This is a genomic window from uncultured Kriegella sp. (assembly GCF_963975415.1).
GTDB lineage: Bacteria > Bacteroidota > Bacteroidia > Flavobacteriales > Flavobacteriaceae > Kriegella.
This window is the reverse complement of the sequence record NZ_CAXBGN010000002.1, coordinates 576,716-634,386: the sequence shown is the minus strand read 5'-3', so window position 1 is coordinate 634,386 and position 57,671 is coordinate 576,716. Positions and strand designations below refer to the sequence as shown.

Below are 57,671 nucleotides of genomic sequence, written 5' to 3'. Positions count from 1 at the left end.
AAACTTACAGGATTCAGGTTATGCCAAGGGGGTTGGAGAAGATGGAAAGCATTTGAAACTTGCAGTGAAACAAAAGGGTATCGGCCCTATAGGATGTATTGGCTTTAATCTTGGGGAGAAATTGCCTCTTGTCAAACACGATAACCGCTTTAGCGCAGCATTTTCTTTGGACGAAAATGAATGGCAGGGCCATATAAGTCTTCAATTAAAATTGCGGGATGTTCGAAATACGTAATGAAAGTCAGCCTATTAAAGTGTTATATATAATCACATCTTCTTATTAAACCAAATAGATGAAACTGAAAACCTCATGCTTTTTATTTTTCCTCATTTTTTTTATACCGATAGTTATAGTAGCTCAGGCGGTTAATTCAGTGGTTATAAGGGGTGTTGTCGTTGAGGAAGGTGGCGAAAAACCTATCGAGTTTGCCACGGTACTAGTTGGCAATAAAGTTACCAAGAAACCTATTTCGGGAACTACGACTATTGTCGATGGTAGTTTTGAGCTTGAGACCGATGCTTCAGATTTTTACATCGAAGTTAGTTTTATAGGCTTTACGACCAAAACGTTTGAAAATATGCGTCCAACAAATGGCATCATAGACTTGGGGGCGATTGTGCTTTCCGAGAGCTCCCAGCAGTTAGACGAGGTGGTGGTGGCCGGAGAAGTGTCGCAGACCGAATTTAAATTGGACAAACGCGTGTTCAATGTAGGTAAAGATTTGAGCAGCATGGGGGCTAGTGCCCTAGAGGTGTTGAACAACGTGCCATCGGTAAATGTGAATATTGAAGGGCAAGTGAGTCTACGGGGAAGCCAAGGGGTGCAAATGCTTATTAATGGAAAACCATCGGTGCTAGCTAATGAACAAGGCAATGCCTTGGGTACACTTACCGCAGACATGATCGAAAAGATTGAGGTGATAACCAATCCGTCCGCAAAATATGATGCCCAAGGTACATCAGGTATTATAAATATTGTTTTGAAGAAGGAGGAAAAGGAAGGATTAAACGGATCGGTGACACTGAATACCGGTACGCCTAATAACCATAGTCTGGGCCTAAGCTTGAACAAACGCACTGAAAAATTCAATTTATTCAGTCAATTGGGTTTGGGGAGGAGAACTTTTCCAAGCCAAGATGAAACGGAGAATCGTGACTTGCTGAACAATACAGTTATCAAAAGCTCGGGGGAAAGCGATAAAAATGAGACCTTCTTTAATATCATCCTCGGTACCGACTATCATATCAATGATTTAAACGTATTGACCCTTTCAGGCCATTTCGCATATGAATGGGAAACGGAACATTCAAACACCAATTTTGAGAGTTTTGATGCCTCAAATGTGCAAACCGATGTATTTCGACGAAAAGAGCTTACCACAGCGACCAATCCCAAATATCAATATGAACTGCAGTATAAAAAAGATTTTGAAGACAACGAAAATCATACCTTGCTCTTTAGTGCTCTAGGTAATTTTTTCGGGAAGGACCAATCGTCGGCCTTTGATAATATCATTACTTCAGGGACAGATTCAGATAGTCGACAACAGACTCGAACGGATTACAAACGGGCGGATTACACCTTTAAGTTTGATTATACACATCCTTTTTTGGAAAAATATACAATAGAAACCGGGGCTCAATATGAGATCAATGATGTCGCAAATGATTACGCGGTTAGCGATCTAGTAGGAAGTGTCTGGATGGAGAATGAAGACTTGACCAATATTTTCGAGTATTTGCAAAATGTTTTGGGCCTATATGGTACAGCTGCTTATGAAGGTGATGTATGGGGGTTGAAACTGGGACTACGTTTAGAAAACACTGATTTGAGTACGGTCTTGAAGAACACCAATGAACAGCACGATCAAAATTATACTAACTTCTTTCCGAGCGGGCATACCTCCTATAAAGTATCCGATAATTTTTCACTACAAGCAGGCTATTCAAAACGGATATTTAGACCCAGTCTATGGGATCTTAATCCTTTCTTTAATATTCGCAACAGCTTTAATGTACGTACCGGTAATCCGAACCTTCAACCAGAATATACCGATTCGTATGAAATTACCAGTATCCATCAATTGGGCAAGGCTTCCTTGAATTTTGCCGTATTTCATAGGTATACTCAAGATGTGGTCGATCGCGTAATTGTTTTTGAAGATAATGTGAGCACATCGAGACCTGAGAATGTGGGCACGAACCATTCTTTAGGGATTGAATTCAACGCAAAATACATTCCATTGCAATGGTTCACCTTGAACAGTGACTTCAATTACAGCCATTTTAAAAGGGAAGGTACTTTTGAAACCACAACATTTGATTTTGTCGGAGAACGTTGGGCAACTCGCCTAACCGGAAAGTTAAAGCTACCCGCCGATATCGATGTGGAGATTTCGGGCGATTATCGTTCACGATATCAAACTTTTCAGCAAGAGGTTGCCGACAATCTTTTTGCGGATTTTGGTATGCGAAAAAAGGTGTTCAAGGGAAAGGCCATTCTTAATTTGAGTGTTCGCGATGTCTTTGCTTCACGAAGGCTAGAAAGTATCACACAACAACCTGAATTCTATTTGCGCAGCAGTCGTCAACAAGGCCGTTTTGTCACGTTTGGTATTAGCTTCGGTTTCGGTAAGGGAGAGGCCATGGAATTTTCTGGGCAAAAACAATTTTGATTTGGAAAGAACAGTAAAAGAAACGGTCTAAAAAGGTAATCCTATCCATATTGCGAGGAAGAAAGTTACAGAAATGAACGGATTTTTCGTGTACACTTTTTAGACCGTATATACTATTTGTCAGAAAGTTGTAGTGCCTTCATTAGGTTGGTATACATAGTTGAAGGTGTAATATGGGGTTTCGTCTACAAAAGCATTCGGGGCTTCGGGGGCGTCTTTGTAATAACTTAAGATTTCTATTTTAGCGTATTTATCATCATTTGTTCTAAAGACTAGAATTTTTCCTGGAGTAGGAGTAATCAAATGTGTGGGTTCGCCGGCATAAATATACCAACCGTTTCCACTTCCAGTGGTTATTGCCAAAGCCTCTGCGGTATCTTGTTTAAATGATGCCGTACTTACCTCCGTGACGCTCGCCATAGTGCCAGAGGCGATATAGGCTGCCGCATTTCCTGTTCTATCAGGTTCATCCGCGGTACCCGAAGACACACCGCCATTTACAATAATCGTAGAGCCTCTGAAGGCAATATCCCAATCGGTATCACTGCTGGTCGTTTGTCCAGTTGCAAAGTTGAACTTGGTAAATGCTCCCGAAACCGGTTGTCCTTGACCTCCTTCCTGTGGCGCATAGAGGTTTTCTACGGAGTTTGATGTTACTGCTATCATTTCGGGGGTATCATCGTCTTCACTACAGGAGATGAAAAAGGCAAAAAGCGTAATCGCGGTAAAAAATGTAATTGTTTTCATGATATAGATTATATGTGAATTGTTATTTTTCCATAAATAATACGGCCAGGAATGGTGCTGATATTTTGCGTGTCGGTAAAGCCTAAAATATTGTCGATGCCAAATCCGACTTTGTGTTTCTTTAGGAAAACTTTGTTTATGGCCATGTCTAAGATGGAGTATCCTTTTATAAAGGTATCATAGGCGTCGAGGTAGTTATTGCCATTTGTGTCCGTTAGCGCATATTTGCTTCGATAGGTAGCTCTGATGTTGGCATCCATTGTCCATTTGGGTATGTCGTAGAACAATTTTAGGTTGGCCATGTGCCTAGAGCGATTAAACAGTCCGAAGTAATCATTTTTCTTGAGGGTAAATGCGGGAGAAGTAGGTGTTTCTCTGGCAAAAACAAGATCCTTCGAAAAATCGTTTCGTGCATTTTTATCCATTGCATATAACAACTGATATCCCCCGTTCAAAGTGAGCAAATCCGTCAGTTTCCATTTAGAATTAAATTCGATACCCTGCGTATATACTTGATTTATGTTGTAATAGCTGAAAATGTTCTGACCATTGGTCTTAGAGGCAATAACCCGGGTATCAATGAGGTCGTTTATGTTATTTCGAAAAAAATTGAAGTTTAATGATAGCTGAGAAAAAGGTTTGTAATCTACTCCAAGGTTAATACTCAGCGAGTTTTCGGCCTTCAGTCCATCTTGAAATTCCGATGTGGGCACTATAATTGTATTGATTTGATTCTGGGCCTGTAAACGGGGTATCTCGGTTTGTACGGCATTATATCCCAAAACAGTGTAGCCAACAGTTGCATTTGAGAAGTTAAAATAAAGTTGTCTGAAATCAGGGGCTTTGAACCCATATCCAGCAGAAGCTTTTAGGGCTACTTTGTCAGTGAGTTGATATCGAATTGCCCCTTTTGGACTTAATTGGGATTTATAAATGTTGTGATTATCGAAGCGAGCTCCTGTCAAAACGTTCAGCCTGTCGGTAAGATTGGTGTCATATTGTAGATAAACATACGGGGAGGTAAAGGTGGGTACGGTGATGAAATCGGTTCGGGATATTGATTCTACCGATATTCCTACCCCCCCTACAAAGGTCGTTTTCTTGTTGGGGGTATACGAACTTCGCAGTTCTGGCCGCCACAGTAATTGGTTGAAATCACTTTCGCTATAAGTAGAAGATCCTTCATTGAGAAATTCATGTGTTTTATAACGGGACGCATAAAATTCAAAATGACTTTTCCATTTAGAATTCAATCTATAGTCAAATTTGGCATGGGTATTCCACTCTTTTATTTCACTTTCGCCCTGTAATTCTTCAGAGGCGTTATAATCTTGTAATTGGGTGAAATATCGAGCAGAAATTAAAAGCTCGCTTTTTTTTGAAAAGACGTAGCTGAACTTTGTGTTTATAGTATTGTTTCGATAAGGTTCTACGGTTTGATAGTTGTCTGCATCGTTTAAATCGTATCCTTCACTATGAAGCCTGTTGAAGAAAGTGCCTAATGCAAACTTTTTCGTTTTATAACTGAGGTGAAGGCCGGTGTCATTGGAACTAAAGCTGCCATAGCGATTCTGAAACGTTCCTTTGAACCCGTCTTTTGGGTTTTCTGTAATGATATTGATTACACCACCTAGAGCATCGTTTCCGTAAAGGCTTGATGAGGCTCCTTTTACAATTTCTATCTGTGCTACATTGCCGACGGCGATTCTTGAGAGGTCTAAGGTTCCTGCTGATCGACCAATCAATGGTGCCCCGTCAATAAGGATAAGAGTATATTGAGCATCCATACCTTGCAATTGAATGCCTTCACCACCGCCAAAATCAGGTACGGTAGTCAATCCTGTCTGCTCGCTTAGAATATCGCTCAATCGTTGGGAGTTCGTGGTTTGAATTTCCTTTTTAGATACCAAATCAGCTGGTAAAGGCAATGATGAAAGTTGTCTTCGGGTGCGTGTTGCACTAACAATGACCTCTTCCAAAATTTCCAAAGCCATAGTGTCTTTCCCACGAAGCTTGGCTTGACCATACAATTGTAATGTGATGGTAGAGAAAAACAGAACGACCAAGGCCTTATTTAGAAGCATTATGAATTAATGTTTGCGCAAATATATATGTTATTTTTATTCAATCTAAATAAAATTTATATTTTTGCTACTAAATCGTTCAAACATATAGCCATTAAAAAATCATCGAATATGAAAAGACCACATTTTGTTCTAGTACTTTTTCTTATATACAGCATTCAAGGGTTTGCACAAGACCAAAAAAAGGAGCAAGACATCAAGGCCATTAAGGCTATGTGCGGTTGCTACGATATAGAGTTCAAGTATGCCGAGACCTTTTCAGGAAAAAGAGATTATGAGTTAGCTTCAGGTTATAGGGCATTGGCCCGTGAATGGGTTGAATTGATTCAAGATGATAAGGATAAGCTCTCATTGCAACATCTCTTGGTCGTTAACGATACCATGGTAATTAAACATTGGCGACAAGATTGGGAATATCAAAATCAAAAAGTCTTTAGTTACGATAAAGACAATAATTGGATTTTCAAGACCTTGGATTCAGATGAGGTTAAGGGACAATGGACACAAAAGGTATATCAGGTCGATGATAGTCCTAGGTATTCGGGTTCCGCGACTTGGATTCATTCTGACGGTAGACACTATTGGGAAAAAAGAACTCCTGCCCCTTTACCAAGAAGGGAGTATACCAAAAGAGATGATTACAATGTAATGTTCAGAACGAATCATCAGGAAATCACTGATTATGGATGGGTACATGAACAAGATAATGACAAAGTTTTGCGGGTCAATGGAGAAAACGACGAACTAATCGCCCAGGAAAAAGGACTCAACATTTACACTAAAGTTCCCGATGAAGAATGTTTGGCCGCCCAGAATTGGTGGAATGAAAACAGCAAATTTTGGTCTCGAGTACGAAACTCTTGGAACAAATTCTATAATCGAGAGGGCGATTTTACTTTGGCAAAGGCCGTTGACAGAAAGCCCTTGTTTATGCATTTCGGAGAGTTGGAAAAGAACAATGCTAACAAAAGGGAAATTTCAAAACTCATAGAAAAGTTTATTACCGATGCCACCGTTGGTGATAAAAGCGGAAAATAAACAAGAAACCGATATGCTTAATAGGGTTCACAAATGAACCACAATAAATTTTATACCATAATATGGATGATATCAACCCCATTTACCATAATCAATTCGGTGTAGCCTTTCAATGGAAGAGGAATACCTCAAAAGATAAGAATAAGGTTCAAATCGTGTTTCGAGATACTGGTTTATTACTTTCAATCGAAGAGCTGGTTCGGTTTTCTCATAACATAAGGTGTACCTTTAAAGAAGGCCATCGAAACTTGTGCAAAGACTGTAGGCATAACGATGCGTGCCGCTCACTGCTGCTAGACACGCCTGCCCCTCAGGTCACCTTGGCATTAAGCCAAAATGAACTTTATGCCGTTCAAGATTTAGTAGAGGGGACTTTATTTCAGCTAAATTTGGATAATTTTTTAGACGGAATTTTATAAAGTTCCAGCGCTTCCTCCCTTTAAAAGATACTTGTGAAACTAAGCCTAGTGGTAGTGGTCTTCTTATTATTGATTTTGGGATGTTCCACAAAAAGAAATGTACCTGGCCTAAGACCTTTATTGTTAAGTCAACTGAAGTATACACACACGGAAAAAGATTGGTTTGTACCTGTAAAATTGGCTGTTGCAGGCGTAACAGCTGAACAAGCTAAATGGAAAGATGGCCCCAACAATCATTCCATAGAGGAATTGGTGTCGCATTTAATATTTTGGAACGAAAGGGTGATGATTGCCTTTAAGGGAAAGAATCTACCTGATTTTAAAAGTGATAATGATTCGACTTTTGACATATTGGATACAGCAAATTGGATGGATGCAACGAAAAAGTTGGACAGTATTCAAAAGGAATGGGAACATTCGGTCGAAAGGGCCACTGAAAAAGAATTGTTGGAATGGAGCGACACTATTGCGAGTATTTGTGCCCATAATGCCTATCACACCGGACAAATCATTTATATAAGAAAACAAAATGGATGGTGGGAGTAATCTTTTTCAAACAGTTGAAAAGACAATTACCCCTAATGATACATTGCTAATTGCTTTCATAGTGCTTCAATTGCAATTTTTCGCCATCAAAAACGGCGTAGGTATAATATGAAATCCAGTCGCCTAGATTGACATAGGTAGACTTTTCATTGAGGTCTATTTCCAAGGGCAAGTGGCGATGACCAAATACGAAGTAGTCGTAATGTTGTTGTTCGAGTTTGCGTTTGGCGTACTGTACCAACCATTCTTTATCTTCTCCCAAAAATTTCACATCCTCATCTCCCGATATCATTTTGTTTTTTACCGAGAAGTACTGCGCCAAGCGAACGCCCCAATCGGGATGTACCCATCGGTAAAACCATTTTGCAATGGGATTGGTAAACACCTTTTTCATACGTTTATAGCCTTTGTCGCCAGGGCCAAGGCCATCACCATGGCCAATAAAAAAAGAAGTTGTGTTAAAGGTGAACTGTTGGGGCTTATGAAAAACCGGAATATTAAGCTCCTCTTCGAAGTAACCGTTCATCCAAAGGTCGTGATTGCCTACAAAATAGTAGATGGGAATACCGGCATCCGAAAGTTCGGCCAGTTTCCCAAAAGTTCGGGTAAATCCTTTCGGAATAACTGATTTGTATTCCATCCAAAAGTCAAAAAGATCGCCTAATAAAAAAATGGCGGCCGCATCATGCTTAACCGTATCCAACCAAGCTACAAATTTCTTTTCACGTGGCCGACTTTGTTCCATGGTCGGGGCTCCCAAGTGATTGTCACTTGAGAAGTATACTTTCTTTCCTTCTGGAAGTGTAATGGTTTTCATGTAGCGGCAAAGATAGGCAAAGCCTTTTTGCCTCCAAAGAAGGATGTAACGCCAAGTGCTTTCTTTTACTAATTGTATTTAAGTTGAACCCGTTATTAGCTTTTGGAGTAGGTAAAAGTGACATTGGTCTGTATGGTATTGCCCGTTACATCAAGTATGTTAATAATACTGGTCGATGAAAATTCAGAAAATTCCGAATCAAATTGCAGTGTTAAATTTTGAACGGTACACGAACCAGTGAGACTCAATGTTTGCCCTGAAAGTTTCCAAGTTCCCGATAGCGTAGCCTTATTGGTACAGCCCGTTGCATTTTGCCCTTGTACAAAATTATAGATTCGGCCAGATTCGAAAGTGTAGGCGGCGTCTTTTTCACAGGCCTCATATTGCGCGTAGATGTCTTCGGAGGCATTATCTTCGTTGTCATCGGTAATGTCTACCGCTTGTTCGGCAGTAATAGCGGTCAATGTCCAAGTTCCAACAAATGCTTCTTCACTGGAGGCTAGCGCACCTGTAAAATCTTCGACACAATTGGTGTCACCGTTATCGGAATTACAACCCACAAAAGTTACGGCCGTTATTAAAGAAAATAGAATCGTCTGGAATTTTTTCATTATTAAATTTATTTATAGAATGCATCAAAGTCCTAAAGGTTGCGTGAAAAAGTAAAGAAATTCTAAACTGCCGATAGAAACGCACTACCATAAAGCTAATTATCTTCTGCAAACCATTCGGCATAGGCGGTTTCGGTCTCTCGAAGTTGAAGCGAGTGCAGTTGTAGACCTTCTGGAATTCTAGCTTTTATTTTTGCGGCAAAATCGATGACCATATTTTCACTGGTGGGTTGGTAATCGGCCAAAATGACTTTATGTCCACGGGCGATCAATTCTTGAGCCAACTCTTTATGTGGCGTGTTTTTATTAAAAACGGTGGCGTGATCGAACGGATTTATGACTTCTTCCTTGACGATGGTTTTTAAATCTCCAAAATCGATGACCATACCAAGCTTAACCGCAGCAGGTTCCGTTATGGGCTTTCCGATTACGGTTACCGACAATTTATAGCTGTGACCATGAACGTTCTTGCATTTGCCGTCATAACCGTATAAAGCATGACCCGTTTCAAAGGTGAATTGTTTCGTAATTCTTATTTTCGACATAGCGCAAAGATAGCGTTTTAAGCTAAAAAGTATGATTTCTAAAATTGATTTAGACCGAAGCTAAAGGTAAACAAAATGCTTATCTACCCCTTTTTATAATATATTGCAAAAAAAAATGACTTGGCGAGAAAACAGCTCAAATCGATTAAAGATAAAAACAAGGTAGGGCTGAAAGACTCCTTTAAGGCTTGGCGCTCCATTCCCCGATTTTTTGGGGAAATATATCGTTCCGGTCGAACCTTGTTCATTGTAAACCTGCTTGCCCGTATTATAAAGGCTTTTGCCCCGGTAGTGTTATTGTGGATCGGAAAATTGATAATCGATGAGATTGTGTTGCAAGTCGGGCAGTCTGAAAAAACTTTCGATTTGTTGTGGCAATATGTAGCCATTGAGTTGGCCGTTGCTATTACTTCCGATGTATTGGGCCGTTTGGTAAACTTGACCGATGGGTTGTTGGGAGATTTATATTCAAACGCATCTTCCGAAAAAATCATAAGAAAGACCAACGAGTTGACGTTGGAGCAATTGGAGAACCCTGAGTTCTACGATAAACTAGAACGCGCACGTACCCAGACAAGCAGCAGGGTAAACTTGATGAGCAATGCGCTGAGCCAAGCAGAAAGTGTTATTTCAATTGCTTCACTGATTGCCGGGCTAATTTATTTTGAGCCCTATCTTATTATTTTATTGGTATTGAGTGTAATACCGGCATTTGTCAATGAGATAAAGTTTAGTTCAGACCGTTATTCATTGGCACGAAGTTGGACGAGCGAACGTCGAGAGCTCGATTATCTTCGTTATATAGGTGCGAATAATCAAACGGCCAAAGAGATAAAGCTATTCGGGCTTACCGATTTTATTGCAAAACGATTTAGGAGACTTTCCGATAGTTATTACAGGCTCAATAGAAAGCTTGCCGTTCGTCAAAGTGTTTTTGGGGGCTTGTTCAATCTGCTGGGCATTGTTTCCTATTATGGGGCTTATGTGCTTATCATTTATAGAACGATGAACGGGTTGATCACTTTGGGTGAGCTCACCTTTCTTTCAGGCTCATTCAACCGATTACAGAGCAATCTGCAGACTTTCTTTTCGCGTTTTACCCGAATTTCGGAAAGCGCCCTTTACCTTCAAGACTATTTTGATTTTATCGACCTTGAAATCGAAGATGTTACCGATAAATGCGTACCCATTTCGAACAAGATGACAAAAGACATTGAATTTCGGAACGTGTTTTTTTCGTATCCTGATAGTGAAGCGGCAATATTGAAGGGGGTTTCCTTTACACTGGGTGCCGGAGAAAAAATGGCCTTTGTGGGTCAAAATGGTGCGGGAAAGACGACTTTAATAAAATTGATCTTAAGATTTTATGAACCTACCCAAGGTACGATTTTGATGGGCGGAATCAATATTTCAAAATTTGATAAAGCCGAATATCGAAAACTCTTCGGTGTAATTTTTCAAGACTTTTTTAGGTATGAGTTTAGCTTGAGAGAGAACATTGCCGTTGGAAATATCGATGCCTTGCAAAACCATGAAAAAATTCAGGATGCGGCCTACAAGAGTTTGGCAAATCAAGTTGTTGACGAAATGAAAAATGGTTTTGATCAACAACTGGGTAGGCGCTTTAAGAATGGACAAGAACTTAGTGGCGGGCAGTGGCAGAAAGTCGCATTGGCGCGGGCATATATGAAAGATTCGGCTATTATGATATTGGATGAACCTACATCTGCTTTGGATGCACGTGCCGAATTTGAAGTTTTCGAACGTTTTATTGGCTTGACCAAAGGCAAGACAAGTATTATCATCTCGCACCGTTTTAGTACGGTGCGTATGGCCGATAGGGTATTGGTGCTCGATGATGGAAAAGTATTGGAAATCGGTACGCACGATGAGCTTATGGCAAACCCTAAGCTCTATGCCGAACTCTTTAAATTGCAGGCAGCAGGATACCAATGAGACAAGCAGTTAATTTGTAGGGAGCACAGGCTGCGTCCATGCGGTTTCATACAGTATATTTTCAATAGGGTTGTCTTGCAATTTCGAAGAGGTAATTTTGCACCGCATAAATAAAATATCATCTGTCATTTCAACACTGGCCTCGTTGCCAACGATTGATTTGAATACGCTGGATTCGGACTCTCCTTTTTTACATCCTATAAAAACAATAGAATAAGTAACGCCCTGTTCTGCATCAACCACTACTGACAAGGTATTGTCCTGATAATTTACCTCTTTCAGGGTGACTCCTGTACTGCTGTAAAATTGCCCTGCCTCCATAGATGTTATAAGCGCTTTCGCGGAAAGGGTATCAGATTGTACCATCACCCAACCCCTGCCGGCATTACTCCATTTCTTGCCTTTTTTATGATAGCTATGCGAGTCGTCGGTTGCCAGACCATACATCAATGGTTTATTGCTTTCTAAGTAAGAAATGTTGATAAGGTCCCACATGTCTTCCGTAGAAATATGAGTGGAATCACCCATGTTGTGCACCATCGGATGGCCATTGTAAACCTCAAAAAAACGTTCGCCCTTCAATGAAATCATATCATCAAGGCTTATACTATAGAAAAAGTTGGGATGGTTGATATGTGGCATTATGGGTACACCGGTTCGCTCACGTTGGTCGAGAACCTGATTTATGTTGTTTTGCATCACTTCTGCAACACTCGAGCCCCCTTGAGGTTCAATTTTTTCTTGAATGTTGGTGGCGTTCATATGAATGTGTTTGCCCTCAAAACCATCGGTAATTTCTTCAGAGGGGATGACCAAAAATTTCCCCGGCTCTTCGACCAGGTCTCGATATTCTGCAAAGGTTTTAAGTTTAACTAGGGTCTTGCCCGAATCGATTTTATGGGCAACCCAATCGTCACCGTAGGTATTCAAATATTTTCGAAAGGCTGTTTGATAGATGGAATCTTCTGAAATGGTTTTCCATTTTTCTTCCCTCGCCACGGTATTGTGATCAGATAAGGCCATAAACTCATACCCGCGTGTTTTATACCAGTCTAGGATAACTTCCGGAAATTCATCGCCATCACTCCAATAGGAGTGCGTATGTAGGTTGCCTTTGTACCATTTGGTATTCTTTTGGCGGCTATCTTTTTTCTTCGGATGGCAATTGATAAAAATAGAAACAATAAGTAAAACGGGAATAATTTTCAAAAATCTCATGGAGGTATGGCTGTAATTCTCCACGAAAGTTAAGAAAAAAGTTTATAGCCGGTGTTGCGTTTTGATTAAATGGAGATTAAGTCTTTTTTCTCGATTGGAAATTTAGAATATTATATGCTGAGCGTAAGCTGAAGTTTCAGATTATCTGCTAATGTAAAGCAAATAGCTGCCTCCGATAATCAAGAGGGGCGCGGCTATCATGGAAAGTATTACGCTCCATCGAAAAAGTCCCCAAAAGGAAACAGTCTTTACGGCGTCTTTTTCCTTGGGGTTATAGATTATTTTCACGGTATCGCCAATGGTATATGGCGCAGGACTGGAACTTATCTGGCTTTCGAATGTTCTTACGACTAGAGTTCTGTCGGTATATTCAAAAACTGGTCTATAGGTGGTTCCGTCATCGCTTTGAGAAACCCGTAAATCGATTACCTTGGCTGTAGTTCTTATTCCACAGTCTAAAAGACGCTGTGTTTTCTGATATTGTACAAATGCACTATAAGCGATAAAGGCGCCCAGAAGAAATAATAATCCATAGAATATTGCCCAACCCATATTTCTGTTGCTAGACACGATTCATCATCGTTTGAACTTTCTTCGTGTACGAATGCGGTTCACAAAATAAATAACGACCACAAAAAGTGCTAGAAGCGGCAATATAAGATCACCGTTTAAAAAATTCAGAAATTTCATTGTATAGATTTTTGGGAATAGAACGTTCCTATGATATTTTTATTATTTCTTAAATTTTGAAAGCGCGTTTCTTGTAAACTGTGAAAGCACTAGTTTTCCGGTTATGGCGGCACGTTCTGGCAGTAGAATATCCCAATGGTCGGTGCCTTCCCAGAGTACTTTTTTCCATTCTTCAATTGCCTCGGGGTTGTATGAAGCCAGTTTTTCTACAAAAAACTCGATTTCCTTATCCATTTCCTTCCTTTGGTCAAAAACTTTGGCATAAAGGCCTTTTTCTTGTGCCCAATAGGCATTTTTCCACTCGGTCGGGGCTAATGAAAGTTCTGAAAGTCCACTTTTTCCCAGCTTTCGCTCTACAGCCGGCGCAATGACCAAGGGAGCGATTCCAATACTTAATTCGGAGAGGCGGATGGCTGCATCAACGGTAGCAAAAACATAGTCACAAGCCGAGATGAGTCCGACCCCGCCACCAACAGCTTTACCCTGTACACGGCCAACAATCGGTTTTTTACACCGGCGCATGGCGTTGATGACATTGGCAAAGCCACTGAAGAAAACTTTTCCTTCGGCTAAAGTCGCTACGGCGGTCAATTCGTCAAAGGAGGCACCTGCACAAAAAGTACGATTGCCTTCCGATTTCAATACAACAACGGAAACATCTGGGTTCTCAGAAAGTTTATCAAACGTATCGGTCAACCTATTGAGAAGTTCGAGAACAAAAGAATTACTGGCCGGGTGGCCAAATTCAACTGTTGCGATTCGATTTTCTATGGAAGTATAAAGACTTCCGTTTTCTCTTGAGGTTCCCATAGGTTTTCTTTTGAACCAAAATTAAACCTTTTGCAATAACGGGCGAAACTTTCGACGGAACTTCCAAACCAATGCCCCGCCCCGTACCAGCATCCAAACGGTAAAGGCGATCCATATACCGTATAACCCCCAATGCATAAATTTTCCTAAATATAAAACCGGAACAAAGCCTAAGAAAGTGGCAAAAAGAAGTACGTTACGTAGGTATTTCATTTCTCCCAAACCTTTGAACAAACCGTCAAAAACAAAAGCCAATGTATTGATGGGAAGCCCTAATATGATAATGAAAAAGATGGAGTAAAAGCCTTGAAGCACAAGAGATTCATTGGAGAAAAGCTTACCGATAGGCGTATAGAAAGCGAAGCATAAGAGCATTAAAGCGAGACTTACCAGCATACCGTACAGCATGATTTTTTTGGCTAATTTCCAGAGTCCGTTGTAATTTTTTTCTCCAAGTAGTTTTCCGCCCATTATATTTCCCGCAGCACCATATCCATCTATAAAAAAAGCCGAGAACAACCAAATATTTATGGCGATGGTATGGGCACCTATAAAGCTGTCACCCAAGATTGTTGCTTCGCGTACGGCTAAGATCAAAGCCGTATTCAAGGCGAGGGCACGAACGAAAAGATTTAAACTCATGGCAATCAATCGAGGTAGTTCTTTGTTTAAGGGAAAACGGAGTTTTAGGCTGATATCTGTTTTTATGAGCAAAAGTGCAAAAGCTATCAGTGCCATAACACCTTGTGCTAAGAGACTGGCCCACGCCGCACCCTCTAAATGCATGGCAGGGAGTACCCCCTCCCATCCATACACGAAGATAAAATCGAGTACAATATTCAATAGCGCGCCGATTAGCGCAATAAGCATGGGCCAATAGGTGTTCTGAAGACCGCGGAAAATTCCGAATATGGCAAAAGTAAAAAGCGTCAGGGGAAAGCCCCAAACACGTATGGCATAATAAGAGACACAATAATCTAAGATTTTGCCCGAAGCTTCGAACAATTTAAAAATGTCTTCTATCACAAATACGGTGGACAGCAATACCACAATACTGAGTGCGATATTAAAGAATATGGCCTGCGCGGGTAGATCTTTCACTTCCTGCAGTTTTCCGGCACCCAAGTATTGCGAAATAATGGCAGAAATAGCGCTTCGCGTCTGGCCTAAGACCCAAATCAACATAGATAAAAACGACCCCACAATACCTGCAGCGGCCAATGATTCAAGACCGTCGACCGGAATGTTGCCCACTATGGCCGTGTCGGTTATCGATAGAATGGGTTCGGCTATGCCTGCAACAGTAGCCGGGATGGCCAAATTGTTAATGCTCTTAAATGTGATTTTTGTTTTCAATGGGCGCGCAAGTTAGCGCATTCGAAGGCCATTACAAAAGAAACACGCAGGCCTAGACTTTCATCGTTTTTTCGGAAATGCGGTTTTTATTCATTTTATACAGTACGTTTCGGCAATGTTAAGAATCTCGGTAATTTCCAATATCTTTGCATGTTGAATAACTTAGACGGTCTATTCGTAAAGTAAATTTATACTGTAAAACAAGCGGCATGAAAAATATATTGGTACCTATAGGCACTTCGCCTGATGCACACGAAACCTTACAATACGCAATTGATTTTGCAACAGCGTTTTCCTCCAAAATATATGTGATGGAGGTTTTTAATGTATCTATTGGAGCTGGAAGAAGTTTAAAGAATGTAGAGGAAAAGGTTACCGAAAGTAGTATAGAACACGTAAAGGAGATTATCAGTAAGACCGACTCGAAGGGAATTGAAATCAAGGTTGCCACCTACAATGGTGATTTGATCGATGGGTTAAAAGGAATTGACAAGGAATTGGGCATTGATTTGATCATCATAGCGCCTAGAAGCAATGATGTTACCGAAGAACTTTATTTAGGGCATACCTCAGGAAGAATTATCAAACGAACCGATATCCCTACTTTGATTGTTCCACGAGGAAGTGAATTCAAACCGATGCAGGGCATATTGACCGCTTTTAAGTCGGGGGTGTTAAAACGAAAGCGGATTCTTGACCCATTGGTGCAAATCAAAGCGAAATTCAATGCCAAAGTGAATTTATTATTGGTGAAAACCCCGGGGTACAGTGATGACGACCTTAAGGTAAATACGGCACTTATGGACATCAGCTCGCAGCTGACATTGGCCGAAGCTCCCACCACCTATTTGGGCGTTTTAGAGCATTTTCAATCGCAGCACCCCGATTTGTTATGTGTATTTCGAAGAAAAAGGGGCTTTTTTAAGAATTTATGGGAAAAAAACACCATTCCTAAATCTGAATTCTCGTCTCGCATACCCGTTTTAGTACTAAGTGTCAAGAAAGATTGATTTGTATTTTGATACTTTGTCAAAAAGTATTTCCTTTGAGGGCTGAAATTTGGGGGATTAGCTCAGCTGGCTAGAGCGCTTGCCTGGCAGGCAAGAGGTCACCGGTTCGACTCCGGTATTCTCCACAAAACCATCGACTGAAAAGTTGGTGGTTTTTTGTTTCCTATACCTTTTAAGTATATCAATCTATCCCAAATTAATCTGTAATTATCTCGGTTAGAACTCATACTTTTCCATAAATCCCGACGACTTGTGAATGGCTAAATGTACCCTTTGATTTCTAAACTTCTGTTAAACAAACTACTGTTCAGTTCAAATTTTCGTAATTTTGCAAACAGTGAAAGAAGTCTTGCGTAAAATATCGTCTATTGCGATGGCATGTATAGTGCTGTTCTCCACCTCATCTTTTTCCGTGGATATGCACTATTGTGGCGACCATTTGGTAGATTTCAGTTTTTTTGAAACCTTGGATACTTGTATGATGCAGGCAGAAATGTCTAAATCTTCCAACGAATGTGCCGAGGTTGAAATGGATATGGAGTGCTGTTCAGATGTTGTTGTTTCCATGCAAGGTCAAGATGATTTGAAAATCTCATTTGACAAGCTCGGTTTTGACCAGCAGCTATTCATTACTTCTTTCGTTTACACTTATATTAATCTATTTGAAGGGCTTGATGAGAACGTTGTCCCCTTTAAAGATTATTCTCCTCCTCCACTGATACGGGATGTTCAAATCCTAGATCAGACTTTCATCATTTGATTTTTAAACTTTTAAAATGTAGCCCAACAGCCATCGCTGTTCTTGGGCCAAACTTGCTTGTACGATTTTGTCCAACATGATTTTTAACTGTTTAATAATCATTTCATATGCTGAACAAAGGCATTAAATTTCTAATCGAAAATAAATTGGTCGCGTTATTATTGCTCCTCCTATTTGTAGGATGGGGTACGGTCAATGCACCTTTCAATTGGGATACCGGTTTTCTTCCAAGTGATCCCGTAGCTGTCGATGCAATACCCGACATTGGCGAGAACCAACAAATTGTTTTTACCAAATGGCCCGGCCGGTCCCCGCAAGATATAGAAGACCAGATTTCCTATCCCTTGACCACTTCATTATTGGGGATACCGGGAGTACGGACAATACGAAGCTCTTCCATGTTCGGTTTTTCAAGTATCTACATCATTTTTGAGGAAGATGTCGAATTTTATTGGAGTCGCAGTCGTATTATTGAAAAATTGAATTCACTCCCAAGTAATCTTCTTCCTGAGGGAGTAAATCCGGCTTTGGGGCCTGATGCAACAGGTTTGGGCCAAATTTTTTGGTATACCCTCGAAGGACGCGATAAAGATGGAAATGTTACCGGCGGCTGGGATTTACAGGAATTACGAAGTATTCAAGATTACTACGTGAAATATGCGCTATCTGCTGCAAGTGGCGTTTCTGAAATTGCCTCTATTGGGGGGTATGTTCAGGAATATCAAATAGACGTGGATCCCGAACTGATGAAGCAGTACAAAATTGGCTTGCAACAGGTGGTCAATGCAGTCAAACAAAGTAATCGTGATATTGGTGCCCAAACTCTGGAAATCAATAAGGCGGAATATCTAGTGCGGGGCTTAGGTTATATTAAGTCTTTGGAGGATATTAAAAATGCCGTAGTAACTGTAGAAAAATATACCTCTATACGTGTGAAGGATATTGCCAACGTTTCCCTTGGGCCAGCGGTTAGACGTGGTATTCTCGATAAGGAGGGGGCAGAAGTTGTTGGGGGTGTTGTGGTAGCAAGATATGGGGCGAATCCACTAGAGGTCATCAATAATGTCAAGGACAAAATCAAGGAGCTGAGTTCAGGGCTTCCCTCCAAGAAATTGGATGATGGTCGTACCTCGCAACTGACTATTGTACCATTTTATGACCGTACCGAATTGATCCAGGAAACCTTGGGAACACTCAATGAAGCGCTGACCTTGGAAATATTGATCACCATTTTGGTAATTGTTGTCATGGTGTTTAACCTTCGGGCGTCCGTTCTTATTTCAGGATTGTTACCCGTTGCCGTGCTCATGGTTTTCATAGCCATGAAGTTTTTTGGGGTAGATGCCAACATCGTGGCGCTTTCAGGTATAGCTATTGCCATTGGAACCATGGTTGATGTGGGAGTCATCCTCTCCGAAAACATCATTCGTCATCTCGATGAAGATGGTGATAAACTTCCTGTCAATACAGTTGTGTATAATGCTTCCGCAGAGGTTTCGGGAGCTATTGTAACGGCAGTAATGACGACGATCATCAGTTTTATTCCGGTGTTTACGATGATAGGTGCCGAGGGGAAATTGTTTCGTCCTTTGGCGTTTACCAAAACCTTTGCTTTGACCGCATCGATTATTGTGGCACTATTTTTAATACCCCCTTTTGCGGCCTTTTTGTTTAGGAAGAAGAGGGGCAGGAGTATTGTGGGATATGTGTTTAGCGGCGTGCTTATTGTTTTGGGGCTTGTAGCACTTGTTTATGGTTATTGGCTGGGTTTGGTTCTGGTTGCCTTCGGAACAATAAAGCCGTTGAAAGATTCCGAATTGACAATGCGCTTGTTTAATGGGTTTTCCCTTTCCGAGAAGCAGTCGAGCCTCTTAAATGTCATTATTTCGGCCACTGCCATCGTATTTCTTTTGGCGACCTATTGGCGACCATTAGGCTTCGATCGCAGCATATTCATGAATCTAATTTTTGTAGGACTGATATGTTTTGGACTATTAGCCGTATTTACGCTTTTTAGAAAGTATTATACACAGATATTGCGGTGGGCATTGCGCAATAAACTGTTGTTTCTTTCCATACCCACTGTTATTGTCGTTTTCGGAGCATTGATTATGCAGCATACGGGCAAAGAATTTATGCCCTCTTTGAACGAAGGTTCCTTTCTACTGATGCCAACTTCACTACCCCATTCAGGGGTTGAGGAAAACAAGCGGGTTTTGCAACAGTTAGATATGGCCGTGGCCAGTATTCCCGAAATAGAAACGGTTGTCGGTAAGGCGGGGAGAACCGAATCTGCACTTGACCCGGCACCTTTGTCAATGTACGAAAATATCATTCAGTACAAAACGGAGTATATGCGGAACGATGTTGGTGAACGCCAGCGGTATCGCATAAATGAGAATGGGTGGTTTATCTTGAAGGATGGAAACCTGTTTTTGAACCCGAATTCTAGTGTAGACGAAGGTGAAGTCGAGAATAACCCAGACAACATTTCAACGAAACTTCAGGTGACACGGGATAATCTGATTCCGGATCAAAGCGGTGAATACTTCCGAAATTGGCGACCTGAAATTCAATCGCCCGATGATATCTGGAACGAGATTGTTAAGGTAACCCGGTTGCCTGGCGTAACATCGGCTCCCAAATTACAACCCATCGAAACGCGGTTGGTCATGTTGCAAACGGGCATGCGAGCTCCAATGGGCATTAAGGTAAAAGGACAAGATTTAGGAGAAATCGAGGCTTTTGGTATACAGCTGGAAAACATTTTAAAAGAGGCCGACGGTGTCAAGGAGGAGGCCGTATTTGCCGACCGAATTGTGGGCAAGCCTTATTTGTTGATCGACATCGACAGGGAAGCCTTGGCGCGGTACGGTATACTGATAGAAGATGTACAACGCGTACTGGAAGTAGCAGTAGGCGGCATGACCTTGACCCAGACCGTTGAAGGTCGGGAACGTTATGGAGTGCGGGTCAGGTATCCTAGGGAACTTCGTGAAAATCCGACCGACCTAAAAAACATTCATGTGCCCGTGGCAAGTGGCAGTCCCGTGCCATTGAGCGAATTGGTGCGCATACGCTATGAGAAAGGACCTCAGGTCATCAAAAGTGAAGACACCTTTTTAGTGGGGTATGTGCTTTTTGATAAGCTTGATGGGTATGCGGAAGTGAACGTTGTGGAAAATGCCCAAGCCCTGATTCAACAAAGAATCGACAATGGGCAGCTCGTCGTACCGAAGGGGATCAGTTATCAATTCACGGGAACCTATGAGAATCAGTTAAGGGCCGAAAAAACGCTCTCGGTGGTCGTGCCCTTGGCCTTGGGCATCATTTTTCTGATTCTGTATTTTCAGTTTCGTTCGGTAAGCACGTCATTAATGGTATTTACCGGAATTGCAGTAGCTTTTGCAGGAGGATTTTTGATGATATGGGGCTATGGCCAAAGTTGGTTTTTAAATTTCAATTTCTTCGGGGAAAACCTGCGTGATTTATTCCAGATGCATCCCATTAACTTGAGTGTGGCTGTATGGGTCGGTTTTATTGCCCTTTTCGGAATTGCCACCGATGATGGTGTGGTCATGGCCACCTATCTGACGCAGACCTTTGAACGTAATAAACCGAAAAGTCGGGAAACTATTCGGGCGTCGGTCGTAGAAGCTGGCGAAAAACGAATACGACCTTGTTTAATGACGACGGCTACCACCCTACTGGCATTATTACCTGTGCTGACCTCCACTGGTCGGGGAAGTGACATTATGATTCCGATGGCCATCCCATCGTTCGGCGGAATGTTGATTGCCTTGATAACATTGTTGGTCGTTCCCGTATTGTACAGTTGGAAAAGTGAGTGGCAACTTAAAAGAGATAATCGATGAAAAAAGCATTAATCATAATAATAGGGTTGTCAGCCGTCGGTTTGGTACAGGCACAGACCTTGCAATCATATATTGAAGAAGCAGAGGCAAACAATCCTGAGGTACAAGCTTTTGAAATTAGGTATAACATTTCTAAAGAAAAAGTAGCTGAAGTCAACAGCTTGCCCAATTCAGAAGTAAGCGCCGGAATTTTTGTCAGTGAACCGGAAACACGAACAGGGGCACAAAAAGCAAAATTTTCGGTCAAACAAATGCTACCGTGGTTTGGCACCATAACCGCTAGGGAAAATTATGCCAGTTCTTTGGCGGAGGTCGATTACCTGGATATTGCCATTACAAAAAGAAAACTAAGGCTGGCGGTGTCGCAAGCGTATTATAATTTTTATGCCATTATGAGAAAGACAGAGGTTCTAGAGGAAAATGGCAAATTGCTAAAGACGTATGAACAATTGGCGTTGACCGCTGTTGAGGTGGGCAATGCTTCCGCCGTAGACGTACTTCGTCTGCAAATTCGTCAAAATGAATTGCAGGAACAAAAGGAAATATTGCTACAAGAGTTGCATTCCGAAAGAAATGTTTTTAATAATCTTTTGAACCGCGATGAGGCCATGGAAATTGAGGTAGTCGATAGTCTTATGATTGATGTTGATTATGTTCAGACTAAGACGGAAATTGGATTACATCCTGAATTGGAAAAATACGATAGATTGTACAATTCTGTTGAGCAGTCTGAAGCTCTTAATCAAAAAGAAGCCAATCCTAATTTAGGTTTTGGGCTAGACTATATCGCGGTTTCAGAAAGGCCGGACATGACTTTAAATGATAACGGAAAGGATATTTTGATGCCGATGGTATCGCTATCCATTCCCATTTTCAACAACAAGTACAAATCACGTTCGCTACAGCATGAACTAAGGCAAGAAGAAATCAATGCTCAAAAGGCAAATCGACGCAATCTATTGGAGTCCATTTTGAGTGCGACCATAAACAATCGAGAGGCCGCTCGGATCAAATATAATACCCAACTTAAAAATTTGAATCAGGCAAAAGATGCCGAAGAAATACTGATTAAAAACTATGAGACTGGTACTATCGATTTTAACGAGCTACTCGACATTCAAGAACTTCAATTAAAGTTTCAAACAAATCAAATTGAGGCGGTTAAGAACTATTATTCGCAAATGGCGGCTATCAATTATTTGGTGGAGGGCCGGCTGGAATGATTCAATAAATGAAAAACAATTAACAATTTAAATTTTATCACTATGAAACTATTACAAACAAACGGTATCAAGAAGAACAAATACTTGGCTTTAACGGTGGCCGCAACTATATCTCTAGCCTCCTGCGGAGACAAGAAAGAAAAACCGGACGTAACGGGCGATACCGGAACTCAAATTGAACAAACAACCGGGAATTCGGAAGCTATCGCCGAAGCTTCTTTTTCAGATCCAATGGCAGAAAAGGTTTTCGCCGATTATCAAAAGATACGAGCTGCTTTGGTCGCTTCCAATGCTAGCGAAGCGCAAACCGCTGCCGGGAAACTAGCGGAAAATTTTACGGAGGAACAGGAAATCTTAAAGTCAACGGCCCTGACCATGGCAGCTTCCGATAATCTTGAAAAGCAACGGGAACTGTTTTCCGAATTGACCGCAGAGGTTGAGCCGCTACTCAAGGGGTCCGTTTCGGAGGGAACGATTTACAAACAATTCTGCCCTATGGCCTTTTCCGGAAAGGGTGGGTATTGGATTTCAAACGTAAAGGAAATCCAGAATCCATATTACGGAAAAAAAATGCTGAAATGTGGCAAGGTCGTAGAAGAAATTTGACGGTATAAGTCCTGTTTTGGGAAAGGGAGAATAATTAATGGTTAGTGTTTAGCCCTTTCCCTTCACAGGCATTGTCAATACCCTCAATATTTTAAAAAATGAATCAGGAATCCTAAAACCAAAAACAATGGAAAATAAGAATGAAAGGAATCATAAGAACATGGAAGGTAGTAACTATACAAAATTTTTCTTGATGTTGGGAGCATCTTTCTTAGCGATGTATGTTACCATGTATTTGAACACTTACCAGATCGACCATGTATATTTTAGTCTTACCCGATTTTATATGACATGCTTGGGTATTTCGACTATGGCCGTTATTATGCTACTTTTTATGTTGAAAATGTATAAAGACAAGAAAAAGAACATCGCCATTCTGGTTGGTAGTTTTGTGCTTTTTATTGGGGCATTGGCCTTGGTACGTGCACAGAAGCCCATAATCGGTGATGTGTTGTGGATGAAAGCTATGATTCCACATCACTCCATTGCAATTTTGACCAGTGAGCGTGCGGATATTGAAGACACAGAAGTAAAAAAATTGGCAGACGATATCATCAAAGCACAAAAAAAGGAAATTGAAGAAATGAAGATGATGATTGAGCGCCTTGAAAGTAAATAAGCTTATTAAATCTATTCGTATTCTATTTAGCAAAACAAGTTATGAAAAAGAACATCCTATATATCGGTGGAGCAATCGTTTTTGGTATGTTGGCCGGATGGCTTATTGCATCGGGTGCTACGGAAAATGGTAATGACGCAGCAACGCACAACCATAGCCAAGAAATCGAATCAGGACAAATGTGGACATGCTCAATGCACCCACAGATTATGCAGTCCGAACCAGGCGATTGTCCCATCTGTGGTATGGATTTGATTCCCGCAGAATCAGGAGCCGACGGTCTGGCCCAGGAACAATTTAAAATGACCAAAAATGCGTTGGCCTTGGCCGACATTAGAACCACGAAGGTGGGTTCTGGTACTACTGAGGATAACTTTTTAGAACTATCGGGAACAATAGTACATAATGAAAAAGCCACGGCCACCCAGGCTGCTTATTTTGGCGGGCGAATTGAAAAACTGTTTGTCAATTTCGAGGGTGAGGAAGTCAGAAATGGACAACAATTGGCAACCATCTATGCCCCAGAACTGGTTTCCGCCCAACAAGAGTTGCTTACGGCAGCAGGTCTTAAAGAATCCCAACCTGCATTATATAAGGCGGTGCGTAACAAATTAAAATTGTGGAAACTCTCCGATAAACAAATCGATCAAATCGAGGTATCAGGTGAGGTACGCGAGAATTTTCCCGTGTATGCCAATGTTTCCGGTACGATTACTGAAATTATGGTGGAAGCCGGTGATTATGTAAAAAAGGGAGCCCCTTTGTTTAAAATAGCTGATTTGAATAGCGTTTGGGCCATTTTTGATGGGTATGAAAATCAAGTTTCGCTTTTAAAGGAAGGTCAGAAGGTAGCAATTGTGACTAAATCGTATCCCGACAAGAGGTTCGATGCCAAGATTTCTTTTATAAATCCCGTATTAAATTCAGCGACAAGAACTGTTGAAGTTCGGGCCGTATTGCAAAATTCGAATGGACTATTAAAACCTGGAATGTTCGTAGCGGGTTCATTGGCTTTGCCATTCAATAAAAAGGACGACAACCTGATAATTCCGGAAAGTGCCGTGCTTTGGACAGGAGAACGTTCGGTGGTATATCTGAAGACCAATCCCGACAACCCAACTTTTGAGATGCGTGAAATCACAGTAGGAGATGCGACGAATGGTAGGTATATGGTTCTTTCAGGTCTGGAAACGGGGGATGAAATAGTAACCAATGGCACTTTTACGGTCGATGCAGCCGCCCAGTTACAAGGTAAAAAATCAATGATGAACGACTCCGGTGGAAAAACCACGACGGGCCATGAAGGTCATACTGAGATGGAATAAGTTCTTTTGGGTTAACAAAACACTAACCGCTATACCCGGTTGGTAGATTAAAATAATTTACGTATCTCTTATCACTTTTGAACTGACACCATAATCGTTAAATAGGCATACCAATGGTAATTATTTAAATTTTTCCAACGCAGCTTTTAAAGTTGATATGACAAGATCACAATCATCTTTGGTCAAAATCAACGAAGGTCTTAGGGTTATGATGTTTCCTTCAATGATTTTAAAGGCTACGCCCTGTTCAAAACAATGGTACATTAATTGTTCGGCTTCTTCAATTGCTCTTTCCTTTGTTCTTCGGTCTTTGACCAAATCGATACCGATATGAAAACCCTTTCCGGCGATATTTCCGATGAGCGGATATATTTCCTTCAATTCTGCCAATTGTTCCATAAGATAATCTCCAAGTTCTGCCGCATTCTGTACAAGATTGTGGTCTTCGATGTAGTTGATTTCAGCCAATCCGGCGGCTGAACAAAGCGGATTTTTTTCATGTGTGAAATGGCCGATAGATCGGTGTTGGAGCGTATTGTATTTTTCTTTGGTAGCAATACCCGCGAAAGGAACAAGACCTCCTCCCAATGATTTTCCCATAACAAGTACATCGGGGGTAACAAAATGTTCGGAAGCGAACATTTTACCCGTTCTTCCGAAGCCCTCGATGATTTCATCGAAAATCAACAATATGTTGTATTGTTCACAAAGATCCTGAATCTGTTGCCAATAGCCCTGAGAAGGAACAACAGGGGTTGCCGAGATGGGTTCGGCAATGATGGCCGCAATATCGGGGTTTCGATGAATAATGTTCTCTATTTGACGCAAATATTCTTGATCAATGGTCTCTTGATCGGTAAACCCCCATGGGTTTCGATAGTAATTAGGGAATTCGACATGAAAAGCACCGGGCACCATAGGTCCTTGCCCCACAGTAAAATGTTCTTCGCCTCCAATGCTGGAAGCCTGAAATCCAGTGCCGTGGTACGAATCCCAATATGAAATTGTTTTCCATTTGCCCGTTACCTGCTTGGCAAGCATTACGGCCATTTCAATGGCCTGAGATCCCCCGGGGCAGAAAAGTACCCTATCAAGTCCGGCTGGCGTGATTTCGGTCAGTTTCTTAGCGAGTTTAATGGCCGGGAGGTTTGTATACCTTCTTGGGGTGAATGCTAGACTTTCATCTAATTGCGCCTTGACCGCCTCAATTATTTTTGGGTTGCTAAAGCCGGCGTTATGAACGCCATTACCATGTAGGTCGAGATATCTTTTACCGTTCAGGTCGGTTATGTAGGCGCCGTCAGTTTTTGAAAGTACATTCATCACTGGTGTAGAGAGCGCTTGATGTAAAAAATATTTTGAATCTTCGTCGATCCAATGTCGCGTGTCACTGTCTAAATTTTCAACATAGTCTTTTCTGTTTTCCGTTGCATTGTTGTCTCCTTGTTCTTTTGATATTATTGTTTTCATAGCTCGGATTCTGGCGGTTAACTTTATTTAAGAATGTTCAATATTTTAAAAGTTGAAGTAATAGTATTAATCAAGAAACAAACGGTTGGCCGGAATAATCTGTTTGGGTACTCCGGGCCCTTTATAAAAGGCATCTAGCCAAGCACCACCCGCTTGGTTGTGATAATCTATCGTAATTTGGTGCATTCCTGCTTCCAAAGAAATGCTTCCCATACGTTCAATGGTTCCGTGACCTCCATCATTGTCAACAACTAATGCCCCGTTGATGTATAATTTGCTACCGTCATCTGAACTGAGATAAAAGCGATACTCACCCGCTGTGATAATTTCCAATGTCGATTTGAACTGAATGCCAAATTGGTTGTCTCTCTTATTTATTTCATCAATTCTAAATTCATATTTTGTTCCATGCGCCAAGGGTTTCATGTTTTCAAAAACAGGGAGAAACTTCCAATCATCACCATGGTAGTAAGTGTATCGAACACCATTTTTTGAATCGCTCTTTATAAGTCTAAAATATGCTGTAGCCACGTTGCTTTCTTGCTGCTCACCTATAAACGATTTGGCCATGACGACGGCACTTTCCGACAATTTAAACGGTTTGGTATAAAGTTCAGAATTTTTAGTTGGTAAAGTTCCGTCGGTGGTATACCGAATTTCTGAATCGTTTGTAACTTCTATTTTTACGTGGGGAACTTCATCTATATATAAACCACCTGCCAAATCATAAAGGTTAGGTTTTGGAAAAATAACCGGACTTACGATTTGAATCTTTTGCGCTCCCAAATCGGGTTCGGGAAAGCCGATAAAAGCACTTTTAACCGGTTTTCCGATCCAGGCATAAGGTTGGTCAATGCCCAATAAGCTGGCCACGGTAGCAGCATTATCATAGGTGTAAACCGTATTTTTAATTAAATGTCCCTTTTTTACTCCTTCACCATACAAAAAAAAGGGTATCTCGATTTCATCAAGGGTTTCACCACCATGACCATATCCGATGCCGCCATGGTCTGCCGAAATAACAAATACGGTGTTGTCAAAGGTGCCGGCGTCTTTTGTTGCTTGGATGATTTCCCCGATTTGTTTATCAACGATGGCGACGGCATCATAAAAGTAAGAGGTTTTATGCCCTTTGTCGTGGCCAACATGATCAACATCGTCAAAATGAACAAATAGAAAGTCAGGCTTTTTATCTTTTATATAATTTTTGGCCTTTATGAGCGTCTCCTTGTCTGAGGGTTGTGTGATATCGTAACTAAGCGCACTTCGTTCAATAAGTCGACCAAATCCACTCCAAGTGTAAATAGCTCCCATTTCAATAGTGGGGCGTTGTTGTCGAGAAACACCGAAGACGGTAGGGAAAATATCTTCCAATCCCGTCTGTATTGGTGGAATTGTGTGGTCGTCACGTTCCCAACCGTTGGAAGTTACACCATGTTGTGCCGGACCCACGCCCGAAACCATCGATGCCCAATTCGTGCTGCTACTCGTGGGTAAAACACCTCTTGCATTCAATGTAAAAGCACCGTTTTGCATGATGGCATCCATTATAGGGGTATCTGCATTGATAATTCCATCGGGGCTCATAGCATCTACCCCGATTACGATAACATGCTTGACAGGTTGTATGGAATAATTTGTTTTTGTTTGATTGGAACACGAAGAAATCAATAACATAAACCCTGAAGAAAGCAGGGTCATAAATCGTAGTTTATACGCTTTTTTCATGATGATCTTTTGGGTTTTAAAATTACACTGTAGACATGCATGGAATGATTAACAAATAGTAAAAGTAATCTTAATAGCTCAAAAATATTACTTATAGTAAATAAAATTATATATTAGTAAAAGTAATTTACGGGTTTTAGTGTGGTTCTAAAGGGTTTGAATACGTTGTAGACCCTGCTTTCGATATCAAAATGACCAAGAAATAAACTCAGAATTGGTTTTTTTAGCGTAAAAGAGAAACAAGTAGTATCTTTTTGGTGCTTTGTCGGATAAGCTATGGATATCACTTGTGGTTTGCGAGAATTGTTATTAAACTGTAATGCACTTATTAAATAAACCTTATCAATAGACGCTGTAAAAGGAGAATGGTGTAAATGAATCGTAGATGCTATACTTTTATGCAGAACGACAAGTGGTATTCCTAGAATTTAGGGAATTTCTTAATCTATATCAAAACGTCAATGTCACTAAAAGAAAGATTAGTTACAGGGGGTAAATCAGAAAGACAATTGGTCATAGCGCTTTCCAATGGAAATGAAAGGGCTTTCAGGGTACTATTTGAAATGTACCGACATGATGTTTATTCGTATAGTTTTAGTTTGTTGAAATCTTCTGCGAATGCTAAGGAAATTGTTCAAGATGTTTTTATGAAAGTCTGGTTGCATCGCAGCAATTTGAATCCCGACCTTTCCTTTAAATCTTTTGTATTTACCATAACAAAAAATCTTTCTTTTAATTTTTTACAAAAGGCGGTCAATGATAAAAACTTACGGTTCGCCATTTTTCAAAAAAGTCAACAATACTATAATCCGATAGACCGTCAAATTAAAGAGGAGGAATATGAGTTGATAAGAAAAAAGGCCATTGACGGCCTGTCTCCGAAGCAACGGATAATTTTCAATATGTCGCGAGAAGAATCGAAAAGTTATCAAGAAATCAGTTGTGAATTGGGAATTTCAGTAAGTACTGTTAAGAACCATATGAGCAAGTCGTTGGCTTTGGTAAGAACCTTTTTACAGGCCAACGCCGATTTTACCCTTGTAATTGTATTGTGGCTACTTTTAAGTAGCATCCTGTAGTTGTAAAACCATCTTCAATTTTATAAAGCTGATCGGCCCCTTTCTCTAGGTGCTTGCTTTTCCATTTTCAAATTTTAAAAAAAAACAAAGAGTGCATAGTACTTTTTTCTTTTTCATCTGTATTGTATGTATACACCATATTCATGTATTCCAAAACAACAATTAAAGAAGTACTGCAAAAGTTTGCTTCGAACCAGTGTACACCTGAGGAAACGGCCTGGATTATTTCCTATTTTAAGGAAAATGCCAACGTTGACGATATGCCCACCGTAGAAGTTATAAATGAGTTGTTGTTGGACCATGAGGCTATGGATACCGTGGAAGCGGATGAAATTTTTGAGCGAATTTTAACTGCCGGAAGGGAAAAGGAATTCAGAAAGCCACAACGAATAGAACGTAAAAGAAAAGTTTGGCGATACACAGGTGTAGCTGCTGCGCTTTTGATCGGACTGCTGTGCATTTCTTATTTTTATTACTCACCAAGAAATGAGGAGGCAAAGAAAGTTGTAGATTTTACGCCCACACCAGATGCAATTACATTACAATTACAGAATGGAAGTATAGCCATTATTTCAGAAAATGGTAATTCAAAAGTAATCGACGCAAAGGGAAATCTAATCGGCAAACAAAAAGGAAATCGATTGATATATGATAGTTTGGTGGTTGCTGAAGAATTGACTTATAATACATTAAGGGTTCCTTTTGGCAAAAAATTCGAACTCCTACTATCAGATGGCACCACCGCATTTTTAAACGCAGGCACTTCTTTAAAATATCCGGTTAAATTTTTATCAGGAAAAGACAGGGAGGTGTTCTTAGACGGCGAAGCTTTTTTTGATGTCACCAAAAATGAGAAAAGCCCCTTTGTTATTAACGCGACGCAACTGAACGTACGTGTTTTAGGCACCAAATTTAATGTTTCGAATTATACGGAAGATGAGGTGACCGATGTCGTTCTAGTCGAAGGTTCGGTCGGTCTTTATAATGCGAAAGAAAAATTCGGCGGGAAAAATACAACCATGCTAATACCAGGGCATAAAGGAAGTTTTTCGAAAGAAAAAGGCGGTATAGCCACTGAAAAGGTCAATACCGAAATCTATACCTCTTGGATTCACGGTGATTTGGTATTTCGAAATATGACGTTTGAAAATATACTTAAAAAGATGGAGCGCAACTATAATGTTACCATTACCAATCACAATGCTTCTTTAGCCCAGGAAAAATTTAACGCCAGCTTTAGAAAAGCACCCATAGATACCGTTCTGCAGTATTTCAAAACTACCTATTCCCTTGATATTCATACTAACGGAAAAGAAATAACCATAAGATAAGAACCAATACCAAGTCGCCTATGATATAAAACACCAAAGCGTACCGAGTAAACCATAGAACAGAACCAAAGCTTCAAAAAAGAATCGGGAAATGTGCCAGCATTCCCCGATTACGAAGATGTGGCCTAAAAAACAACCACTATTAAAACACTATAAAAATATGAAAAAACTTCTTAAGACTAGAGGAAGGTCCGGGTCTTTAAGTAAACTGTCTTTTAAGATGAAAATAAGCACCCTAGTAATGTTTGCCACCTTTTTTTCATTGCAGGCAAGTACGACATATTCGCAGCGTACCAAGATTACTTTGAACTTGCAAAATGTCACCGTAAAAACAGTACTCGACCAAATAGAGGGGGGTACCGATTATAGGTTCGCCTATAAAATCAATGATGTTGATCTAAATCGAAAGATAAATGTCAATGTTCGTAATCAGTTGGTTAGCCAAGTTGTCGATGATATTTTCAAAAAATCGGAAACAGCTTACAATATCATCGGTTTGCAAATATTGTTGTTTAAAAAAAGCATTCCACAGGGGTTTATTGACAAAGCGGAAGTGATTAAAAAAGTACAGGAAACTACTATAACCGGTACTGTTTCTGATGAAGATGGTGGTCCCCTTCCTGGTGCAAGCATTGTTGAAAAAGGGACGACCAACGGTACGCAAACTGATTTTGACGGTAATTTTACCATTAACGTTGGAGACCCAAATGCCATTCTGATCGTATCATACATCGGTTTTGCAACCATTGAGATCCCGAGCAACGGTCAAACGACTCTTGGCATAACTTTGAAAGAAAGCTCTGCAAGCCTTGATGAAGTGGTTGTGACAGCTTTAGGAATCAGTCGCGACAAAAAAGGGCTGGGATATGCCGTTCAGGAAATTCAGGGCGATGATTTGAATGAAGCCCGTGAAACCAATTTTGTAAACTCCCTTTCTGGGAAAGTTGCTGGTGTAAATATATCATCTTCCGGTGCGGTCGGCTCGTCATCTAGAATTATCATTAGGGGTGAAAGTTCGCTTAATTTCAATGGAAACGAGCCTTTATATGTCATTGACGGAATTCCTGTGGGAAATGCAGGAACCAGTAATTCTACGACTTCCGATTACGGCAATAGTTCAGCCGAAATAAACCCGGCCGATATCGAGTCGGTAACGGTCTTAAAAGGACCTGCAGCTTCAGCGCTCTACGGTTCGCGGGCAGCTAATGGAGTTATTGTGATTACCACTAAATCGGGAGAAAGTAGTCAAGGTCTTGGAGTAAGCGTGACAACAGGTACAACCATGGAGAGTTTGCTCCGGCTTCCTAAATTTCAAAATGAATTTGGGGGCGGCGCCAACGGAAACTATGAGGGATCGAACTTTGGGGCCGATTGGTCCATTTATCCGAGCGGTATTCGCGATGGCTATGACGAAAGCTGGGGTCCACGGTTGAATGTGGGTACGCTCGAAAGACAATTTCAGTCTCCTACTTTAGGGCGTATGCGCGGTGGTGATGTAGCCAACCCTAATAGAGGAGAGGTTATACCCACCCCTTGGATTGCCTATCCCAATAATATTCGCGACTTTTTTACCACTGGTCGAACCTATTTTAACAATGTGGCCCTTACGGGAGGGAATGAAAAAGGAAATTATAGACTCTCTTATACAAATGTAGACCAAACGGGTATTGTACCAAACAATGACCTACAACGAAATACCGTTGCACTTCGAGGTAGCTATAAGTTCACCGATAAATTTAGTGTTGATGCGTCGATGAACTATGTAAATACAACGAGTACCAATAGGCCAGAAACAGGGTATGGCCGTAATTCGCTGATGTATTTTATGAACTGGTCGGTGCGTAATATGGATATTAATGCCTTAAGGGACTATTGGCAAGAAGGTTTTGAAGGAACGAGACAGTTTCAATACAACTATGGGGAAAACCATAACAATCCCTTCTTTTATCAATATGAGAATACCAAAGGACAAGATAAACATCGGTTGTTCGGAAACATAAGCCTGAATTATGACTTCACGGAGCATTTATCACTGATGTTACGTGGAGGTACCGATGTCTACAACGACTTTAGACCCATGCAATGGGCCCTTAGCACCGTAGGTTATGAAAATGGAAGGTATCAAGAAGTAACCCAATTTTTTGAAGAACGGAATTATGATTTTTTGTTACGTTACAACAACAGTATTGGCAACGATTTTAACTATAATGTTTCGGTTGGGGGCAATCAAATGAAACGGAGCACACGATATAGACTGGCCCTGGCCCCTGAATTGTTGGTGCCAGATGTGTATTCGTTGTCTAATAGCGCTTCAGACGTCGTTATTAATGCATCCAATAGCGAAAAGGCCATTAATAGTTTTTACGCCTTTGCCCAGTTCGATTATTTGAGTACGTTTTATTTAGATGTAACTGCTCGAAACGACTGGTCAAGTACGTTACCTGCTGAGAACAACTCCTATTTTTATCCTTCGGTCTCTTTTAGCGCGTTGTTGGATAAGGCACTTTCGATGCCTGATTGGGTAACGTTGGCCAAGCTTCGATTGGGTGCTGCTCAAGTGGGTAGTGATACAGAACCTTATAACTTGTTCGATACTTTTAATTTTCAACAACCATGGGGCAGTAGCTATGCATTGGCAAGTGGCTCCAGTTTGAAGAATAACAATTTAAAACCAGAAAGTATAACGACGTATGAGATTGGTACCGACCTAAGATTTTTCAATAACCGTATCGGTTTAGATTTCACCTATTATAACACCCGGTCAGAGAATCAGATCATAAGCATTCCTTTGGCGGCGTCAACGAGCTACGCTGGGCGAATTATCAATGCCGGTGAAATACAAAATCGGGGTTTTGAAGTCATGTTGAATATGACACCCTTGCAAATCGAAGACGGATTGAAATGGGATGTCTCCCTTAACTTCTCAAAGAACGAGGGTGAAGTAATAGAGCTGGCAGAAGGCATTACTTCGATTACCCAAAGTGCACCGGGGGAAGATGCCTCGATTCAGGCCAGGGTCGGAGAGCGAATGGGTGCTATTTGGGGTCCGGGTTACCAACGTGTAGAAAGTGGTCCTTTGGCCGGTGAAATCATAATTGGAGCAAGTGGCATTCCTGAGAGTACAGATGAAGATATTTACTTAGGAAATATCAATCCCGATTGGATCGGAAGTGTTTCAAATACCTTTACCTATAAGAATGTAAGTCTGTCGGCCCTTGTCGACGTTCACTATGGGGGAAAATTTGTATCGCGTTTTTATAACAAAGCGGTCGGTGCAGGTCAATTGATTGAAAGTGCCGAGGGTAGGTCGGCAAGGGCTATTGGCACAGAATATGACGATCCTTATTATATGGTTGGTGCTGCCTTGGTCGATGGTACTTACGTCGAGAATTCTACGAGTACTGATGGCACCTATAGTACCGGTGTGTACGGTACTGATGCGAGAAGTTTTCATAAAGCACGTTTAGATCACATTAGTGAGGGTCAATTGTTTGATGCAACTTATGTTAAACTTCGTGAACTCAAATTGGGCTATAGGTTTCCCAAAGAACATTTGGGTAACCTTCTTAAAGATGCACAGCTTTCAATTGTAGGGAGGAATTTATTCCTATGGACACCCAAGAGCAATCAACATTTTGATCCAGAGGTGGCGGTCGCCACTGGTGGAGGGGGGTTGGTTCCCGGGTTTGAAAACATGAGCCTTCCTTCTACTAAAAGTTTGGGAATCAATTTGAGCCTGAAATTTTAATCATTTAAAAAAGCATCATGAAAAATATACTTTCAAACATACTAATAGGGCTAGGCACTGTGCTGTTGCTCTTTTCATGCACCAAAGATTTCGAGGAAATCAATACCAACCCGAATCAAGCGGATCGTTTGACGAATCCCGGACTTTTATTGCCCAGCATAATTAGGGAAACGTCGAATCGTAATTGGGACAATTCATTTGATAGGTTTGCTGTTGTTTCGGATCAAGTAGCCAATCAGTTTGCCAGTACTTTTTTAGACTGGACACGATTGGATTCAGACCGTTTCTTTTGGAGCAATTACGATAAAATAAAAGACCTTGATAAGTTGATAGCCATTTCCGAAGAACAAGGATTGGCAAATTACAAGGGAGTCGCCATGGTGATGAGGGCTTGGCTCTTTCAGGGGATTACCGATAATTTTGGAGCAATTCCCTATACCGAAGCAGGCAAGGCACAGGATGACATTAATTTCCCGCAGTACGATTCCCAAGAGATGGTTTATGCAGGAATTTTGAGTGAATTGGAAACTGCCAATGAGCTACTGGGAAGCACCAGCGAAGTGGTTGTCGGTGATATTTTGTATAACGGCGATATCTCTGGATGGAAAAAGTTTGCCAATGGTCTTCGATTGCGAATTCTATTGCGCCAATCAGGTAGAAAAGACCCATCGGCCGAAATGCAACAAATCGTAGGAAATCCTACAGTGTATCCTATATTTACTTCTGATGAAGACCAGGCAGCTCTTCAGTACCTGACCGATTTAGGAAATGAACACCCATCGTTTCGTGGTAATGTGAGCGATTGGGCATCTTCATCTCGGTTGACGACCACGATGGAGACCATTTTAAAATCGATGGACGATCCTCGTTTGGCCGTTTTCGCAATGCCGACACCAGCTTCGGCAAATACCGGCACTCCCGAGTATGGGGGAGTCCCCAATGGTATTCAAGACATAGAACAGTGGAATGGTGGATCGGCAAATCATTCGGCAATCGGTCTGCTTTGGGCACCACAACAGTTCGCGCCCGATATGGCATCGGAAAATGCGGCCCAAAGTATTTTGATGTCGTATTCAGAATTACAATTTATACTTGCAGAGGCTCGCGAATTGGGCTATATAACTTCCGGTACCGCCGAAACCTATTATTTAAATGGTGTACGAAATCAATTTGACTATTATGCTTCCCGCATACCTGATCACTTTGTACTGCCTACCGCGAACCAAGTGATTCCACCAGCTACGTATTATACCCAAGATAGTGTTGCCTATACCGGAACCCAACAAGATAAATTGAATAAAATCTATGTTCAGAAATGGCTTTCGTTATTCTTGGTCGGTTCAGAAGCATGGTCACACTGGCGAAGAGTAGGGGTTCCCGAAATTACGCCCGGGCCGAATAGTGTAGGGTATATTCCAGTTAGGTACCTGTATCCGGCCGATGAGCAGCGCCTGAATCTTGAGAACTATAATGAGGGCGTCAAATTATTGGGTGGCCCAGACGATCTTACAACCCCGGTGTGGTGGGATGTCGATTAATTCAAAGAAAACTATAATCAAAGCATATAAAATATATTAGATCATGAAAAAAATAGAATCCAAAATAAAATATCGTTCCTTTATTTTCACCCTATTGGCCCTCTTTACTTTCTTGTTTTCCTGTGAGAATGACCTCGAAGAAGAAATCGATATTGTTAATCCGTACGTGGTAAGTTATAATCCAGTGCCCGGCGTCGACGGGGTTGCCTTGAACAGCAATTTAGTTTTGACCTTTGATGATATCGTCTATAAGGGCAGCGGCAAGATTACCATCACTTCTGACGTTGAGCTGGCCAAACAGGTTATAGACGTTAACGATGAAGCTGTAACTATTAGTAATGTCGGTCGTGTTATGACCATAAACCCACAAGACTTTTTGTCTGGGAGGGATTATCAAGTGGTAATCGATAAGGGAATTGTAGTCGACAGTACGGGAAATGCCTATTTTGGAATGCCCGATAACGAAATCTGGACTTTTAAAAGTGGTGGTAATGCTGGAGACTTAGATGCTCCGGAATTGGCAACACTATCTCCCTCCGATGATGACAACGAAGCTTCTGTTTTTGGTCTTGTATTGACGTTCAATGAGGGTGTCAAAACGGCCGCCGGAAGTTTTGTCATCTACGATGCAGAAACCGATGCCCCAGTTCACACGATCGATGCCGAAGGTGAAATGATTGGTATTGATGAAGATAAGTTGTCGATTACCTACCCCGCACCACTTTCTTTTGATAAGAACTATTATGTTCAGTTCGAATCAGGTGTGGTAAAAGATATTGCTGGGAATCCTTTTGGTGGGATAACCGATGCTACAACTTGGAATTTCAAGACTGTCGCCGGTAGTGGTACCGATTTGGTAGTACATTTGCCCTTTGATACCGACCTTGCCGATATTAGTGGAAATAAATTTGATGCTGTTTTAGGTGAAACCGCTACGGCCGATGTCTCGTTTGAGAATGACGCCACCAGGGGTACGGTGGTTCGATTTAATGCGGGATCTTATGCACGGCTTCCAGTACATCCATTGTTGAGGTCTGTTGAGGCAACCGACGATTTTAGTGTCAATTTATGGATAAAATTGGCGGGTACCGATTCTGACCCTGCTATCATTGGAAATAAAGATTGGGGCAGCGGTGGAAATCCTGGATGGCTCTTGGCCACTGACGATGGTCATGAATATGCACCAGGTAATGGAACCGATCACGGTTGGATCGTAAATATTGCAGATGATCCTAAAAATGATAATCGAATGGATTGGAGGGCTGCTTCTACAATACCCCAAGCTCCTGCCTTATCTGATGACCAATGGCATATGGTTACCATGGTTTTTGACAGAACAAATTCTGAATTATCAGTTTATATAGACGGACAAGAGTTTGAAAGTAGTGCGATTGCATCATCGTATGATTTAAGTACTGTGCCAGGGCCACTTTATGACACCGTCAATGACCACCCCATTACTATTTGGGAAGATGCCACGGGAGGCTATAATGCCAGCGATGATAGAAGGGGCGCCATGACCGGACTTATGGATGAATTGAAGATTTATAACAAAGCCCTCACATTGACGGAAGTCACAGCTTTGTTCACCGAGTAAAGTAGGGTGAAAAGTAGTATTTGATTTGTTTTATTATTTAGTGATTAGTGTTAAAAAGACCTCGTTGATTCGAGGTCTTTTTTCTTTAGTTAAGTTTGTTTTTTAAATGACATCACTGCAATTCGTCAACGTATAGTTGACCACCAAAAAATAGGTAATAAACAAAGGGAATAATGAGTTTTTAAGAAAATAATAACGGTACACATTTTCGTTTTGATTTGCAGAATTATAATTTCACAGAAAACAGAGAGCAATGAAAGATTTAAAGAATAAAGTAGCCTATATAACCGGAGGATCAAAAGGTATAGGCTTAGGGGTGGCTGAAGCACTGATCAATGTGGGAATGAAAGTTGCCATAAGTGGCAGAACCTTGAAGGCCTTGGAAAAGGCGGCAGAACATTTGGGCGATCAAGACAATGTACTCGCGCTTGAATCGAATGTCTCGAACCACGAGGATGAGCAAAAGGCCGTTAAGCAAATTTTGGATAAATGGGGGCAATTGGATGTGGTTCTTGCCAATGCCGGAGTTGGGCATTTTGCTCCGATTGACGAGATGTCAGATGAGCAATGGCACCAAATGATAGACACTAACTTAAATGGCGTATTTCACACATTGAGAGCCTCCGTTGAAGCCTTAAAGGAGTCAAAAGGGTACTACATGACTTTGGCTAGTTTAGCGGGCGCCAATTTTTTTGCTTCTGGTGCAGGCTACAATGCCACAAAATTTGGTGTGGTTGGGTTTACCCAAGCGGCTATGTTAGATCTTCGGAAATATGATATTAAAGTATCAACGATTATGCCCGGATCTGTAGCTACCCATTTTGCAGGAAACGAACCTTCGGAAAAGGATGCTTGGAAGATTCAACCTGAAGATATTGGCGAACTGGTTGTAGACCTTCTAAAAATGCACCCACGAACATTGCCCAGCAAAGTAGAGGTGAGGCCAAGTCGTCCGGACAAGAAGTAACTTTAAACTTCCTTTTCAACAAACGGGATATCTGGATTGCAAATTTCGAGAATCAGTTTTTCAAGTTGTTCACGGAAGGCCTCCATTGTATCTTGAGTGATATGGGTATTCATTTTTCTACTGGTTCTTGATTCTTTGGTGGCAAAATATTGCAGGCCAGAACCTAAGTTTTTAAATGAAATAATGCCTGCCACCATAGGGTCGAAAGGTTTGGTCTTGGCGTACATTGTGGCATAACATAAGAGTTGAAAAGCCTTGCTTTGGTCATATTCGGTTCTTATTTCTTCCCAATCCACCAAGGTGACGTTCTTGCTTTCAACTTTTCCTGTTTTATAATCTATGATTCTCAACATGCCATCTTTCTGATCTATACGATCTAATTTTCCTTTTAATATAATGGGAAAGTTTAGTTGAGGGATGTCTAAATTGACTCGATAACTTTCCTCTAAACCTATGATTTTGATTTGATGTTTTTGTACGTCAGAAATTTCTTGATCTATAAATTTTTCGATATAACGTACAACAACATTAAAGGCAATCAGGTTTTTTCCATAAGAGATATCGCCTCCCTTATAGGAATTTGTAAAGTTTGATTCGACAAGGGACCGAATCGATTTTTTACCAAGGAGGAGCATCTCTTTTGTCAATAACTTACCCACAAAGGGTTTGTAAATTTCTTCCAGGGTGTCATGAACGATGGTTCCCAAGGTGTTTGCAGCAACCGATTCCTCTACTTCAGAAAGGTCTTCGATACCCAAGAGATTTTTTTTATAAAACGAAATCGGATTTCTAATATAATTACTCAATGAGGTTGGGGAAAACCCTTTACTGGCATATCTTTCGATTAATTTAATGAGAGCGCTGTCTTTGTCAATGCGCTCCATTGTTTTAATAGTCGGTGATATGGCAGGTGCTACAATATCTTCAGAAATTTTCCCTATCATGTTTTGGTCGGTCAACAATTGCGAGATAAGACGACTTCGTTCGCCGCCCTCTAGCACGTCTGGTTCTGTATTGTATAGGAGATAAATGTTTTTGGCTCGTTGTAATAAGCGGTAAAAATGATAGGTATAGACGGCGTCTTTTTCTTTATAGGTGGGCAGGCCAAAAGCCGATTTGAGATCAAAAGGGATGAATGAATTGTTTGATTTTCCTGACGGTAATATTCCTTCATTGACAGCGGTTAATATTACCGTTTCGAAATCGAGGTTTCGGCTTTCCAACATACCCATGATTTGAAGTCCTTGTAAAGGCTCGCCCTTAAAATCGAGAGTTTCCGATGTTAATAGTTCTTTATAAATGCTTTGTAGCGACTTTAAATCGTTTATGAATCTATATTCGCGTACAAGGTCTAGTACTTGATTAAAGAGGGTGTAGAAGCGATACAGATACTCTAGGGATAGTGTATTATTTGCACCTTGAATCTTGTCTTTTAAAGATAAAGTGATGGAAATACAATTTTCAACAAAACTTTCGGGCGAAGGTATTTTTTCTGAGAATAGAAGGGATAATGGTTCGCTTACGGCAAGTGATGTTATTTTGTCTACATTGATATAGGTCCAATTTTGTTGTTTTATAGTAGCTATTATGATTTCGGCATCATTCTTAGTTTCCGTATCCAAGAGAATATTGATAAATGGATGTGATAGGAAGGCAAGTACGTTTTTATAGAACCATCCGTGCGAGTCTTTTCTGATATAGAGTTCCATAAATTGGTAAAACAAACTGGCCAACGGTGTTTTGTTCAAAGGGTAGCCCATTGTAATATTTACCCCTTTCAAATTTTCTGGAATTGAATTCAGTAGCGGATTTAATAATGATTCGTCACCAAGCACCACCGCAGTTTTCTTTAGTCGGTCCTGGTCATTTTCAATCCATTTTGATAACAGACCACTTACATACTTGGCCTGCGATACATTTTTGGGTACCCCGACGATGTGAATATTTTTATCGCTTAGAAAATGATCGCCGATGCCTAAGAGCTCTTTGTTTTTGAATTGAGGCCATGTTCTTTTGTGTTGACGGATAAAGAAGCTTGCATCATGTGCCGGGTCTTCTAAAAAATAGTTGTCAAGGTCCCAGTATATATCAGATTTACAATGAACTAATATTTCTTGAATAATGGTAATCTCGGCAGTATTCAGGGCATTAAAGCCAACAAAAATGAATGTTTTGTTTTTGTTGGAAGCAATGAAATCTTTGAGTTGTGCTACAGCGTGCCTATAGACCAGACCCTGATGACCTAACCCTTTTTTAACAAGATTGCGGTTGAAGGCTTTATATAGTGGATGAAGATTTTTCCAAAACAGTTGATAGTCCTCCATCATTTTGGTCTTCGGTGCATCGGGAGACCAATGGGAAATTTCTTGAATATCGTAAAGATTTGAAAAGAGTTTTTCCGTGTCTATAAGATACCGGTCAACTTCGTTAAAATCTTGTAACAATGTTTGGCCCCATTTAGAAAAAGTGAAGAAATCATCTTTTAAATCATGAGTTTGAGTTGAATAGGTTGAATAGAGTTCGAATAGTTGTTGGGTATTATTGGCATAAGAAAGGCCTGAGACATGTTCGACAAAACTTTCTATACTATAAATGTCGGGGGCAAAAAGGGTCTTTTGGGTAATGTTGGCAATGGTATTGCGCAAGAAAGTACCTGCGCGCTTACTAGGTAGAATGAATATGGTCTCTTCAAGGGTTCCTTGTTTCTTCCATACGGCCGCGACAACTTCTTCTAAAAAACTTTGCATGCCCAAAAATAGAAAAAGCCCTGACAATTGTCAGGGCTTTTTTATTTATTTGAACAGGATGAAAAATCCTATTATTTTACCAAGTTGATTTCAACTCTTCTGTTTTGAGTTCTACCAGCTCTTGTATTGTTGGTAGCGATAGGCTTGTCTTCACCGTATCCTACAGAAGACAATCTGAAAGCATCGATTCCTTTGTCAACTAAGAATTCTTTTACAGAAAGTGCTCTTGACTCAGAAAGGCTCTGGTTCAATTTTGCACTACCTACACTGTCAGTGTGACCTTCAACTGTAAATTTAGCAGTTGGGTACTCTTTCAAAATTTGAATGATGTCAACCATTACAGAAGTAGATTCTGCTTTGATAGAAGATTTACCAGTGTCGAACAAGATAGTTCGTGCATATTCGTTCAATTGCTTCTGAACCTCTTCGGTTACTTCAGGACATCCTTGGTTAGCAACAGTACCAGCAACATCTGGACACTTGTCATCTTTGTCCAATACGCTGTCACCATCTTTATCTGGCCATGGGCATCCTTTGTTAGCAGCAGGACCTGACTCATTAGGGCACTCATCGTCACCATCGGCAACACCGTCACCGTCAGCATCTGGGCAACCAGCAAGGCTAGCTAAACCAGCTTCGTTAGGACATTTGTCATCTTTATCGGCAACACCGTCACCGTCAGCGTCAGGACAGCCGTTCATTTCTTTAGAACCTGCTTCGTTAGGACAGCTATCTTTGCTATCTTCAATACCATCACCGTCAGCATCTGGGCAACCGTTGAAAGCCTCTAGGCCAGCAACCTCTGGACATGCATCGTCTTTGTCGTAGATACCATCACCGTCTGTGTCAGTACCACCAAATTTGATGGAAAGACCAGCCATGTGCTGAAAGTGTGGCACCAAATAATCTTCGAATGCATGCTTATAACTGGTTTGAACAGTTAAACCAATGTTGTCGGTAAACCAAAAATTCACACCAACACCACCGTTTACTGTACCAGCACCGATTTCATCGATCCAAGTGTAACCACCACCAACTTCAACGAATGGGTCGATTACGGTTTCTTTTAAGAAATTGTATTTAATTGTACCATCTAAAGCGTAGTAAGAAAGGTCATCAACTCCGGTATCTCCCCATTTGCTGATTTTGTTTAATGAACCTCTAGCTCCTACGGAAAAACCACCTCCAACAGATTTAGAAACGCCGATGTAAGAAATAGAAGGAAGAATGTTCCAGTGATCAGTGGCATTGAATAGTTGATTACCAAAAGAACTATTTGGGAAATCACCAGTTGGATAAACGTCAACGGCGTTTACCCCAAAGCCAATCTGCCAAGGGTTATTCTCGTCTTGCGCTTGTATGCCGTTAACGGCTGCAATCAGCAGGGTAACGACCAATAATTTGCTAAGATGTTTCATGTTCAAATTTTTAAGTTTAAGTGTTTATTAGTCGCAAATGTAAGTTGTTAAATATTATTAACAAAATCAATTTCCTTTTTTTTTTAACACAATACGTAGGAAATTTTGCGCACTTAAACGATTTTTAATGTTTTTCCTACGGCTGTGAACGCATTTATCGCCTTATCAAGATGAGAAATTTCATGGGCTGCTGAAAGTTGTACCCGTATTCGAGCTTTATTTTTCGGAACCACGGGATAGAAAAATCCGATTACATAGATTCCTTGTTCCAAAAGTAGGTTGGCCATTTGTTGAGAAAGCTTGGCGTCGTAGAGCATTACGGGAACAATTGCCGAGTCTCCATCAATGATATCAAACCCTGCTTCTTTCATACCTTTCTTAAAATATTCAGTGTTCTCTTGAAGTTTATCGCGCAAGGAGGTATCGTTCTGTAACATATCGAATACCTTGATTGATGCTCCTACAATGGCGGGTGCCAAAGAATTGGAAAAGAGGTAAGGTCGCGAACGTTGTCGCAATAGCTCGATAATTTCTTTTTTTCCGGTCGTGTATCCACCCATTGCGCCACCAAGAGCCTTGCCTAGTGTACCTGTAATAATATCGATGCGCCCCATAACGTTTTTTTCTTCCAAAGTTCCTCGGCCGGTCTCACCTATAAAACCGGTAGCATGGCATTCATCGATCATAACCATAGCATCGTATGTGTCTGCAAGATCACATATCTTATCTAATGGGGCTACAAGGCCATCCATAGAAAATACCCCATCGGTCACGATAATTTTAAAACGGGCATTGTCGGCATTGGCTTGTTGTAGTTGTTTTTCAAGATCTGCCATATCGCTATTTGCATAGCGATACCTTTTGGCCTTGCACAGACGAACCCCATCAATTATTGATGCGTGGTTTAAGGAATCAGAAATTATGGCGTCAGCAGCTGTTAATAAGGGTTCGAAAACTCCGCCATTGGCGTCAAATGCCGCTGCGTATAAGATGGTATCTTGAGTACCGTAGAAATCGGCTATTTTTTGTTCTAGTTCTTTGTGAATATCTTGGGTGCCACATATAAAGCGTACCGACGACATGCCGAAGCCATGAGTATCCATGGTGTCTTTGGCCGCTTGAATAACATCGGGGTGTGAAGAAAGTCCAAGATAATTGTTCGCACAAAAGTTAATGACCTCCTCACCAGTTGAAATTTTGATTACTGCTGCTTGGGGTGTGGTAATAATGCGCTCTTGTTTAAAAAGACCGTCTTCTTTAATGGTAGCCAGCTCTTGCTGTAAGTGTTCTTTAATTTTTCCGTACATAATTTGGTTCTATATAAATTCTGGTGTTACGTTTTCTTCAATATATACAATGATTTTGTTTTCTACAAGATATCCCATGGTTTCCAAGGCCGATGCGTATGCATATATTTGTTCATGATGTTTAGCGTTTTTCTTTCCGGTTTTGTAATCGATTATGGTGGCTTTTTTTCCTTTTATTACAATTCGGTCTGGGCGTAAGAGACTTCCTGTTTCGGTCAAAATGTCTTTTTCATTAAGAATCGTATTTCCTTCTTGATAATAAGGATATAGTTTAGGGTGTTTTATGATTTTTTTTATTCGTGATTTTAGAGCAGTACTTTCATCGGGCGTAATATCTCCATTCCGAATTAAATCACTAAAGGAGTTGTCGACATCTTTTTCTGTTTCTATGAGCCCTAATATATAATGTATAAGGTTTCCACGAAAAAGCGCTTCTTCGCGTTGCGTATCCCATAAGACGCCTGAGCGGGTTATGATATTGAAACTAGGGCGATTTTTATGGGTATAATAATGTGGAATAGATGTCTGGGGTTTTGTAAGCAGACCTTTCTCCAATTGGGCCATGTTTAAGTCACCAAAGGTATATTGGTTTTTTGAATCTTCCCAAACCCCTAACTCTTTCAAGTAATGTATAAAGAGTCCTGAATAGTGCTTGATGTTGTGATCTCCGCTTTTGTTGATTTCTTTTTCTGTGAGAACAAACAGGGCCTTTTCCGCCCTTGTTAGGGCTACGTAGAGTACGTTAAAGGCATCTAAGACCATTTTTTGCTCTTCTTCTTCAAATATAGTATTTGCAACATCACTGTATTCGGTAACCTCCGACTTTTCGTTCACCAGTACTTCATCAAATCCGTGATAAGCCGTACTATCCACTGGCAACCATAGTTTTTTATCGTTTCTGCGAAACATATCCATGTTGGCAAATGGGAAAATAACAATTGGAAACTCCAACCCTTTAGACTTATGAACGGTCATAATGCGAACGGCGTTCATGTTTTCTGGGGCAGTAATTGCCAATTTGTCCTGCTTCTTTTCCCAATAGTCTAAGAACGATTGTGCATTGCCGCCTTCTTTTTGCTCAACTTCCAGAACAACATCCATCAAAAATGTAATATAGGCATCCGACTCAGGGGCAAGGTCAAACTGCTTTATAGCAAGTTCAAAGGCATCGTAGACCGAATGTTGTTTTATTTGGTCAATATCGAAGTCGTACGTTTCTTTTAGCAGTGACTTCAGATCTTCAAGGTGAGATGAAATATAGAGGTGTCTATTAATGGTCTGTTTAGCTGATAAAAATGATAATATCTCGTAGGCCAGTTCAGACTCGTGACCTTTGCCTCCATAGTACAACAGATGAATTAGAAACCGCACTTTGGAGCTACTGGCCAACAAAAGACTTTCCGATGAAATAACGGGAATCTCTTGCTGTGTCAAATAATTGGCTAACAAAACACCCTTGCTATTGCTGCGTACTAGAATACAGATGTCGTTATAAACATAATTTTTATTGACGGTATTGTGTATAATCTCGAGGGTGGCCAGGCAATACCTTTCGTCTATTGGTTTGTCGTCCTCTTTTTCAATAAAATCAAGCTGAACGAAACCTCCTTTTTTGCTATTATACCTTTGCTGATTGCCTTTGGCGAAAAGGTGGTGGTATTCGGGGCGTTCAAGAAAAGAAATCACTGAGCTAAAGAAATCATTGTTGAATTTTATGATTTCTTCGTGGCTTCGGTAATTGACCGGTAAGTTTTCAGTGCTTGGGTTGATTACAAACGGATTTGCCCTTTGGTTGACCAGTCCTAAAAACTGTTCGGCATTTCCGCCGCGCCATCTATAAATGGCTTGTTTGGCATCACCGACCAAAAATAAAGACCCAATCTTTCCTTGGTCATCAAGACTGGTTAATGCGTTGTCGACCAACGGCACTAGGTTGTTCCATTGCATTTCTGAAGTGTCTTGAAATTCATCGATAAAATAATGACGGTATTTTTCGCCAAGACGTTCATAGATAAAGGGTGCGGGCTGGTTCTTTATTTCATTGGATATAATATGGTTGAATTTGAAAAGTGGAATCTGGTCTTGTTCATCTCCGATAGCATTGAGCTCTTTTTGAATTACATTTAAGACCGTAAGCGGCACAACGTTTTGATAGGCGTTTTTTAGAAAGGAACGCTGGTAAATCAGATGCTTAATGTTTAAGTAGGTCTCTAGTAATGGCCCCACGAGTGTTTCGGGCGGAATTAAACCGGCTTTTAAAATTTTGCCAGCTCTTAAATTCTGTTCCAATTGATTATTATAGAGCTTGCTGGGTTCAAATTCTGAATCCCTTACTTTTTTAAAATGATTTGGAAGTGTCTGTCGCGGAAAGTCCGTTGAATCCAATCCTTGTTCGGAAATGAAATCTAGCGCTGATTTCGCGTTTTCGATAACTTTGAGCTCAATACTTTCTAACTGCGCCTTAATCTTTAATTTTAATCCAATGAAGTCAGCTAGGTTCCTGTTTTTAATTTTATCGAGATGTGGCACGTGGTTTTCATTAAACAGCAACTTGCTAATCTCATTCAAGTCGAAAGCAACATCCCAACTGCGATCGTCATCGGTCTTTTCAAGTGCAAAATCGACTAATACCTCAGTCAATGCTTCGTCGATGCCGGCTTTTTGAATCACACGGGCTACCGCTTCTTCTTGTAGGAGTGTCGTATCGACAACAGGTTCGAAGTTTTGTGGGAGTTTTAAGTCCTTGGCAAAAGTTCGAATAAGGCGATGCGTGAACTTATCAATGGTCGAAACGTCGAAAAAAGCATAGTTGTGGAGAATGTCTTTTAAAGTTCTTTTGCTTTTTTCGCGTAAGTCGGAGGGTGAAATCTTCAGATCTATTAATAGATCATTGAACATGTTTTTACTCTTCTGGGGTGTGTTTTCTTGGGAAAAATGGAAAAGACTGTCTAGAATACGGCCTTTCATTTCGTTTACCGCCTTATTGGTGAAGGTAATGGCCAATATGGTTTGAAATTTTTTTTGAGAGGTCAGGGCGATTTTAAGATACGCTTTAGTAAGAGTGTACGTCTTACCCGAACCCGCTGAAGCGTTATAAATTATGAAGGGCGTGTTTTGCACCAATTTTTGTTGCAAAATACACAATATAGCACAGTTCTTAACAAATTATTAGCGGAATATGTTTGTTAAAAAATGTAAATTTGAGAATCACTTTTTTATAACTTAAAAACATATAATTATGGCTTTTGAATTACCAAAATTACCCTATGCCTATGATGCATTGGAACCACATATTGATGCAAGAACTATGGAAATACATCATACGAAGCATCACAATGGATATACTACTAAACTGAACGGTGCTATTGCCGGAACCGATTTGGAAGGTAAATCGATAGACGCTATTTTGACTGGTTTAGATATGTCGAACGGAGCTGTTCGAAACAATGGAGGTGGTTTTTACAACCACTCCCTGTTTTGGGAAATCATGTCTCCTAATGGTGGTGGTGCTCCTTCCGGGGCGTTGGCCGATGCCATCAACGAAGCTTTTGGTTCGTTCGAAAGCTTTAAAGACGAGTTTAGTGGAGCGGCAGGCACCCGTTTTGGATCTGGGTGGGCATGGCTTTGTGTGCATAAAGGAGGTAAATTGGAAATTTGTTCCACTCCTAATCAAGATAATCCGCTAATGCCTGACACAGGTTGTGCCGGGCATCCTATTTTAGGTTTAGATGTATGGGAACATGCATATTACCTCAATTATCAGAACCGACGACCTGATTATGTCAATGCATTTTTTAATGTTATCAATTGGGACAAGGTTTCTGAATTGTATGAAGAAAACAAATAAAAGTAGAATTGAAACTTTTTTGTGGGAAGGTGCTCAAGTTTTTTGAGCACCTTTTTTTATTGGGTAATACGATCCTCGCTAAATGATGATCATTCGAAAGACTGTATTGCTATTGCGGTTTTGGGTTTCTGGGAAAAATACGATGAGAGTTTTAAACCGAATTGTATTGACTAAGAGTGGGTTATAAATAGAAAAGGGCGGAGAAATCTCCACCCTTTTCGTCCCAAATCTTACCATAAACTTAACCTACTTATGCTATGGCAATGCTAAATTACTGGTATTACGGGAAATAAAAAAGGAATTTTAAGAAATTTTATGTGGTTAACCCTAAAAAAAAGATGGTTCTCTTTATTGAAAAGTGAGGAAAACCTTGTTAATTAATGGAAGTAGAAAAATAAAAAGACGGGGCAACACCCCGTCTTTTTCCCCAAATCTTACCATGAACTTAACCTACTTATGCTATGGTCCTCCAAAAATAATACGAAGAAGGCCCAGGGAAAAAAGTTTTAGATGAACACCCTAATCTATGGTTGAAAGGTAATTGATGGAAAGCTTAGTAATGAGGGAATACGAGCTACGAGTAAATAGGAAATAGGTGCAAAATAAAAAGACGGAGCGCTGCCCCGTCTTTTCCCCAAATCTTACCATGAACTTAACCTACTTATGCTATGGTCCTCCAAAAATAGGGCATTCTACGCGCTTTCATAAATTTCTTTGTTGAAAGACACATTCCTTTGTTGAACGGTTCGCCAAGGAATTTAAAAAGAAGAAAAGTTCAATTTGTATTTTTAGTATTTGATAATTTGGTCAAAGGGAAGTAGGTGCTTAAACCATTTTCTTTAACGGCAGATGTCTAAAATAAAAAAGGTGGAGAAGTCTCCACCTTTTTTGCCCCAAATCTTACCATGAACTTAACCTACTTATGCTATGGCAAGCTCAAAAATAATGGTGTTAAATTCGTTGCGCCTATAAACCCGATAAAAGGCATGGATTATCGATAAAGTGTAAGAATTTCCGACTAGGAACAAAAATGTTAGTAGGCTCGTTCGTTTTTTCCCTCATAAAAATTGATAAAGGCTTTATTGACAACCCGATTTCCACCAGGGGTGGGGTAGTTACCGGTAAAATACCAATCTCCCAAATTCTTAGGACAAGCAAGGTGCAGATTTTCAATGGTTTGATAAATAATTTGTACTTCTGACTTTATATCAGCCGGACTTAAAAGTTCACCAATTTTCTTAGAAATTTCTAAGGCCGAGAAAGGAGCATAAAATTCTTTAACATAATTGATGACATCTTGGTCCTTTGAGTTTACTTGTTCTAGACATTTTTGGTATATCTTATCGATATGTTGTTGGGTCCCATTTTCTTGATGCAAGGCTAATGCCGCCCTAAAAGCAATAAAATCTTCAAGTTTGGCCATATCGATACCATAACAATCTGGGTATCGAATCTGAGGAGCCGATGATACGACAATTATTTTTTTCGTATCCAATCGATCTAGTATTTTAAGAATACTTTTCTTTAGGGTCGTGCCGCGTACAATGCTATCATCGATGATAACCAGATTGTCACCTTTCTTCACTGACCCATAGGTGATGTCGTAAACATGTGCCACTAGGTCGTCACGACTGCTGTCTTGGGTAATGAACGTACGTAGTTTGGCATCTTTAATAGCCACTTTTTCAATACGGGGGCGTACTTCTAGTATTTCATGAAGTTGCTCGCTGGTGATTTGAGAACCTATGGCAAGTATTTGTTCTTCTTTCTTCTTGTTCAAATAGTTTTGTGCCTCTTTCACCATACCGAAAAACGACGTTTCGGCAGTATTTGGAATGTACGAGAAAACTGTATTTTTTATATCGTTGTCTATGGAATTCAATATCTGGGGGAAAAGAAGTTTTCCTAACTCTTTGCGTTCTTGATAGATTTCTTTGTCACTCCCTCGAGAAAAATAGATGCGTTCAAAAGAGCAAGCTTTGCGTTCTACCGGTTCGAGTATCTGATTAAAGGTAACATTGCCATTTTTTTTGATGATGATGGCATGACCTGGTTCCAGTTCTTTGATTTCTTCATATTTGACATTAAAGACGGTCTGTATCGCTGGTCTTTCCGATGCTACCACAACCACTTCATCGTCTTTGTAATAATAGGTAGGTCTGATACCGACCGGATCTCTGAGGACAAAGGCGTCACCGTGGCCCAATAAACCGGCCATAGCATAACCGCCGTCCCAGTTTTTGGCAGCACGCCTAAGAATCTTAGCTACCTTTAGTCGGTCGGCAATTATAGGCGAAGCCTCTTGTTTGGTATGACCCTCTTTTTTAATTTGCTTGTATAGTTTAGCAACGGCATCATCAAGAAAATGACCTATCTTTTCCATTACGGTCACTGTATCAGCCATTTCTTTAGGGTGCTGCCCTAATTGCACCAGATTGTCGAAAAGTTCATGCACATTGGTCATGTTAAAATTACCCGCGACAATAATGTTGCGATGCATCCAGTTATTTTGCCTGAGAAACGGGTGTACACTTTCAATGCTGTTCTTGCCAAATGTACCATACCTTACATGACCGAGTAAAACTTCGCCGATATAGGGAATGTTTTTCTTCTGTAGCGCAACATTCTCTTTGTATTCGGGGTGCTCTACAAAAGCCTTGTTGACACGTTCGTTTATTTGGGCGAAAATGTCTTGAATTGGTTGCTTTTCGATTGAACGTACCCTACTCATATAGCGCTCACCCGCTGTCATATCCAACTTAATACTGGCAAAGCCCGCACCATCTTGGCCACGATTGTGCTGCTTTTCCATCATCAAGTACATTTTATTGACCCCGTAAAAGGCGGTGCCATACTTTTCTTTGTAGTATTCCAAAGGCTTTAACAACCGTATCACTGAGATTCCACATTCGTGCTTAATAGCGTCGCTCATTTTTCTATAGTAAATTAAAAAAGCCCCGATTTATCAGGGCATATATTATTGTAATTCAATATCAAATTGTGTCAAGGCCTTAAATTGATGCAGCCTTTTGTCAATTTCTTTTCTATCTAGCTCTTGCATCCGTTCGGTACCGAAACGTTCAACACAAAAGGAAGCCAAGTTCGACCCATGGATAACGGCATTCTTTAAATTATTAAATGATATGTTATCGGTTGCTGCCAGATACCCTGCAAAACCACCTGCGAAGGTGTCTCCGGCGCCGGTCGGGTCAAAAACCTCTTCTAAGGGGAGTGCGGGCGCAAAAAACACCTTTTCTTTATGAAAAAGCAGTGCCCCGTGCTCACCTTTCTTTATTACTACATATTTCGGACCCATTTGTTGTATTTCGGCCGCAGCCTTAACTAAGGAGTATTCCCCGGTCAGCTGTCGGGCCTCCTCATCATTAATGGTGATTACATCTATATGTTGAATGACTTTCTTTAATTCGTCCAAACTATTGTCCATCCAAAAGTTCATGGTATCCAATATGATTAACTTTGGTCGTTTTTTCATTTGGTTTATTACACTTAATTGAATGTTTGGGTGTAAGTTTCCGAGCATAACGACTTCGGCATCATTATAATTTTCAGGAACAACAGGGTCGAAATCAGCCAAAACATTAAGTTCCGTTGCCAAGGTATCCCGAGTATTCATGTCATTGTGATACTTGCCTTTCCAAAAAAATGTTTTTCCACCCTTTACTATTTTAAGGCCAGAAATATCAATGTTCTTAGATTTTAGAAGTTTAAGGTAATCGGAAGGAAAATCGTCTCCAACGACTGAAACAATAGCCGAATCCAATCCGAACTGTGCAGCTGCGAGACCAATAAAAGTAGCTGCGCCGCCCAAAATCTTATCTGTTTTCCCAAAGGGAGTTTCAATGGCATCAAAAGCAACTGTGCCAACAATCAAAAGCTTGCCCATCTCGTTTTAGAAATTTGTTGCAAATATAGGGTTTTGCTTTGCGAATTGCGAGCAGGCTTGCCATCAATTTCGTAGGAATCGTTTGAATGTAGCAGAAAATCTTTTAACGGTCGGCCTAAAAATTTAATAGCCAATATTTTGTGTACTAGGAACGATTTTTTAAAACAAATTTGGTTTATCAAAATAGGGGTCCCTCTTGACTTTTTTGAGAATTCAAAAAAATGAGGAAACTTTAATTTGGTCGTTGCTTTGAACTATCTGAGTACAATGGATAGCTCTTTGCTAGTTGTTTTCTAGGGTAATGTCAACTGAAACAGGTTGATGGTCAGATGCATGCGGGTATTCCGACCATATATAGCCGTTTTGCATCTTTTTAATTATCTGCCCGTTCGAGGTCCATCCCAACCTATTTTTTGAGTAGAGTATGTGGTCAAGCCACACATAATGGTAGTTGTAATTGAAGTTGAAAATCGGATCGGCGAATCGCGTTGTGCTAATATCCAACTTTTGTTCCGTGTCATAAATGGCATTGCCCAGTATAAATTGGGGTTTCCAGATATCGCCCATTAATTTTTCGATGCCACTACCAAGAATTTTCTTTTCACTTACATCGTATCCCGGTCCATCGTTGACATCGCCGCAAACTATCAATGGAATGTTCTTTGTTTCTTCATTGGTCAAGTAGGGTTCTATAAAATCAGTTCTTAGATGTACGGCACTGGCAAATATTTTGCGACGGTTCGAGATTGATTTCTCCCACCATTTTCCCCATTCCAGTAAATCAAAGATTCCTTTGCTTTTTAAATGAAGGCCTAAAATGCGAAAACGTTCGCCATTTTTTAGTTTTACTTCTGAATAGAGCGGTTTTCTTTCATATTTATATATTTCGATGATTCCGTCGTTTTCGTTGTCGAGTTGAAAATCATCGAAAACAACATTGTTCACCGTATTGTAATTGGTTATCGGGTTTTGATTGTCGAATTTGTCAGTATCCGTACGTATAGCGATGCCAATACATTGCGTAGCTCCTTTTGTGGCCTGTATATAGGTGCTCCACGTTCCGGCAACATCCTCATCAAAAAAGAGTTGAAGCTCTTTTGTGCGATTAGGGCCTTCTATGATTACAATTATTTCGGGTTGTAACTCATTGATTACCCCGGCAAGGTCTTTTCGTCTTTCGAGTACCGTTGTGCTTTTCGAATGTTGGGGTTTATGGTCATCAGGGTGAAAATTGCCATCTCCATCGAATAAATCGTTCATCCATTCCATGTTCCAACAAAGAAGTTTAATAGTCATAATAAGTGAATTTTATGGGTCAATACTGCGAGGAAATGAATATATCAAAAATAATCAAGACTGTAGGAATCTACATCGACAATTGTTTTGCAAAGGTATGCCATAGATTGGTTTTTGTGACTGAGTTGATCGCAGGTGTCTTTGTAAGAAGTCGAACAAGACTATTTATTTTCTACCAAAGTCGGCTGGAATTTCGCCCCAAGCTTTGGTTTCCCATTTTACGACCGGTGTATCGTATGTGTTGTTTTCAAGCCAAAAGATGGCTCTTCTTACCATATCGAAGATTACTTTGTTTTTTTGGGTTTCCTTAAGTTTGGTATTGCAGATTTTCTTACGAACCCAACTCATTGCCGTGCGAGAATCGGTGTAAATGATTCTATCGCTTTTGCGTTCTTTTAAAAAGGCAAGTCCATGTACGATGGCTAAAAACTCGCCTATATTATTGGTGCCTTCTACGAAGGGCCCCTGTTTGAATAATTTCTTTCCTGTTTTGGTGTCTACCCCTTGATATTCCATAATTCCCGGATTACCGCTTGATGCCGCATCGACTGCAATGGAATGATAGTTAGGTCGACCGATTGCAAGTATTTGTTCAGGTGATAGCAAGAGTTCGCCCTTTTTCTTTCCCTTGTAATCATCATAATTGCCGTTGTATGCTTTTTTTGCGCTTTCAAAGGTTGCAAAAGATTTATATTGGGCGCCTTTATGGCCTGAAATAGCAGCCTTGCAATCTTTCCAAGTGGTGTAGATTCCAGGTCGTTTCCCCTTCCAGACGGTATAAAACTTCGCTTTTTTTTGAGCCATTATTTTTTAGGTGCTAACAATTTTTCCAAGGTTCGAGGAAAATGTTCGTACTCTAACCTATGTACTTTCTCGGCAATCATTTCTGGTGAATCCCCGGGCAAAACAATGGTCTTCGCCTGATGAATGATGGCCCCTTCATCATAATTCTCGTTAACGTAATGAATGGTTATGCCTGTCTCATAATCCTGATTTTCCTTGACAGCTTTATGCACATTCATGCCGTACATGCCTTTTCCTCCATATTTTGGTAGTAAGGCGGGATGAATATTAACGATTGTTTCTGGAAAGTTTTCTAAAATATTTTTTGGCATTTTCCATAAAAAGCCGGCTAGTACAATGAGATCTGGATTGAATGAGCGCACTACTTCAAGCACACAATCTGAACCATAAAATGCTTGTCTGTTGAAATATAATGCATTGATTTTTAATCGATTGCATCGATCTATGACCTTGGCGTCTTTTTTGTTGGTGAGTACGCCGGCAATGGTCACATTGGGCTTGTGGTGAAAATAATTCACTATATTTTCGACATTGGAGCCGGAGCCCGAGGCAAATAGAAGGATGCTTTTCATGGTGTGGAGGGCATTACTAAAATGGAGAATGATTTCTTGGGCTAAAATACCATTCTTGAATTTAAATTTCTTAAATTACCAGACATTTTAACGACAAATGGTGTTATTCATCCAAAGTTTTTTATTTTTGCCATCAATTTAAAATTTTTAAAACCAATATTATTATGTCAGACATTGCATCAAGAGTAAAAGCTATCATCGTTGATAAATTGGGTGTTGATGAGAACGAAGTAGTGCCAGAAGCTAGCTTTACCAACGACCTAGGGGCAGATTCATTGGATACCGTAGAGTTGATTATGGAATTCGAGAAAGAATTTGATATTCAAATTCCAGATGATCAAGCTGAGAATATCGCAACTGTTGGCCAGGCCATAAGTTATATAGAAGAAGCGAAGTAATTTTATGATTTCTTGAATAAGATCTAAAATTATCCATGTGGTAACAGTATCGCATGGATAATTTTTTTAATTTACGCTAGGCTTAAGATTAATCAAAATTTGATTTAATGCAATTAAAGCGAGTTGTAGTTACTGGTTTGGGTGCTTTAACGCCCATAGGTAACAATATTGAAGAGTATTGGAACGGTTTGGTAAACGGCAAAAGCGGCTCTGCGCCGGTCACGTATTACGACACCGAAAAGTTTAAGGTGAAATTTGCCTGCGAACTAAAAAATTATTCGCCAGAAGACCATTTCGATAGAAAAGAGGCCCGTAAACTTGATCGTTTTGCGCAATATGCCTTGGTCTCTTCTGATGAAGCCATTAAAGATTCTGGAATTGATTTAGACGTCGTCGATAAATTTCGTGTAGGCGTTATTTGGGGTGCCGGTATAGGCGGACTCGAAACCTTTCAGAACGAAGTAATGAACTTTGCGCAAGGCGATGGTACACCACGATTCAATCCCTTCTTTATTCCTAAGATGATTGCGGATATTGCACCAGGTCACATCTCTATAAAGCATGGCTTTATGGGACCTAACTATACTACAGTGTCAGCTTGTGCTTCAGCCGCGAATGCAATGATCGACGCTTTGAATTACATACGTTTGGGACATTGCGACGTTATTGTGACCGGAGGAAGTGAGGCGGCGGTTACTATTGCGGGGATGGGCGGATTTGGAGCCATGCATGCCTTGTCAACAAGAAATGAAAGTCCTGAAACGGCCTCACGGCCTTTTGATGCTACCCGTGATGGTTTTGTGTTAGGCGAAGGTGCGGGAGCTTTGATACTGGAAGAATATGAACATGCGAAGGCCCGAGGTGCAAGAATTTATGCCGAGGTTGTGGGAGGCGGACTCTCAAGTGATGCACACCACATGACAGCTCCTCACCCTGATGGAATCGGGGTAGTTCAGGTAATGAAGAACTGCTTAAGGGATGCAGGGTTAAAGCCGGAAGATGTCGATACGATAAACACACATGGTACTTCTACCCCGTTGGGTGATGTAGCCGAATTGAAGGCTATTTCGCAGGTGTTCGGAGACCATGCTCCCGATATTAATATCAATTCGACTAAATCTATGACCGGGCACTTATTGGGTGCCGCCGGTGCCATAGAAGCTATTGCCTCGATATTAGCCATGGAACACGGAATTGTTCCGCCAACAATCAATCATACTACGGTCGACGAAAATATTGACCCCAAATTAAATTTGACACTGAACAAGGCTCAAAAACGCGATGTCAAAGTAGCGATGAGTAATACATTTGGGTTTGGCGGACATAATGCCTGTGTCGTCTTTAAGAAAATCAGTTAAGTTTACTAATGAATTTTACTTCCAAAATATTCAATTCCCATTCGAAAGAGGATGGGGATTTTTTTTTGGGAATAAAAGCAATTCTAGGATTTAAGCCCAAAAACCTGAATATTTACAAGAAAGCCTTTTTGCATCGTTCAATGAACAAGAGAGACAAAGAAGGCACTCCTATGAACTATGAGCGGCTCGAATTTTTAGGCGATTCTATGTTGGGTACCATTATTTCGAAGCATTTATATGCAGCGGTTCCTGAAGGAGATGAGGGTTATCTTACCAAGATGCGTTCAAAAATTGTAAGTAGAAAGCATCTCAATGAATTGGGCAAGGACCTTCAACTCATAAAATTTGTAGAAAGTAGAATTCCTAAATCCCATTTTGGAGATAATATTCACGGTAATGTTTTTGAGGCATTGGTCGGTGCAATTTATCTGGATCGGGGTTATCAATATTGTGAAAAGTTCATTAATGAGCGGGTCATTGAACCTTATGTTGATATCGAACAATTGGAAGGTAAGGTTATCAGTTATAAAAGCTTGATAATTGAATGGTGCCAGAAACAGAAAAAAACCTTCAACTTCAATGTTTACGAAGACACCGGCAATGATGTGGTCAAGCATTTTGCCGTTAAATTATCGATTGGGGGCAATGTGGTTGCGAAGGCCAGGGCGACGTCTAAGAAGAAGGCAGAAGAGAAGGCTTCGAAAAGGGCATATTTTGCACTACAAGATAGAATGAGCAAGTCTAAAGCTTAGCTCTCATACTAACTATAACGTTTTAGTAATATAGCTATCATCTCAAACCTGATATCGTATTAGGCTTTGTTGGTTATAACTCCTATATTTACGCTTTTGTACGACCATGGTTGCAGTACACAAGATTTCGGAAGATTTTTATGAAATCTCTTTTATTTTAATTGCGATGCATTGTAGTTTGGAAGACCATGCAATGGCTTATGAACTCAATAAATGTTTAAAATTAAATTTTAAAAGGTGTGCTAAGGATTTAGACCTGAAAACAAATGTTTCTTTTCCCGTTTTTGAATGGAACGATGATGTGAAAGAAGAGTATTGGGTCCTAGTCGCAAACAAAAGTCAAAAAGAAAAAAATGGAGTGCGAACAGATCTTTTTCAAGATGAACCGTTATACTCAACCGACTATTTGATTCCGGAGCACAAAGAAGTTGATTACTTTTTGAAAATAGAACAAGATGCTATAGCGATGGGAGGAAATCTCCTCAAATCCATTCTTTCCATACCAAAGGTCGTTTTAGCCTATAATGTGGATACCGAAAATCTAAAATCTAAAAATAATTTAATTTTTTAATTCAATGCCAAGTATAAAAAAGACAAAGATAGTTGCCACATTAGGCCCGGCCACTAGCAAAAAAGAGGTGCTAAAAAAAATGGTCGAAGCCGGTGTTGATGTCTTCCGGATTAATTTTTCGCATGCCGATTATGATGACGTTGCCGAGCGAATAAAAATGATACGTGAACTTAATGAAGAACTGGAGACAAATACTTCGATTCTTGCCGATTTACAGGGGCCCAAACTTCGGGTAGGGGTAATGGCCGGTGAAGTAGTCGTGTCACCAGGTGATGAAATCACATTTGTTACAGGGAAACCGTTCGAGGG

At 40.5% G+C, this 57,671-nt stretch carries 44 protein-coding genes, 1 tRNA gene and 1 pseudogene (2 of these 46 running past the window's edge); 26 read left to right on the top strand and 20 right to left on the bottom strand.

Annotation, left to right across the window (positions count from 1 at the left end; translation table 11 throughout):
- Positions 1 to 235, top strand: partial view of a single-stranded-DNA-specific exonuclease RecJ gene (gene recJ, locus AACZ88_RS06570; protein WP_339707970.1) — the final stretch only. It extends 1,460 nt beyond the left edge of the window; the window shows 235 of its 1,695 coding nt (coding positions 1,461–1,695); its start codon lies beyond the left edge, outside the window; the stop codon is at positions 233 to 235.
- Positions 236 to 293: 58 nt separating this feature from the next.
- Positions 294 to 2,675: a TonB-dependent receptor gene (locus tag AACZ88_RS06565; RefSeq protein ID WP_339707967.1), complete on the top strand. Its 2,382-nt coding sequence runs from the start codon at positions 294 to 296 to the stop codon at positions 2,673 to 2,675.
- 120 nt (positions 2,676 to 2,795) lie between these two features.
- On the opposite strand, the gene AACZ88_RS06560 is transcribed toward AACZ88_RS06565, so the two are convergent.
- Both AACZ88_RS06560 and AACZ88_RS06555 read right to left on the bottom strand, forming a co-directional pair.
- Positions 2,796 to 3,422, bottom strand: coding sequence for an HmuY family protein (locus AACZ88_RS06560; protein ID WP_339707964.1), 627 nt, complete (start codon positions 3,420 to 3,422; stop codon positions 2,796 to 2,798).
- Positions 3,423 to 3,430: 8 nt separating this feature from the next.
- Positions 3,431 to 5,506 (bottom strand): TonB-dependent receptor, encoded by a 2,076-nt coding sequence (locus AACZ88_RS06555; protein ID WP_339707961.1) that lies wholly within the window; start codon positions 5,504 to 5,506, stop codon positions 3,431 to 3,433.
- Between the two features lie 111 nt (positions 5,507 to 5,617).
- Between AACZ88_RS06555 and AACZ88_RS06550 the strand changes: the two genes are divergently transcribed.
- The 3 genes from AACZ88_RS06550 to AACZ88_RS06540 all read left to right on the top strand — a co-directional run bounded on the left by AACZ88_RS06550 (position 5,618) and on the right by AACZ88_RS06540 (position 7,509).
- Positions 5,618 to 6,544: a DUF6607 family protein gene (locus AACZ88_RS06550; RefSeq protein WP_339707958.1), complete on the top strand. Its 927-nt coding sequence runs from the start codon at positions 5,618 to 5,620 to the stop codon at positions 6,542 to 6,544.
- A gap of 62 nt (positions 6,545 to 6,606) precedes the next feature.
- On the top strand, positions 6,607 to 6,963 hold the full coding sequence (locus AACZ88_RS06545; RefSeq protein ID WP_339707955.1) for a hypothetical protein: 357 nt from the start codon (positions 6,607 to 6,609) through the stop codon (positions 6,961 to 6,963).
- Between the two features lie 33 nt (positions 6,964 to 6,996).
- Positions 6,997 to 7,509, top strand: coding sequence for a DinB family protein (locus AACZ88_RS06540; protein WP_339707952.1), 513 nt, complete (start codon positions 6,997 to 6,999; stop codon positions 7,507 to 7,509).
- A 46-nt stretch (positions 7,510 to 7,555) separates the two neighbouring features.
- On the opposite strand, the gene AACZ88_RS06535 is transcribed toward AACZ88_RS06540, so the two are convergent.
- The 3 genes from AACZ88_RS06535 to AACZ88_RS06525 form a co-directional block, all read right to left on the bottom strand.
- A complete protein-coding gene (locus AACZ88_RS06535) occupies positions 7,556 to 8,317 on the bottom strand; it encodes a UDP-2,3-diacylglucosamine diphosphatase (protein ID WP_339708220.1) in 762 nt (253 codons plus the stop codon).
- Between the two features lie 104 nt (positions 8,318 to 8,421).
- Positions 8,422 to 8,937 carry a DUF5004 domain-containing protein gene (locus tag AACZ88_RS06530; RefSeq protein WP_339707950.1) on the bottom strand — a complete coding sequence of 172 codons (516 nt, stop codon included), beginning with the start codon at positions 8,935 to 8,937 and terminating at the stop codon, positions 8,422 to 8,424.
- Between the two features lie 95 nt (positions 8,938 to 9,032).
- Positions 9,033 to 9,482: a 6-carboxytetrahydropterin synthase gene (locus AACZ88_RS06525; protein WP_339707947.1), complete on the bottom strand. Its 450-nt coding sequence runs from the start codon at positions 9,480 to 9,482 to the stop codon at positions 9,033 to 9,035.
- A gap of 120 nt (positions 9,483 to 9,602) precedes the next feature.
- Between AACZ88_RS06525 and AACZ88_RS06520 the strand changes: the two genes are divergently transcribed.
- Positions 9,603 to 11,438 (top strand): ABC transporter ATP-binding protein, encoded by a 1,836-nt coding sequence (locus AACZ88_RS06520; RefSeq protein ID WP_339707944.1) that lies wholly within the window; start codon positions 9,603 to 9,605, stop codon positions 11,436 to 11,438.
- A 9-nt stretch (positions 11,439 to 11,447) separates the two neighbouring features.
- Here the strand turns inward: AACZ88_RS06520 and AACZ88_RS06515 are convergent, their stop codons facing one another.
- The 4 genes from AACZ88_RS06515 to AACZ88_RS06500 all read right to left on the bottom strand — a co-directional run bounded on the left by AACZ88_RS06515 (position 11,448) and on the right by AACZ88_RS06500 (position 15,512).
- Complete coding sequence (locus AACZ88_RS06515; RefSeq protein WP_339707941.1) at positions 11,448 to 12,656, bottom strand: histidinol-phosphatase; 1,209 nt, start codon at positions 12,654 to 12,656, stop codon at positions 11,448 to 11,450.
- 141 nt (positions 12,657 to 12,797) lie between these two features.
- Positions 12,798 to 13,226: a DUF3592 domain-containing protein gene (locus AACZ88_RS06510; protein WP_339707938.1), complete on the bottom strand. Its 429-nt coding sequence runs from the start codon at positions 13,224 to 13,226 to the stop codon at positions 12,798 to 12,800.
- A 162-nt stretch (positions 13,227 to 13,388) separates the two neighbouring features.
- The gene (locus AACZ88_RS06505) at positions 13,389 to 14,156 is read right to left on the bottom strand and encodes an enoyl-CoA hydratase/isomerase family protein (RefSeq protein ID WP_339707936.1); all 768 of its coding nucleotides are present in this window, start codon (positions 14,154 to 14,156) and stop codon (positions 13,389 to 13,391) included.
- Between the two features lie 21 nt (positions 14,157 to 14,177).
- Positions 14,178 to 15,512 carry an MATE family efflux transporter gene (locus AACZ88_RS06500; RefSeq protein WP_339707933.1) on the bottom strand — a complete coding sequence of 445 codons (1,335 nt, stop codon included), beginning with the start codon at positions 15,510 to 15,512 and terminating at the stop codon, positions 14,178 to 14,180.
- A 209-nt stretch (positions 15,513 to 15,721) separates the two neighbouring features.
- On the opposite strand from AACZ88_RS06500, the gene AACZ88_RS06495 reads away from it, so the two are divergent.
- The 8 genes and pseudogenes from AACZ88_RS06495 to AACZ88_RS06460 form a co-directional block, all read left to right on the top strand.
- Positions 15,722 to 16,522, top strand: a complete 801-nt coding sequence (locus AACZ88_RS06495; RefSeq protein ID WP_339707930.1) for a universal stress protein — start codon at positions 15,722 to 15,724, stop codon at positions 16,520 to 16,522.
- Between the two features lie 51 nt (positions 16,523 to 16,573).
- A tRNA-Ala gene (locus tag AACZ88_RS06490) sits at positions 16,574 to 16,647 on the top strand.
- Between the two features lie 248 nt (positions 16,648 to 16,895).
- Positions 16,896 to 17,282 (top strand): hypothetical protein, encoded by a 387-nt coding sequence (locus AACZ88_RS06485; RefSeq protein ID WP_339707927.1) that lies wholly within the window; start codon positions 16,896 to 16,898, stop codon positions 17,280 to 17,282.
- 107 nt (positions 17,283 to 17,389) lie between these two features.
- Positions 17,390 to 21,157 (top strand): efflux RND transporter permease subunit, encoded by a 3,768-nt coding sequence (locus tag AACZ88_RS06480; protein ID WP_339707924.1) that lies wholly within the window; start codon positions 17,390 to 17,392, stop codon positions 21,155 to 21,157.
- A complete protein-coding gene (locus AACZ88_RS06475; protein WP_339707922.1) occupies positions 21,154 to 22,380 on the top strand; it encodes a TolC family protein in 1,227 nt (408 codons plus the stop codon). The genes AACZ88_RS06480 and AACZ88_RS06475 overlap by 4 nt, the downstream gene beginning before the upstream one ends.
- A gap of 42 nt (positions 22,381 to 22,422) precedes the next feature.
- On the top strand, positions 22,423 to 22,986 hold the full coding sequence (locus AACZ88_RS06470) for a DUF3347 domain-containing protein (protein WP_339707920.1): 564 nt from the start codon (positions 22,423 to 22,425) through the stop codon (positions 22,984 to 22,986).
- Between the two features lie 127 nt (positions 22,987 to 23,113).
- Positions 23,114 to 23,605 (top strand): DUF305 domain-containing protein, encoded by a 492-nt coding sequence (locus AACZ88_RS06465; RefSeq protein ID WP_339707918.1) that lies wholly within the window; start codon positions 23,114 to 23,116, stop codon positions 23,603 to 23,605.
- 41 nt (positions 23,606 to 23,646) lie between these two features.
- Positions 23,647 to 24,915 (top strand): annotated as a pseudogene (locus AACZ88_RS06460) (efflux RND transporter periplasmic adaptor subunit); the annotation flags it as partial.
- Between the two features lie 135 nt (positions 24,916 to 25,050).
- Here AACZ88_RS06460 and AACZ88_RS06455 read toward each other — a convergent pair.
- Entirely contained in the window at positions 25,051 to 26,400 is a 1,350-nt protein-coding gene (locus AACZ88_RS06455; RefSeq protein WP_339707916.1) for an aspartate aminotransferase family protein, read from the bottom strand.
- A gap of 66 nt (positions 26,401 to 26,466) precedes the next feature.
- Positions 26,467 to 28,128 (bottom strand): alkaline phosphatase family protein, encoded by a 1,662-nt coding sequence (locus tag AACZ88_RS06450; protein WP_339707914.1) that lies wholly within the window; start codon positions 28,126 to 28,128, stop codon positions 26,467 to 26,469.
- A gap of 461 nt (positions 28,129 to 28,589) precedes the next feature.
- Here AACZ88_RS06450 and AACZ88_RS06445 point away from each other — a divergent pair, with 461 nt between their 5' ends.
- The 6 genes from AACZ88_RS06445 (at position 28,590) to AACZ88_RS06420 (ending at position 38,388) form a co-directional block, all read left to right on the top strand.
- Complete coding sequence (locus AACZ88_RS06445; protein ID WP_339707911.1) at positions 28,590 to 29,207, top strand: RNA polymerase sigma-70 factor; 618 nt, start codon at positions 28,590 to 28,592, stop codon at positions 29,205 to 29,207.
- Between the two features lie 143 nt (positions 29,208 to 29,350).
- Positions 29,351 to 30,538, top strand: a complete 1,188-nt coding sequence (locus AACZ88_RS06440) for a FecR domain-containing protein (protein ID WP_339707909.1) — start codon at positions 29,351 to 29,353, stop codon at positions 30,536 to 30,538.
- Between the two features lie 160 nt (positions 30,539 to 30,698).
- A complete protein-coding gene (locus AACZ88_RS06435) occupies positions 30,699 to 34,286 on the top strand; it encodes a SusC/RagA family TonB-linked outer membrane protein (protein ID WP_339707907.1) in 3,588 nt (1,195 codons plus the stop codon).
- A gap of 17 nt (positions 34,287 to 34,303) precedes the next feature.
- The gene (locus AACZ88_RS06430; protein ID WP_339707904.1) at positions 34,304 to 35,824 is read left to right on the top strand and encodes a SusD/RagB family nutrient-binding outer membrane lipoprotein; all 1,521 of its coding nucleotides are present in this window, start codon (positions 34,304 to 34,306) and stop codon (positions 35,822 to 35,824) included.
- A gap of 43 nt (positions 35,825 to 35,867) precedes the next feature.
- Positions 35,868 to 37,421 carry an Ig-like domain-containing protein gene (locus AACZ88_RS06425; RefSeq protein ID WP_339707901.1) on the top strand — a complete coding sequence of 518 codons (1,554 nt, stop codon included), beginning with the start codon at positions 35,868 to 35,870 and terminating at the stop codon, positions 37,419 to 37,421.
- Between the two features lie 253 nt (positions 37,422 to 37,674).
- Positions 37,675 to 38,388: an SDR family oxidoreductase gene (locus AACZ88_RS06420; RefSeq protein ID WP_339707898.1), complete on the top strand. Its 714-nt coding sequence runs from the start codon at positions 37,675 to 37,677 to the stop codon at positions 38,386 to 38,388.
- Positions 38,389 to 38,390: 2 nt separating this feature from the next.
- On the opposite strand, the gene AACZ88_RS06415 is transcribed toward AACZ88_RS06420, so the two are convergent.
- The 4 genes from AACZ88_RS06415 to AACZ88_RS06400 form a co-directional block, all read right to left on the bottom strand.
- Positions 38,391 to 41,135: a PD-(D/E)XK nuclease family protein gene (locus AACZ88_RS06415; RefSeq protein ID WP_339707895.1), complete on the bottom strand. Its 2,745-nt coding sequence runs from the start codon at positions 41,133 to 41,135 to the stop codon at positions 38,391 to 38,393.
- 71 nt (positions 41,136 to 41,206) lie between these two features.
- Complete coding sequence (locus AACZ88_RS06410; RefSeq protein ID WP_339707892.1) at positions 41,207 to 42,553, bottom strand: OmpA family protein; 1,347 nt, start codon at positions 42,551 to 42,553, stop codon at positions 41,207 to 41,209.
- Positions 42,554 to 42,666: 113 nt separating this feature from the next.
- Positions 42,667 to 43,860 (bottom strand): glycine C-acetyltransferase, encoded by a 1,194-nt coding sequence (gene kbl / locus AACZ88_RS06405; RefSeq protein WP_339707889.1) that lies wholly within the window; start codon positions 43,858 to 43,860, stop codon positions 42,667 to 42,669.
- Between the two features lie 9 nt (positions 43,861 to 43,869).
- Positions 43,870 to 46,995 (bottom strand): UvrD-helicase domain-containing protein, encoded by a 3,126-nt coding sequence (locus AACZ88_RS06400; RefSeq protein WP_339707887.1) that lies wholly within the window; start codon positions 46,993 to 46,995, stop codon positions 43,870 to 43,872.
- Positions 46,996 to 47,098: 103 nt separating this feature from the next.
- Between AACZ88_RS06400 and AACZ88_RS06395 the strand changes: the two genes are divergently transcribed.
- Complete coding sequence (locus tag AACZ88_RS06395) at positions 47,099 to 47,707, top strand: superoxide dismutase (RefSeq protein WP_339707885.1); 609 nt, start codon at positions 47,099 to 47,101, stop codon at positions 47,705 to 47,707.
- A gap of 1,033 nt (positions 47,708 to 48,740) precedes the next feature.
- On the opposite strand, the gene AACZ88_RS06390 is transcribed toward AACZ88_RS06395, so the two are convergent.
- The 5 genes from AACZ88_RS06390 to AACZ88_RS06370 all read right to left on the bottom strand — a co-directional run bounded on the left by AACZ88_RS06390 (position 48,741) and on the right by AACZ88_RS06370 (position 54,283).
- The gene (locus AACZ88_RS06390; protein WP_339707882.1) at positions 48,741 to 50,639 is read right to left on the bottom strand and encodes an amidophosphoribosyltransferase; all 1,899 of its coding nucleotides are present in this window, start codon (positions 50,637 to 50,639) and stop codon (positions 48,741 to 48,743) included.
- Positions 50,640 to 50,684: 45 nt separating this feature from the next.
- Positions 50,685 to 51,611: a PfkB family carbohydrate kinase gene (locus tag AACZ88_RS06385; RefSeq protein WP_339707879.1), complete on the bottom strand. Its 927-nt coding sequence runs from the start codon at positions 51,609 to 51,611 to the stop codon at positions 50,685 to 50,687.
- A 282-nt stretch (positions 51,612 to 51,893) separates the two neighbouring features.
- Positions 51,894 to 52,907, bottom strand: coding sequence for a hypothetical protein (locus AACZ88_RS06380; RefSeq protein WP_339707876.1), 1,014 nt, complete (start codon positions 52,905 to 52,907; stop codon positions 51,894 to 51,896).
- A gap of 165 nt (positions 52,908 to 53,072) precedes the next feature.
- On the bottom strand, positions 53,073 to 53,711 hold the full coding sequence (locus tag AACZ88_RS06375) for a ribonuclease H family protein (RefSeq protein WP_339707873.1): 639 nt from the start codon (positions 53,709 to 53,711) through the stop codon (positions 53,073 to 53,075).
- Positions 53,711 to 54,283, bottom strand: a complete 573-nt coding sequence (locus AACZ88_RS06370) for a phosphoribosylglycinamide formyltransferase (RefSeq protein ID WP_339707870.1) — start codon at positions 54,281 to 54,283, stop codon at positions 53,711 to 53,713. Before AACZ88_RS06370 ends, AACZ88_RS06375 begins: the two co-directional genes overlap by 1 nt.
- Positions 54,284 to 54,447: 164 nt before the next feature.
- On the opposite strand from AACZ88_RS06370, the gene AACZ88_RS06365 reads away from it, so the two are divergent.
- The 5 genes from AACZ88_RS06365 to pyk form a co-directional block, all read left to right on the top strand.
- The gene (locus tag AACZ88_RS06365; RefSeq protein WP_010519573.1) at positions 54,448 to 54,681 is read left to right on the top strand and encodes an acyl carrier protein; all 234 of its coding nucleotides are present in this window, start codon (positions 54,448 to 54,450) and stop codon (positions 54,679 to 54,681) included.
- A 107-nt stretch (positions 54,682 to 54,788) separates the two neighbouring features.
- The gene (gene fabF, locus AACZ88_RS06360) at positions 54,789 to 56,039 is read left to right on the top strand and encodes a beta-ketoacyl-ACP synthase II (protein WP_339707850.1); all 1,251 of its coding nucleotides are present in this window, start codon (positions 54,789 to 54,791) and stop codon (positions 56,037 to 56,039) included.
- A gap of 8 nt (positions 56,040 to 56,047) precedes the next feature.
- A complete protein-coding gene (gene rnc / locus AACZ88_RS06355) occupies positions 56,048 to 56,791 on the top strand; it encodes a ribonuclease III (protein WP_339707846.1) in 744 nt (247 codons plus the stop codon).
- Positions 56,792 to 56,897: 106 nt separating this feature from the next.
- Entirely contained in the window at positions 56,898 to 57,362 is a 465-nt protein-coding gene (locus tag AACZ88_RS06350; RefSeq protein ID WP_339707843.1) for an IPExxxVDY family protein, read from the top strand.
- 4 nt (positions 57,363 to 57,366) lie between these two features.
- Positions 57,367 to 57,671, top strand: partial view of a pyruvate kinase gene (gene pyk, locus AACZ88_RS06345; protein WP_339707840.1) — the start only. It continues 1,138 nt past the right edge of the window; the window shows 305 of its 1,443 coding nt (coding positions 1–305); its start codon is at positions 57,367 to 57,369; the stop codon falls past the right edge of the window.

Coding starts and splice junctions, on each gene's coding strand:
- AACZ88_RS06565 (WP_339707967.1), top strand. CDS start 294: ATGAAACTGAAAACCTCATGCTTTTTATTTTTCCTCATTTTTTTTATA.
- AACZ88_RS06560 (WP_339707964.1), bottom strand. CDS start 3,422: ATGAAAACAATTACATTTTTTACCGCGATTACGCTTTTTGCCTTTTTC.
- AACZ88_RS06555 (WP_339707961.1), bottom strand. CDS start 5,506: ATGCTTCTAAATAAGGCCTTGGTCGTTCTGTTTTTCTCTACCATCACA.
- AACZ88_RS06550 (WP_339707958.1), top strand. CDS start 5,618: ATGAAAAGACCACATTTTGTTCTAGTACTTTTTCTTATATACAGCATT.
- AACZ88_RS06545 (WP_339707955.1), top strand. CDS start 6,607: ATGGATGATATCAACCCCATTTACCATAATCAATTCGGTGTAGCCTTT.
- AACZ88_RS06530 (WP_339707950.1), bottom strand. CDS start 8,937: ATGAAAAAATTCCAGACGATTCTATTTTCTTTAATAACGGCCGTAACT.
- AACZ88_RS06525 (WP_339707947.1), bottom strand. CDS start 9,482: ATGTCGAAAATAAGAATTACGAAACAATTCACCTTTGAAACGGGTCAT.
- AACZ88_RS06515 (WP_339707941.1), bottom strand. CDS start 12,656: ATGAGATTTTTGAAAATTATTCCCGTTTTACTTATTGTTTCTATTTTT.
- AACZ88_RS06505 (WP_339707936.1), bottom strand. CDS start 14,156: ATGGGAACCTCAAGAGAAAACGGAAGTCTTTATACTTCCATAGAAAAT.
- AACZ88_RS06495 (WP_339707930.1), top strand. CDS start 15,722: ATGAAAAATATATTGGTACCTATAGGCACTTCGCCTGATGCACACGAA.
- AACZ88_RS06485 (WP_339707927.1), top strand. CDS start 16,896: ATGGCATGTATAGTGCTGTTCTCCACCTCATCTTTTTCCGTGGATATG.
- AACZ88_RS06480 (WP_339707924.1), top strand. CDS start 17,390: ATGCTGAACAAAGGCATTAAATTTCTAATCGAAAATAAATTGGTCGCG.
- AACZ88_RS06475 (WP_339707922.1), top strand. CDS start 21,154: ATGAAAAAAGCATTAATCATAATAATAGGGTTGTCAGCCGTCGGTTTG.
- AACZ88_RS06470 (WP_339707920.1), top strand. CDS start 22,423: ATGAAACTATTACAAACAAACGGTATCAAGAAGAACAAATACTTGGCT.
- AACZ88_RS06465 (WP_339707918.1), top strand. CDS start 23,114: ATGGAAAATAAGAATGAAAGGAATCATAAGAACATGGAAGGTAGTAAC.
- AACZ88_RS06455 (WP_339707916.1), bottom strand. CDS start 26,400: ATGAAAACAATAATATCAAAAGAACAAGGAGACAACAATGCAACGGAA.
- AACZ88_RS06450 (WP_339707914.1), bottom strand. CDS start 28,128: ATGAAAAAAGCGTATAAACTACGATTTATGACCCTGCTTTCTTCAGGG.
- AACZ88_RS06445 (WP_339707911.1), top strand. CDS start 28,590: ATGTCACTAAAAGAAAGATTAGTTACAGGGGGTAAATCAGAAAGACAA.
- AACZ88_RS06440 (WP_339707909.1), top strand. CDS start 29,351: ATGTATTCCAAAACAACAATTAAAGAAGTACTGCAAAAGTTTGCTTCG.
- AACZ88_RS06435 (WP_339707907.1), top strand. CDS start 30,699: ATGAAAAAACTTCTTAAGACTAGAGGAAGGTCCGGGTCTTTAAGTAAA.
- AACZ88_RS06430 (WP_339707904.1), top strand. CDS start 34,304: ATGAAAAATATACTTTCAAACATACTAATAGGGCTAGGCACTGTGCTG.
- AACZ88_RS06425 (WP_339707901.1), top strand. CDS start 35,868: ATGAAAAAAATAGAATCCAAAATAAAATATCGTTCCTTTATTTTCACC.
- AACZ88_RS06420 (WP_339707898.1), top strand. CDS start 37,675: ATGAAAGATTTAAAGAATAAAGTAGCCTATATAACCGGAGGATCAAAA.
- AACZ88_RS06415 (WP_339707895.1), bottom strand. CDS start 41,135: ATGCAAAGTTTTTTAGAAGAAGTTGTCGCGGCCGTATGGAAGAAACAA.
- AACZ88_RS06410 (WP_339707892.1), bottom strand. CDS start 42,553: ATGAAACATCTTAGCAAATTATTGGTCGTTACCCTGCTGATTGCAGCC.
- kbl (WP_339707889.1), bottom strand. CDS start 43,860: ATGTACGGAAAAATTAAAGAACACTTACAGCAAGAGCTGGCTACCATT.
- AACZ88_RS06395 (WP_339707885.1), top strand. CDS start 47,099: ATGGCTTTTGAATTACCAAAATTACCCTATGCCTATGATGCATTGGAA.
- AACZ88_RS06390 (WP_339707882.1), bottom strand. CDS start 50,639: ATGAGCGACGCTATTAAGCACGAATGTGGAATCTCAGTGATACGGTTG.
- AACZ88_RS06385 (WP_339707879.1), bottom strand. CDS start 51,611: ATGGGCAAGCTTTTGATTGTTGGCACAGTTGCTTTTGATGCCATTGAA.
- AACZ88_RS06380 (WP_339707876.1), bottom strand. CDS start 52,907: ATGACTATTAAACTTCTTTGTTGGAACATGGAATGGATGAACGATTTA.
- AACZ88_RS06375 (WP_339707873.1), bottom strand. CDS start 53,711: ATGGCTCAAAAAAAAGCGAAGTTTTATACCGTCTGGAAGGGGAAACGA.
- AACZ88_RS06370 (WP_339707870.1), bottom strand. CDS start 54,283: ATGAAAAGCATCCTTCTATTTGCCTCGGGCTCCGGCTCCAATGTCGAA.
- AACZ88_RS06365 (WP_010519573.1), top strand. CDS start 54,448: ATGTCAGACATTGCATCAAGAGTAAAAGCTATCATCGTTGATAAATTG.
- fabF (WP_339707850.1), top strand. CDS start 54,789: ATGCAATTAAAGCGAGTTGTAGTTACTGGTTTGGGTGCTTTAACGCCC.
- rnc (WP_339707846.1), top strand. CDS start 56,048: ATGAATTTTACTTCCAAAATATTCAATTCCCATTCGAAAGAGGATGGG.
- AACZ88_RS06350 (WP_339707843.1), top strand. CDS start 56,898: ATGGTTGCAGTACACAAGATTTCGGAAGATTTTTATGAAATCTCTTTT.